Origin of the sequence: Streptomyces sp. NBC_00876 (assembly GCF_045207435.1) — a bacterium.
Lineage (GTDB): Bacteria > Actinomycetota > Actinomycetes > Streptomycetales > Streptomycetaceae > Streptomyces.
In genome coordinates this window covers 1-57,507 of the sequence record NZ_CP108801.1, presented here as the reverse complement: position 1 = coordinate 57,507, position 57,507 = coordinate 1, and the positions used below count along the sequence as shown (strand labels likewise).

Here is a 57,507-nt window from a genome sequence, read left to right as displayed (position 1 = left end):
TGGTCGTGAGATCCGACCAGGGCGCGCGTGGCGGCCACGTCGAGCAGGTAGACACTCAGAGAGGAACTCATGGGACCGAATCTAAGGGAAGCCTCTGACACCGCTGCGCGCGGTCGCTACTGGGTTCGAAGGGGTAACGGCATGGGCTGACCTCAGGGTTGGGAGCATTCTCCCGATTCCAACCTGGGGCAGCGCTGCCGACGAGCTCATGCCGCCTACTTGGCTCGACGCTCTCCCGTGAGGCACATGCCCGGCTTGGCGTAGACAGTCACTTGTGCGCCCCGTACTTGCTCTCGCGAGCATTCTGTGAAATTCGTACGCAGAACCTGACGTTTCATAACCTCCTTCGTGAAAGGGTCCTCGGGTTGGCCTGGCGGATCGCTGAGAACCACGATTCGTTCGGCCGAGACCATCCTGGACCGGATCCGGGATGCGGAGATTTCGACACCTTCGAGGGTTCCGGACGTCGCAGGATCTTGCGCCAGCGCCAGGTCCTTCAGGCCGTCGAACCGGTTCGGGTAGGAAAGTTTCCACTCTCGGCGACGTGATGGTGCGAAGATTACGGAATCCCCTCGCCGGGAGACCTTCTGGACGGTCTCGGCAATTGCGGTGACGTCATCCTTCCGGCTCGATGGAGTGCGCAGTTCAAGAGTTACGGGGATCAGGGCCGCGACGACAGCCAGTGATGCAGTGGTGATGCCGGCCGCGTAAATTCTGCGACGGCTCTCCTGGTGGAGTGACCTTGCGTGCTTGAATCCGCGGTCGAGTGCCATCCCGATCAGGAGAGATGCACCGATCGTGGAGTACAGCACATACCTTTCCACGTACATCTTCTGGATAAGTGAGCCCACCAGCAGACATGCGGTAGGCGCGATGGCCAAGGGGATTGCCAACTGATTCAGTACGCGATGCCCCCATGCCTGGGGCCGGAACCTGAAACACAGGTACGCCAGGACGGCGAGCCCGGAGATCTGCAGCCAGTCCAGGATCTTCGGGTTGCCGATCCAGGACACCTGGCCTGACTGGCCCGCGCTGAAGAGAGCGAGCGGCAGCAGGCAGAGCAGGGTGAATCCCACGGACATCCACCAGTATTTACGTACACCAGAATTGCGTGGCAGGGTAATCACGGTGATGCCGTGTGCCACGAGGGCGAGAGCGGCAAATTCGTGAAGCCAGGTCGCGGCCAGCGCGGACAGCGTGTACGCCGCCCAGAGCATCTTCGATGAATTGTCGATCAGGCGTACAAGGAGGTACGTGGCCAGCGCCACCAGGGCGCACACCATCGCGTAGGAGCGCCCTTCCTGTGCGTACATCTGGACCGCCGGGCTGATGGCGAATGCCAGTCCCGAGAGAAGTCCGACGCGCGTTCCTGCGATTCGGTATCCGATGAGACCGATCAGGCCGGCCGATAGGGAGATGGCCCATACGGAGGGGAGCCGTAAAGCGAAGAGTCCGCCGTCCCAGAACTTGAACAGCTCATGCATGAAGGCGTAGTACACGCCGTGAACCGCATCGGCGTGATTCGTGAGGTCATAGATTTCCGAAAGGCTGCGATGTGACACCTGGTATGTGGCGGATTCGTCCCGCCACATGGAGTTGTTTCGGTCCAGCCCCCACAGTCCCAGGCCCAGGGAAAGTGCTGCGGGGGTCAGTGTTGCGAGGAGTTTTCCCAGCCCGGTCGATGGTGTGAACAATGCGGCCGGTGCCGACGCTGCTCCCTGATGAATGTCCAGCGGGGGGTTCCCGTGTGCACCCGTAAGGGATTTCTCTTGAAGTTCGACGTTGACCTCCGAGGGGAAGCGGTGAACGCGGTGGGAGGTGTCGAGCAATGCGCAGGCATTACGCCCCTCGTGGAATGTTGACTCACCATACTGGACGGGCAGTTGGAATTGGCTGACATCTGGATCTGCACTGACGATCCCGACTGTGGCTCTGTTGAAGGAGTTCAGCGTTGTCCCCCGCACAGAGGGCGTAGGGGCCTTGAGCTCTGATGCCGAATACGCGGGCCTGACCGTCCGTCGGGGCCGGGCCGGGCCGGACGGGGACCTATCATCGGCGGCACCTCGTCGACCACTGGAGTACGCCGCCATGTCATTGCCCCGCATCGGAGTCGTCATCGTGACGATGGGCACGCGCCCGCGCGAGCTGGAGGCCCTGCTCGCCTCGGTGGAGAAGCAGGATGTGCCCGCGGCGAGAGTGATGCTGGTCGGCAACGCGACGCCCCTCACCGACGTGGACGTCGCGGGCAACGTGACCAAGGTCCCGCTTCAGGAGAACCTCGGCTGTCCGGGAGGCCGCAATGTCGGCCTGGGCAGGCTGCTTGAGTCCGGCGAGGCCGACGTCGTCATCGAGCTCGATGACGACGGTCTGCTCATCGACGCGGATGTGTTCCGCACCGTCCAGCAGCTGTTCGCCACGGACCCTGAGCTGGGTATCGTCGGGTTCCGGGTCGCCGATGAGCAGGGACGCACGGAGCGGCGTTGGGTGCCCCGGCTGCGGGCCGGCGATCCGATGCGTGGTGGCCCGGTGACGGCGTTCCTCGGCGGCGGGCACGCCTTCTCGATGCCCATGCTCGGCGAGATCGGCCTGTGGCCCGCGGAGTTCTTCTTCGGGCACGAGGAATCCGACCTGGCCTGGCGGGCGCTCGATGCGGGGTGGAAGATCCTTTACGAACCCGGACTCGTCCTCCAGCACCCCAGGACGTCCCCGGCCCGGCATGCGGGCCACTACCGGTTCACGGCCCGCAACCGGGTGTGGCTCGCGCGCCGTCGGCTCCCGGTGCCCCTGATCCCGCTCTATCTCGGCGTGTGGATCGTCCTCACGATGGCCCGCATCCGGTCCCTGGCCGGCGTCAAGGCGTGGTGGGGCGGCTTCGCCGAGGGCGTGCGGAAGCCGTGCGGGCCGCGCCGGCCGATGAAGTGGCGCACGGTGTGGCGCATGACCCGCCTCGGCCGCCCGCCGCTTCTGTGAACGGCCGCCCTACTCACTGATGCGAGGCCGACGCCGCCACGGACGCCGGCACGGACGCCGCAACGGACGCCGGCACTGGCAACGCCACCGACAGCGGCCCCGCCACCCCGCGCACCGCGGGAAACGCCTCCCGCAGCGCCTCGCGCCAGTCCCGGATCGCCCCGACACCCGTCGCGTTCCACCGGTCGTGGCCCAGGACGCTGTACGGCGGCCGCCGCGCGGGCGTGGCGAAGAACGCGCCGGGCACCGGGCGGATGCGGGCCGGGTCCGCGCCCAGCAGCCGGAACACCTCGCGGGCCAGCTCCACCCGGGTGCACCCACCGCCGCTCGTCGCGTGGTAGATGCCCGGATCCGCCGTGCCGTGCAGGGCGGCCCGGCCGAGCGCCACGATCTGGCCCGCGGCGTCCGCGCTCCAGGTGGGCTGTCCGCACTGGCCGTCCGCGACGTCGACGTACTCCCGCTCGCGCTCCAGCCGGATCAGCGTGCCGACGAAGCCGTTGCCGCCGCTGCCGTACAGCCAGGCCGTGCGCACCACGTACCCCGTCCACGGCAGCAGCTGGAGCACCGCGCGCTCGCCCTCCAGCTTCGTACGGCCGTACGTGCTCAGCGGCTCGGGGCGGGCGTCCTCGGGGTAGGGCGTGCGGGCCTCGCCCGGGAACACGTAGTCCGTGGACACCTGCACCAGCAGCGACCCGAAGTCGCCGCAGGCACCGGCCAGCCGGCGCGGCCCGTCACCGTTGACGCGCAGCGCCCGTGCCGGTTCGGACTCCGCGCCGTCGACATCGGTGTACGCGGCCGCGTTGACCACGACGCCGGGCCGGTGGGCGGTCATCGCCGCGCGCACGGCGCGGGGGTCCGCCACGTCCAGTTCCTCGTGGCCGAGCGCGACGTACGGCTGCCCCGCCCGTTCGAGGGCGGGCAGCAGCTCCCGGCCGAGCAGACCGCGCGCTCCCGTGATCAGCCAACGGGTCACAGGGCCGCCTTCTGCTTCAGCGGCTCCCACCAGTCGCGGTTGTCCCGGTACCAGGCGAACGTCTCGCGCAGTCCCTGGGTGAAGTCCTTGCGCGGCCGGTAGCCCAGTTCGGACGAGATCTTGCCGCAGTCCACCGAGTAGCGCAGATCGTGCCCGAGCCGGTCGGCCACGTGCTCGACGCTCTCCCAGGTCGAGCCGGCGAGCTCCAGCAGCAGCTCGGTCAGCTCCTTGTTGCTGAGTTCGGTGCCACCGCCGATGTTGTAGACCTCGCCGGGACGGCCGCCGGTACGCACCAGCTCCAGGCCCTGCACATGGTCGTCGATGTGCAGCCAGTCCCGGACGTTGAGGCCCTGCCCGTACAGCGGCACCCGGTGGCCGTCGAGGAGGTTGGTGAAGAACAGCGGGATGACCTTCTCGGGGAAGTGGTGGTGGCCGTAGTTGTTCGAGCAGCGGGTGACCCGCACGTCCAGGCCGAAGGTCCGGTGGTAGGACAGGGCCACCAGGTCGGAGGAGGCCTTCGACGCGGCGTAGGGGGAGTTGGGGCGCAGCGGGTCGGTCTCCGGCCAGGAACCCTCGTCGATCGACCCGTAGACCTCGTCGGTCGACACGTGCAGGAACCGGGCCGGTCCGCCCGGCCGGTGCAGCGCCGCGTGGAGGAGCGTCTGGGTGCCCAGGACGTTGGTGGTGACGAACTCCGCCGCGCCCTGGATGGAGCGGTCCACGTGGGACTCGGCGGCGAAGTGCACGATCTGGTCGTGCGAGGCCACCAGCTCGGCGACGAGCCGGGTGTCGCAGATGTCGCCTTGTACGAAGGAGAACCGGCTGCTGGTGCGGACCGGGTCGAGGTTGGCGGGGTTGCCCGCGTACGTGAGCTTGTCGAGCACGGTGATGTGTACGTCGTCGGGGCCGCCGGGCCCCAGGAGCGTACGGACGTAGTGCGATCCGATGAATCCGGCGCCGCCGGTGACGAGGATGCGTGTGTCGGTCATGAGGAGATCTGCACCTTGCTGTGGTCGCCGAGAACGAAACGGTGGGCGGCGGGCATCCGCGGGGCGGGAGTCACCTCGACGCTGCGCCCGATGATCGACGCCTCCACCCGGCGGACCCCGCGCAGCGAGGAGTCGTCCAGGACGATGGAGAACTCGATCTCGCTGTCACTGATGGTGCAGTTGCGCGAGACGGACGTGAACGGGCCGACGTAGGAGGAGGTGATCACGGTGCCGGCGCCGATCACCGCGGGACCCACGATGCGGGAGCCGGTGACCGTGGCGCCCGCCTCGATCTGCACCCGCCCGATGATCTCGCTGTCCGCGTCGACGTCACCCTCGATGCGCTGCTCGGAGGTCTCCAGGACGGACCGGTTGACCTCCAGCATGTCGGTGACGTTGCCGGTGTCCTTCCAGTAGCCGGAGATCGTCGTGGACCGTACGTCGCGGCCGTTGTCGATCAGCCACTGGAGGGCGTGGGTGATCTCCAGCTCCCCGCGCCAGGACGGTTCGATGGAACGTACGGCTTCGTGGACGGCGGGGGTGAACAGGTAGACGCCGACCAGGGCGAGGTCGCTCTTGGGCACCTTCGGCTTCTCCTCGAGGCCGGTGACCCGTCCGTCGGGGCCGAGCTCGGCCACGCCGAACGCCTTGGGGTCGGAGACCCGGGTGAGCAGGATCTGCGCGTCCGGACGCTCGCTGCGGAAGCCGTCGACGAGGTCGGTGATGCCGCCCACGATGAAGTTGTCACCGAGGTACATCACGAAGTCGTCGTCGCCGAGGAAGTCCTGGGCGATCAGTACGGCGTGGGCGAGGCCCAGGGGCGCGTCCTGCGGGATGTAGGTCACCTCGAGGCCGAACTCGGAGCCGTCGCCGACGGCTTCCCTGATCTCGTCGGCCGTGCTCCCGACGATGATGCCGACCTGCTTGATGCCGGCGTCCGCGATCGCCTCCAGGCCGTAGAAGAGCACCGGCTTGTTGGCCACGGGCACCAACTGCTTGGCGGATGTGTGGGTGAGGGGGCGCAGGCGGGTTCCGGCCCCGCCGGAGAGTACGAGAGCCTTCATGCCACCCGAGGCTAGAAGCGGACACTTGAGCGCAGGTGGGGGATCGGCCGCGCCACAGGATGCCTCCAGGGCCGCTCGACCACTGGTGCAGATCCTCGGAGGGTTCCCTGAGGCGAGCATGAGGAAGGCACCCCATGGCAGACGACCACCGCGCACTCATCCAGTCCTTCGTCGACATGATCAACAGTCATGACATCAGCGCGATGAGCGAGCACACCGCGCCCGCGCACATCGACCACAACCCGGTGGTCGACGACGGCATCGAGGCCAACACCGAGTTCTGGAAGCAGATCTTCGCGGCGTTCCCCGACATCAGCATCGTCGTCCACGACCTGATCTCGGACGGCGACCGGATCTCCGGACGCTTCGAGTACACGGGCACCCACCAGGGCACCTTCTTCGGTGTGGAGGCCACCGGGCGCACGCTGACGTTCCAGTCGATCGACATATGGCGCGTCGAGAACGGGCTGCTGGCCGAGCACTGGGACCAGCTGGACATGAGCGGCATGTTCCACCAGCTGGGTGTCGACTTCTACGCGATGCAGGGGGCCTGACACACCCACCGCACAACGGGCCGGCCCGGCGGGCACGACGGTCATCCGTCGTGCCCGCCGGGCCGTCGTGCGTCAGGCGCCGGCCCGCTCCACATCGTCCACCAGCCGGGCGTGCGCGAGGATCGCATCGGCGTGCGGGGTGAAGTCCTGCGACTCCAGGACCGCGCGGGCGAAGACCCCGGCCGTGTTGGTGAAGTGACGGTCAGGGGCGAGCGCGATCTCCTCGAGCCTGCCGTCGCGCTCGACCTTGAGCACGGGCGTGTACTCGTCGGGTGTGCTGAACGCGCGCTCCAGCCGCAGCCGCCCGCGGCTGCCCCACAGCTCGTACCCGCTGCGGTAGGAGTGCTCGACACCGTACGAGAGCTGGGCCGCCACTCCGTCGGGCGAGCGGAGCAGCGCACTGCCCGCGGGCTGCGGCCCGTGCGCGCTCGGCGGCCGCACATGGGCGCCGGCCACGCGCAATCCGGGACCTAGGAACAGCTGCGCCGCGCGCAGCGGATAGGCGGCGACCTCCGGCAGTGTGCTGGCCCGCCGGAGCGTGCCGGAGCCGTCCTGGTCCGGCTGGAGCGGGATGCCGAACTCGGAGGAGAACTGCTGTACGTCGCCGATCAGCCCGTCCGCCACCAGTTCCCGCACCCGTGCGTGCTGGGAGTGGTGGAGGAACATGAAGTTCTCCATCAGCAGCAGCCCGCGTTCACGGGCGAGGGCCACCGCCTTCTCGGCGTCCGCGAGGCCGGTGGCGAACGGCTTCTCGCACCACACGTGCTTGCCGGCCTCCAGCGCCCGCAGGGTCCATTCCGCGTGCAGCTCGGGGGGCAGGGGTACGTAGACGGCGTCGACGTCGTCCCGTCGCAGCAGCTGCTCGTAGTCCTGCACGGCCGCGCCGCCGAACTGCGCGGTGAACTCCCGGGCGCGCTCGATCCTGCGGCTGGCCACCGCCGTGACCCGCATCAGAGGCTGGTGCGCGAGCGAGGGCAGCGTGCGGCGCCGGGCGATGTCCGCGCAGCCGAGGACCCCGATCCGCAGGGCCCGTGTGTCCGTCCCGCTCACCGTGCGTACACCCCGCCCAGTGACCAGGCCGCGCGCAGACCCGTCAGCAGGGTCCTGGCCTCGACGTTCAGGTAGTTGCTGTGCCGCATCAGATCGGACAGCTGGCCCGCCGTCACCCAGGTGAAGTCGTCGGGTACGTCCACCGGGAAGTCGTCGCCGACCTCCATGAGGACATAGCGGTTGCCGGCGTGGTGGAACCGCCCGCCCTCCTCGGACTGCACGGTGTCGTACAGCAGGCTGCCGGGATCCGCCGCCAGGACGACGTCCAGGTAGCGCGGCTGCTGGTGGCGCGGCAGGGAGAGGGCGCGGCCCGGCTGGCACTGGACGGTGGGGCCGAGCTCGGCCACGTCGAGCACGCCCGCCTCGGACCTCGCGTGTGTCAGCAGATGCGGCACCCCGCCGATGCGGCGGATCAGGAACGCGGCGAGGCCCTGTTCGGCGGGGGCGAGCAGGGGCTGGGTCCAGCTCTTCACCTCGCGGTTGGCGGCCGCCACCGACGCGGCGATGACCGTGAAGTGGTGAGCCGTCTCGTGGACGATCTCGGTGTCGGTGCGGTGCCAGCGCTCGACGCGCGACAGGGGCACCGTGCGCTGCACCAGCTGCCGCTGGGCCTTGATCTCGGTGAGCCGGCTGAGCACGTGCTCGGTGGAGTGCAGCGGGGGCCCGCCACCGGTGAGCAGGGGGATCAGCGAGAGCACGGTCCGCGCGTCCATGTTGATGACGTTCGACTCGTACAGCAGCTGGTTGATCTGGCCGAGCGTCAGCCAGACGAAGTCCTCGTGCGGCGGTACGTCGCCGATGGCCTCGACCACCATGTTGCGGTTGCGCTTGCGCAGGAACCAGGAGCCCTGTTCCGACTGGAGCGAGTCGTACATCACCCGGGAGCAGGCGCGCGGCGGGGCGAAGTAGTCGATGTAGCGCACGGCGGCGCCCTTGTGCACGCCGGTGAAGTTGCTGCGCGTCGCCTGCACGGTCGGGGACAGCTGGACCGTGTCGACGTTGCCGGGTTCCATCTTGGCCTGCATCAGGCAGTGCAGAACGCCGTCGAACTCCTTGACGACGATGCCCAGGATGCCGATCTCCGGCTGGTTGATGATCGGCTGCGACCAGGCATGGTCGTGGCCCTCCCACTCCGTGCGCAGGGAGATGCCCTCCACGGAGAAGAACTGGCCGCTGTCGTGCACCAGGTTTCCGGTGGAGTCCTCGAAGTGCCAGCCGACGAGGTCGGCGAACGGGATCTGCCGCACGTCGTAGCGGTTGGTGCGGCGCTGCGCGGCGAACCATTCGCGGAACACCGGGTTGGGTGTCACCGCGCTGTCGAGAGCCTGGGCGGACAGCGTGAACCGTCCCGCCGGACTCGTGGCGACGCCCGGGGGCGCTGCCTGGGTGATGGTCATCAGGGAACTCCTTCGGCTTTTCCCGCGAGCCCAGGGCAGGCGGCCGCAGCACGACGATGGGCCAGCGCGATGGGCTGTCACTGGAGAGTGCCTGGACAGCTCCCACAGGATCGCTGGAGTCCGGATGCGGACCGAGGCCCTTTCATGCAAGGGAAGTTATCACTGACAAATTTCCTAGCGTCACTAGACAGGGAGGGTCGGGATCCTTACGCTGGGGCGTCATGAGAATCCTCTTTGCCGGCGCCGGAAACTTCGGCCACGTCTATCCCCTCATCCCCTTGGCGACGGCCGCCCGGGCGGCGGGCCACGAGGTCTCCTTCGCCACGGGTGAGCAGCTGCATCCCGCCCTGGTGCGGGCCGGCCTCGATCCGGTCAAGGCCGGACGGTCCGTCCCCGAGGCGTTCATGGAAGCCGTACGTGCCCAGGGGCACGAAGGCGGCGACCTCGGCGCGCAGGACGTACCGCCGGAGGTCCTGGCGGCCCTGCACATCGAGGTGTTCGGCTCGGTGCTGCCCCGCTGGGTCGCCGCCGACCTGGCACCCCAGCTGGAGCGGCTGCGCCCCGACCTGGTGATCTACGAGGCGCTGAACCCGGGCGCCTCCTTCGCCGCGCGGCTCGCGGGCGTGCCCGCCATTGCGCACGGCGTCGGCCTGATGGCCCAGGGCCCCGAGGACCTGGCCATCCAGGAGAAGCTGCTCGCCACCGCCGCCGACCTGGGCGTCGACGTGCCCTTCGGCCAGCTGCTGGCCCTGGCCCGTACGTACATCGACATCTGCCCCCCGTCCATCCAGGACCCGCACTTCCTGGCCGCCCCGCTGCCGCGCATCGAGCAGCGCTCCGTCGCCTACGCCGAGGCGGGCGAACTGCCCGAGCGCTTCCGGGACAGCTCCGAGCCGTTCGTGTACGTCACCCTGGGCACCGCACTCGGCTCGGCCGAGGTGCTGCGCACGGTCGTCGAGGGCCTGTTGCCGCTGGACGTTCCGCTGCTCGTCGCGGCCGGTCCCGTGGTGCCCGTCGAGGAGCTCGGCGAGCTGCCCGACCGGGTGGTGGCCGTGCCGTGGGTGGCCCAGGCGAAGGCACTCGAGCACGCGTCGCTGGTCGTTCAGCACGGCGGCGCCGGCACCACGCTCGCCACGCTGGCGGCCGGGCTGCCGCAACTGGTGCTGCCGCAGGGCGCGGACGGTCCGGCCAACGGCCGCGCCGTGCGCGACGCGGGCGCCGGTGACGTGGTCTTCGCCCCGGACCTGTCCGCCGAGGCGATCACCGAAGCGGCCCGCGCGCTGCTGGCCTCCGACGACGCCCGCCGGGGCGCCCGCAAGGTCGCCACGGAGATCGAGTCGATGCCCCTCCCGGCCGAGACCGTGAAGCGGCTCGGGGAGTTCACCGGCTGACGCTCCCACCGCCCGGCGGCCGTCCGGCCGCCGGGCCCCATGACTCCGGTGTGCGCGCTGAATCCCCCGCCGCGCGCACCGGGCAACCCTCAGCACAGGGGAAGCGGCACCGTTCCGGCCGCTGTGAACGGGACGGTGCCGTGTGCACCGGAGTGCGGCAGCAGATCGTCGACCGGGGCCCAGGGGCGTGCGAGCACCAGGGCCCGCAGCATCTGCTGCACCTCGGCCACCAGACGTACGGCCGCGGAGCGCTCGATCACGGAAGGCGCGAAGTCGAGGCACAGCAACGGGTCCTCGCGCCAGCGCAGTACGGTCAGCGCCGCCTGCGCCGGGCCGGCTCCCAGATGGCCGTGGTGGAAGCGCACGGTCAGGGCGCCGCACCCTGCGTGCGCGGGGAGCCATTCGTCGCGGGCCGCGAACATCACCCCGGCCGGTGCGGGCGGGGCGAGGGCATGTGCGGCTCCTCGCCCCTCCGCGCCGGCGAGCGCCTCGCCGAAGGCGCAGGCCACGCCGCGCAGGAAATAGTCGGTGGTGCCCTCCAGCTCACAGCCGACCGGGACGGTCGCGGCGCACGGCGCCACGGCACGCAGCGCCGCCGCGGCCGGATGGCGGGGCAGTTCGACGTCCACCGGCACCGCATCGGCGCCGGAGTCCCGGCCCAGCGCCAGGGCCCAGGCGGCGAGCAGGACACCGCCGTGCGGTACGCCCGCCCGCCGGGCCACCCGGTCCACCGCGTCACGCAGCGCCTCGTCGAGGGCGAACCGCAGCCGCTCGGTCCGGAAGCGGGGGGTGCCGAGCCGGCCGGTCTCCGGCGACAGGTCTCCGGCCGGAGCGTGGTGCGAAGCCCCTTCCGGCAGCACGGCGTCCGGGGCGGGGGCGGCCGTGCGGTCCGGCGCGAGACCGTGCACCGCGCGGTGGTAGCCGGCCAGGAGTTCCTGCCAGACGAGGGCGGCGGACCAGCCGTCGGCCACCGCTTCGTGGTGGACGAACGACAGCAGATGCCGGCCGGTGCCCAGCCCGGCCAGGACGAACGACAGGGGCGGGCTGCCCGGTTGCCCGGCCAGCCGCCGCAGGTCCGCCGCCACCCGTGCGTGCGCCGCCGCCACCGGTTCGGGCCCGGCGCCCGGCGGCAGGTGGCGCAGGGTGACGAGCGGGGCGGGGTGCCGGTCCAGGACGCGGCGTGCCAGCCCCTGCCCGAACGGGGCGAACGCGGTGCGCAGCGCCTCGTGCCGGGCGCAGAGTGCCTCGATCGCCGCCCGCAGCGCGGGTACGTCGAGGGGCCCGGTCAGCTCGGCACTGAGCACGTGGTGCACGGCGTGGGCGCCGGAGTGCTGTTCGGCGGCGAGGGCGGTCAACTGGCCCGGCAGCAGGGGCCGCCAGGCGGGTCTGTGCGGGAGATCCGGGGAAGGGGCCGTTACCGGTACGGCCAGGTCGAGCACGTCCGCGAGCGGCGCGGGACCCATCAGCCGGTGCAGCTCCACGCCGAGCCCCAGCCCTTCGCCGGCGCGCAGCCGCAGGCGCATCGCCCGGTCGTAGGTCCCGCCCAGGGTGATGAAGGGGGAACCGGCGGCCCGGGGCGCCAGGGTGCGGGCGTCGAGGTCCATCACGTCCGCGGCCAGGTCGAGCAGCGCCTCCGAGGGAATCGGGGTCAGCATGAGGTGGCCCTTCTGTGGCGGTCTTGCCGCGATCGTGGCGACCCTGGCTCGAAGGTCGCTCGAACGCGGCTGCACAGAAGACGGCCGCACCCTACATCTTTCGGGAGCAGAAACCCTATCAGTGCTAGCTAGAGTTTCGCTGAAATGCTAGTATCGGCAGCATGACCGCTCGAGAGCGCCGCCTTCGTGAGCAGGCCAACCGCCATCAGCTGATCCTCGCCACCGCGCGCGAGATGGCCGAGGAGGAGGGCTGGGACAACGTCACCACGCGACGCCTCGCGGACCGTATCGAGTACAGCCAGCCCGTGCTCTACCAGCACTTCAAGAACAAGGACGCCATCGTGCACGCGGTGGCGACCGAGGGGTTCGGCGAGCTCACCGCGGTGTTGCGCGCGGCCTGCCCGGAGACCGGGAATCCGCGCGACGCACTGCACGCGGTCGCCCGCGCCTACGCCGGCTTCGCCGCCCGGTGGCCCGCCCTCTACCAGGCGATGCTGGTCATCGACACGGGCGAGGAGCGGAGCGACGAGCGCGAACCGCAGCCCCTGCTCGGCGTGCTGGCGCAGATCCAGCAGGTGGTGGAGCCGGTCGCCGAGGACCGCGACCCCCGGGTGCTGGCGGAAGTGGTGTGGAGCGCCTGGCACGGCCTCGTCACGCTCGCCGGCGGCGGCCGGCTCACCGTGGACGGGACCGACGAGCGCCTGCTCATGCTCACCGACGCCCTGACCGAGCCCGCGGCCCAGCCGGCCTGAGCGGCCGTTCCTGAGCGACCTCGCCTGACGAACCACCTTGACGAACCACCCCTGACCGACTGCCCCTGACCGACCGACCCCTGAGCGACCGTCCGATCGACGGCCGCTACGGGTTCGCTCGGGCATCCAGGTTTTCAGGCTGTCAGGGCTGTCAGGCGGTCAGACCGTGGTGGTCTCGGCAGGCTCGCTCGATGCGTCCGACGCCTTGACGTGCTCGTTGACCCGCTTGCCGAGCAGGATGAAGAGCAGGATGAGCCCGACGGTCAGCAGGATGTGGCCGAGCCCCGCGGTCAGCGGCACGGACACGTTGATGTTGTCCTCGTCGCGGCCGAGCACGGTCAGGATGCCGTGGACGCCCATCATCGCGGTGGAGATGACGATGCCGATGTTGTAGAACCAGAAGAAGGCCGTGAACAGTTTCGAGCCCGACAACTGGAAGACCTTGTCCAGCACGAGGACGATCAGAAAGACGATCATGCCCAGCGCCAGCAAGTGGGTGTGCATGAGAGCCAGTTGGGTCTCGCCGGTGAAGTCCTTGATCTTGGTGAACTCCCGGTAGAAGAGCCCCGAGATTACTCCCACGATCATGTAGACGTGTGCTGCGTAATACGACTTCCGCATGGCGGAGTTCGCTCCCTGGGTCGATTACCGTACGGATCACGCTCATTCAAGCATCCGCATGCCGTCCATCGGTGTACTTCACAAGTACGCCTCCAGGACCCGTCGAGCGGTACTCAAGCGTTTCTCGTACGAGCCCCGAGCGGTTCGTGCGACAGCGCGGCCCCTGTCGTACGAGACCGGCTCGGGGAACGGTCGCGGACCGCTCGAGCGCACCGGGCGTCGGCGGGCGGGCGCACTACCGTGACGCTGCCGAGCGTGAGGAGGCAGCGATGGAGGAACAGCACGCCACCCTGCGCGTTCTGCCCGGGCGGCCCGCCCTTCAGCAGATCGTCGAAGCGGACACCGCACCCGGCGCCGGGGCGCCGCGCCCGGTCCGGGTCCATGTCGTGGGCGCCGACCCGCTGGCCCGCGTCGGCCTGCGGACCCTGCTGACGGGCCACCCCGCCATCCGTATCACCGGCGAGAGCGCGCCCGGCCCCCAACTGGCCCACGCACTGCGGTCGTCACGCCCCAGGGTCCTCGTCGTGCACGGCGCCCTCCCGGCCGATGAGCGGCTGCCCCTGATGTGCGAACAGGAGGCGCCGGACGGCATCAGGATGCTCACCGTCGGCGACGTCCCCGGGGGAGCCCCCGCACACGGACACCTGCCCGGCACGGCGACCGCGGGCGAGCTCACCTCCGCGGTGGTACTGGCCGCGGCCGGCTACACCCTCGTCGGCGGGGGCGCACTGCCGCCGCCCGGACCGCGGCTGTCCAGCGTCAGCCCCGACGAACTGACCGAACGCGAGGGCCAGGTGCTCGAACTCCTCGCCCGGGGGCTGTCCAACGCCGAGATCGCCCGCTCCCTCACCCTCTCCGAACACACCGTCAAGACGCACGTGCAGAACATGCTGCACAAGCTGCGGCTGCGCAATCGCGTCCACGCGGCGATCTACGCCTTCGAGACAGGGCTGCGCACCACGAGCTGAGCTGCGCCGAGCCGTCCTCCACGGTCCCCACGGCACAGCCCCACGGCACACACCTGTCCGCGGACGCACTCAAGGGCCGAACGAGAACCGCAAGAGATCCGCACGAGATCAGGGGCACATAGGCAGGCAAAGCTTTGCCCGGCCCGTTGCCCGGGCCCTACGCTCGATCGCGTCCAGGGTGCCCGCTCGACCCGCTTGCGGCTGTTCGGCAGCGCGTCAACTCCAGGGGAATGGTCACATGCTGCAACAACCCGCGTTCGGACGCCGCCTGAAGAAACTGCGCATGGCGCAGGGCTACTCGCAGACCGCGCTCGCCGGCGAAGGCATGTCCACGGGCTACCTCTCCCGCCTGGAGTCGGGCGCCCGCCAGCCCACCGACCGGGCCGTCGGCTACCTCGCGCAGCGCCTGGGCCTCGAGCCCGCCGACTTCGAGGACCCCGCAGGCGGCTCACTCGCCCACGCCCTGACCCTGGCCGCCTCCACCGGTTCCGACGACGCGTTGCAGACGCTGCACGAAGCACTGTCGGCGGAGGGCCACGAGGTCCCGGTGCTGCGCTGGCAGGCACTGTGGCTGCTGGCCCAGCACCGCAGGGTGCAGGGCGACCACGCCGGTGAGCGCGAACACCTGGAGCGGCTGGTGCGGCTGGGCGACGACGTCGCGCTCGCGGAGCTACAGGTGCGCGGGCTCACCCGCCTCGCCCGCTGTCTGCGCTCGCTCGGCGAGATCAACGACGCCGCGGACGCCGCCGTGGAGGCGGACCGCATCGCCCGGGAGGCCGGGGTGGGCGTCGACGACCACGCGGGCGTACTGCTCGCCCTGGTGTCGGTGCGGGCGGAGGCGGGCCGCATCCCGGACGCCAGGGCGTACGCCGACGAACTCATCGCACTGGTCGAGGGCCGCAGCGACGCCCTGTGGGCGGAGGCCATGTGGACCGCGGCCGCCGTACGGATGCGCCAGGGCGACTACGAGGGGGCGCAGGAGTACCTCGGCCAGGCACTGGAGCGGTTCGCCGGCAACGACGACCTCGTCCTGTGGCTGCGACTGCGCCTCGCCGCGGGCCGGCTCCACCTGCAGAAGGTTCCGGCAGAGCCCGAGGCCGCCCAGAAGTGCGTCACGGCCGCCGAGCAGGCACTCGCCTTCGTCGGTACGCCCGGAATGCGCCAGGAGCTGGCGGCCCTCAAGGCGGACCTCGCGTTCCTGACGGGACGTTACGACGAGGCCCGCACCCTGCTGGGCGAGCTGGCGGCGGAAGAGCCGATGATGACCTACCGCGACCGCATACGCCTGGACATCCTGCGCAACCAGCTGCGGGTGCTCAACGGCGACGAGAGCGGAGTGCGGGGGCTGCGGGAGCTGGCACAGCAGGCACAGAGGGACGCCAACATCGACCTGGCGGCGGAGATCTGGCGGATCCTCGCCGACGCTCTCTCCCAGATCCAGCAGCCCTCGACGGTTTCTGGACCGGCCGGGTCCATCCTCGTGGCGACCAACACACCCACGCGGACGGGGAGCGGGACATGAAGCACACCACGACAACCGGCAGCGCGACGACCGAGCCGGCCCCGGAGGCGGCGACACCCGGCACCGACCCCGCCCTGACCCGGCCGGGATCCGGACGCGCGACCGCCATCATGGCGGCGCTGTCCGCCTGCTGACCGAGGCAGCCCGGTGTCCCGACGACGCTGCACACGCACCGGAACCGGTCGCACCGGGAGTGCGCTCGGGCGTGGCCGGACAGGTGACCCACCTCGCCGACGCCGCACCCGCCTCTGCAGTCCTGGACCAGGTCCCCACGGACATCGCACCCCACCGGATCCTGCGGTTCGCCTCACCCTGTTCTGCCGGCTGCGCCCACCACAGGGCTGACCGCCGGGCCCTGGCCGAAGGGATCGTCACCGGCCCCGCCGAGCCGGAGCCCGCAGCCGCGCCGCACTGTCATCTGCGGCACGACTGCGGGCGGTGGCAGCAGACCGGCCTCACCGGGTGCGCGCGCTGCCCGGCCCTGACGGAGAGGCCCGCGGGAGCCATGGACGCGCCGGCTCAGTTGCTGCTCGTGCGCCGGCGTCGGCGGATCACGGTGGCGCCGCCTGCGAGGGCGAGTGCCGTGCCGGAGCCGCTGGCCACGAGGAGGGCGGAGGAGGTGTCCTTCTCCGTGGGCCGGAGGCTGTAGCCGCTGGAGTAGCCCTTGGTGTCGTATTCCGAGCCGGGGAGCTTGTCGGCGTAGCGGGCCTTGACCAGCTTCTGGTAGTCGCTGAGCGATACCGAGGCCTGGCCGTCCAGTCCCAGGCGGGCCTGGTCATTGAGCGGCTCGACGGTGGAGAGCTTGAGCTGGTACCAGCCGCGGATCTGCGGCTCGGTGAAGACCAAGGTGCCCAGGGTGGCCTTGCTGGCGTACACGGCGTCGCTGTCACCGTCGCGCACGCCCGCCAGGTGCCAGCCACCGCCTTGGGTGGGGGCCAGCATGACGGTGGCCGTGCGGCCGTTGACGGTGGTGCTCAGCGAGGAGACCAGCTGTGTCAGCTTGATCGCATCGGTGGGCAGCGGCTGAGCTGTGCCCGCGGCGAACTCGGGGGTGATCTCGTTCCGCGCCACCGGGTCCTTGATCGTGAACTCCGGGAGGCCCTGGCAGGGCTCGGCCGTATCGGGGATCGTCTGCACCGGCTCACCGCCGTCGCCGGCGGGCATCGGAGTGCGCAGGAAGCGGCAGACGGTGTCGCGGACGTCGGCGGAGTGCACCGCGTCGAGGGCGGCCTGGTAGTCGGGGATGTCGGCGGGGAGGGGGTCCTTGGCCGGGGCCGCGTGTGCCGGGCCGACGACGGACAGCAGCGCGGACGCGCTTGCTGCGATGACGATGAGCAGACGGGAGGAGCGGGCCGCCCGCTTGCTGGACATGGTGCTGCCGGTGTCGCGCATGTCGCCTGCCTTAGCGAGAGATACCGATACGGGAGTGGGTCCACTTGGACGAGCTGTTGCTCACGTAGTCGTCGTAGTTCCACCACGTGTACGTGGTGGTGTCCGGCCACGGGTCGGCCACAGCGATCGTTCTGTTCGACGTGTCGAAGCCGTAGACCACGTTCATGTGGCCCCCACCGGACGTCCACCCGATACGGACAGCGAGCGGCCGGGCGGCCTTGACGTCCGTGTACACCTGGTCGAACGTGGCCGCGCTGTTCAGAGCCGAGCCGGGGTGGGTCATACCGAGGCTGCTCCAGCCCCGGGCCATGTCGTCGAGCGTGGCGGGCTGGTTGTTGCACCCGTAGTAGGGCTGAGCCCGGTCGCAGAAGTCCGTCTGCGTGGAGCCGAACCCCTGGAACTTGGCAATGGTCAGCCCGGAGGCGACCCAGCACCACTGACTCTTCTCCTGCTTCAGCATCGCGATGGTGTCCTGGCCCGCCTCCGCGTGAGCCGTGCCTCCCATGGCCGCGAGCGACCCCAGAGCGGCCAGCGCGATGGCCGACCCTGCGGTTCCGTACCTGAACCTGCCCATATTCCTGCCTTCCCTGACATGTGAAACGAGATAAACAGGGGCAATCTGCAAGGAATATGACAACGCATCATGTCTGGGGCATTTCGTGGACACGCAGGGAGTTGCCCCCGACTGATTACTTGTCGGGTAGTCGCGCAACTCGGTCATTTGCGTGCGGCCATTTCAGCGATGCGATGGCCTCGGGGTGGCTGAAGTGCGACGGCGGACGGCGGCCGGGGCCCGGTGAACCAAGTGCCTCTCCCGCTCATCGCCGGCCACCGGCCAGGGCTTGCCCTGGCTGGCTTCGGGGTCGGTCCGGGGCCACTGCTGACCTGGGTGACTGACACGGGCCCGGACTTCGGGCGGCGCAGGTCTGTGCACTGGGGCGGTTCTGGCCGTGTTCGGCAGCGAGCTGCGTGTCCTGGTCACCAGGGGCTTGCCGGGATCCAGCACGCTGCATCCCGGCAAGCCCTAACGCTGCTGTCTCCGGCCGGACTCGGACCGGCAGAGAGCCAGTTGCGAGCGGGTGCTCAGGGAGTCCGGGTGATCGGCGCCCAGGACGCGCACGCGATCGGCGAGGGTCTGCTCCAGTATCTCGGCGGCGTCGGCGTGCCCGCCCAGCCGGTGCAGGGCGTCCGCGAGATTGTTACCGCTGGTCAGGGTGTGCGGATGGTCCGGGCCGAGGACGCGGGTGCGATCTGCGAACACTGCTCGGTGCAGCTCTGCGGCTCGGGCCGGGTCGCCGAGATGGCTGACCGTGGCGGCGAGGTTGTCGCGGCCGGTGAGGGTGAGGGGGTGATCGGGTCCGAGCACGCGGGAGCATTCGGCGACGTTCTGGGTGTGGAGTGTGGCTGCTTCGGTGTGGTTACCGAACTGGTCGAACGACTTGGCGAGGTTGTCGCGGCTGGTCAGGGTCAGGAGGTGATCGGCGCCCAGGAGCCTGGTCCGGTCTGCCAGTACCTGGGCGTGCAGGGTGGCGGCTTCGGCGTACTGGCCGCGGAGTTGAAGGACGTATCCGACATTGTTGCGGCTCGTGATCGTATCGGGATGATCCGGTCCCAGTACTTGCATCCGGTCGGCCAGATTCTGCCGGTGAATCGCCTCGGACCGTTCGTACCCGCCGAGGCAGTGGAGGCTGTTCGCGAAGTGATTGCGGGCGGTGAAGGTGTCTGGGTGATGGTCGCCGAGCAATGCGACGCGGTGGTCGAGCACGGCCTGCCGCAGACTGAGCTGGAGGGCATAGCCACCCGCGTCGCCCAGCACGTCCGCCAGTGTGTTGAGGGCGGCGCAGGCGTCCTCGGACGGGACGAGATCCGGGTGGTTGAACAGAAGAGACAGATGCGGGGCGAGCAGTCGTGCGGCGGTCCAGCCCGCCGCTCCGGTTGCCCGGACAGTCGTCACCTCACCGCGCAGGGCGTCTACTGTTGCTTGCTCGTAGTCGTGGAGACGGTCCGGTTCATCGGTGGTCAGAGCCAGCACAGTGATCTCGCGGACCAGCGGGTGGAGGGTGACACTGCCTCCCGCACGGGGCCCGGTTCCGGGCACCTGCGGTGGTTCCGCCGGTACGCCGAGCAAGCCGTAGCGTTCGAGGCCGGCCAGAGCCTGGTCCAGGGCGGCTTGGCCGACGGGCCGGCCGACTGCCGTCGTCAGCAGTTCCGGTGTGATGACGCCCAGGGGCACCGGTGCCTCTGCGAACAGCGCCAGTTGGCGCAGCAGCGGACGGGCCAGTGGTATGCCTTCACGGTCGAGTTGATCGAGTGAGACCTCCCAGGTGCGCCGGACGGTGGACCGGGCCACGGTCGGATCCGCAGGACGCGGGTCGTCAGCTCCCACCAAGGCGGTCAACTCCTCTTCCAGCGCGCTTTGATACGCGGCGAAGTCACGGTGTCTGCTGGTGGATCCCGTCACATAGCGTCCGGCCGCCTGCAGGGCGAGGGGCAGCCCACCTAGCCGGGCAGCCAGAGCTTCGGCCTCGGCCGGTGTGCCGCCAGCGGGTGCACTGTCCAGCAGGACCCTTCCGCCGGCCTCCGCGCGAAGCGGCTCGAGTCGTATCAGTTCCGCGGCGGGTCCCCAGGTGGCGGATGCCGTGTCCCGGCTGGTGACCAGGAACAGGCCGCGCCCGTAGGGACGGATCCAGCTGCGGTAGTCGGCGACGCGCTCACCCTCCGGGCTGATGTGCTCGGCTTCGTCGGCGTTGTCCACGACCAGCAACCACTTCTTCGTTCCGGCGAGTTGCCGCCACACGGCATCGGGCAGGTTGTCGCTGCCGGATTGCGCGGCGCTGACCGCGCTGCGTGGCAGGCCGCATGCGACAGCTGCCTGGACGAAGTCGTCCGCGAGGGATTCCGGGCCGCGCCAGCGAATCCAGAACACCGCGTAGCCGTTTCGGCGGGCGTACTCGGCAAGTGCTGCTGCGAGCGTTGTCTTGCCCATGCCTCCCGCCGCGCACACCACAGCGAACCGGCCGTCGGGCTTTTTGAGCAGAGCCTTGAGACGGGCGAGTTCCCGGTCGCGGCCGCGCACACGGTCGAGCACGATGTGCGGCGGGTGCAGCGAACCGGGCCGGGTACCGGAAACCGGGCCGCTGCCGTCCTCGGCCGGGTCGTCCAGCCGGCGGCTCGCGGTGGCCAGACCCGCGCTCAAGACGGTGAGTACGCCGAAAACCGTCCAGACCACCCACGGCCGGTCTGCCCAGTCCGGTGCCACCTCACCCACGCGCTCGGCAACGGTCCCCAGCACCACCGCGACGAAAGCCCCCAGTCCGGCAAGGGCGGCCCCCGCTCCGGTACGTGTCCGCACCGCTTGACTGCGCCGCACGCCTGCCCCCCTGAGAGCACTGCCTGTCTGGACGCCTCAGCGCATCCGCAGAGCGAACGCTTCCACGGCTCCGCGGACCTGTCGAGGCCCTAACGAGCTGGTGGCCTCCAGGACTCGCGAAGGAGAACCAACCTCGGAACCCTGTCACGCGGGGGATCCCCCCATGCACTCCCACGCTACGACCGGGAGCGGTGCGTCAGCGTCCGGCACTCGTGCTTGCGCTGGGTGTCGGCGCACCGAGTGCTTGCAGTCGGCGCCGGACAGCATCAGGCGCGAGCGTCAGATGCTTGCCGGATGTCGGCGCTCATGAGCCTTCCGGGTGCGAAGGCCGCCGCAGCGATGCGGAGTTTGGGCGGCGGAGCCGACCACAGCTCGTCCAGCAGGGCCACGAACCCCGGCTGCCCGACTCAATCACTCACCTCGTAACCTCCGCGCATGACCGATGATCCGTTCCAGTGCCGTTGTGTCCTCTGCCATGACTACGGTGACCGAGACGAAGCGGACCGCATGGATCTCACGATCATCGACAACGTTCAGCAGCACGGATGGCACGTCGTGATGGTGCCCGAGGACGAGATCGGTCCCGGATTCGCCTACACGATCGGCCTTTCGCACACTCACGGCGCACCTGAACTGGCCATGTTCGGTCTTGATGTCCACGCCATGCACAGCATGCTCAACAGGCTCGGTGAGAAGTCCGTCGCGGGTGCTGTATTGGCTGAAGGCCAGAGGCACCCTGACGTTGCCGACAGCCACGAAGTTACGCTCAGGCAGGTCGATCTCCGCTGGTACCCGACCTTCTTCGGACGGGCCATCGGGTTCTACCGGCGACCTCCTTTTCCTGTGCTGCAAGTTGCGTGGCCCGACGCGGATGACCGTTTTCACTGGGAAGAGCAGGCCAGCGAGGGGCATCGGGAGTCACAGCCTCAGTTGTGGCTGCCACCGAATGAGCACCCTGTGGGGATCTGGACGACCGAACTCTGACCTCGAGGTCACCGACCAACGGCAGACCAATGCTGTCGCGGGGAGCCGCTGGAGCAGGATCTGGTTGAGGAGCAGGAGCCTGGAGGGGCGGTCAACCTCACGCAGCCGGAGATGGCCGCGAAGCTTGGCATCCACCCGTCGCGCGTCAGCAGGGCCATGCGCGTGCTGGTGGAACGCGGAGTCGTGATCAGGCCCAACAACGGCAAAGGTCGTAGCCACTCCCTGAACCCTGCCATCGCCGGGCCACGAGTCCGAAGTAGACGGCTTCACTCGGTTGACTGATCACCCACAAGGCGCGGAAGGGGCCGGGATTGCCCAGGGGCCTTCCGCGCTCATGCGCAGTGTCGAGTGCCTTCAGCGGGCCCGTACGAGCGCCGAGGCACCCTCTGAGTCCTGTCCTCTGGCATGCAACGAACCGCCTCCAATGTGACTGTGGGCGCACATTGGAGGCGGCCTTTTCATGCGCTCCGTTGCCAATGTGACTCTGAGCGCACGTTAGCGTCGCTAGTGTCTGCCACAGCACTCTTCGACCAGGGCCAGCAGCCTGGGCGTCAGGTCCGGGTGGTCGCCTCGGGATGCCGATTGCAGAAGGTCGGCACAGACCACCAGGAGGGCTGCGTGGCCGGTGGAGGTGTCCAGGAGGTTGCTGAATGCGTCCCGCATGTGTGCGGCGGTGCGGGGTGCGAGCTGGGAGTACGCCACGAGGAGGGCGACGTCGTAGCCGCGGGGGGCCAGGCCCCAGCCTTCCCAGTCGAGCAGTGTGCCGCCGTTGGTGAGGTTGGCGGCGTGGAAGTCTCCGTGCGCGCATTCCCAGTGCTCGATGCGGGGAGCCGGCCGGCCGGTGTACTGGGGTACGGCTCGGTCGATCCACTGCTGGCGTACGGCCGTGCGGTCGGTGGAGGCGGTCGCGATCTTGGTCAGCGTCGAGCGAATCGTGGTGAACCAGTCTGCCGTGAGTTCGAGTTCGGTGCGCAGGACGGGGTCCGGGGAGAGCACTGGCTCGTCGATGAACCGGGTCAGCTCCGCGCGGTAGGCGCGGCCCGCGGCCGTCCAGTCATGGAGCCCGTGCAGGGCGGGCATACGTACATCGGGGAACGCCTTCGCGGCGAGCTCGGTGCCGTCCCAGAGTTTCCCTCCCGCCTGCTCGGTGGGAGCGGAGAGAAGGCGGAGCCAGCACGTGCCGTGCACGGGGTGCTCGCTGCGGTGGCCGAGAGTGCGCCCGTGCCAGCCCCATAGTTGTGGGCCGTGCACGGTGACGCCCAGGGCTTCGGCCGCGTGCGCGTGGGCGGCTGTCATGCGCTGGGTGTCGATGTCATCCGCGGGTGGCGAGTACATCCAGGACCGTCCGTAACCTCTCGGGGGAAACAGCGGGCTCGCCGATCGCGGCGAGAGCATCGCTCCAGTGTGCCCCGTTGCCGGTGGCCAGGAGCACTCTAGAGACTCCCGGACAGGAGGCTGCGGCGGCCAGGCAGGCGGCCGCAGTTCCGGAGCCCTCACGTACCAGGGCGGCGACTTCTGGGGTCGCCAGTTCTGGTAGTTCTCCTCCATGCAGGGGTGCCGACGCATGGACGGACCATCCCAGGTCGCAGGCCTGGGCGATCGGGCCGCGGCCGCGAAGGGCTTCGTCGAGGTGGGTGTCCATGACCAGGCTCACGGGAAGCTGCACGACTCTGAGGTGATGGTCCGTGGTGCCTGCTGCCTCGGCGGCGCCGGCGAGGGCCTGCCGAGTCTTCGCTCACGGGTTGTGCTTCCGCCACGCCCGGATGGGCAGCTGCATCCCTGGTGCTTGCACAGGCAGAAGTACCCAACGCTCCACGGGACGCCGCCCAGCGGGCACACGATGTGCTGGACCGTGTCCCATCAGCCCGGCTCCGCTCCACCGCGCGCACTCGGCTCACCCAACTCGATGCCCTCCTGACCGGCCGGACGGGCGGAGCGGCAGGTGACCTCACGGAACGCCTCCGGACGTTGCCCGCGCCGATCGACGCCCACGGCCGCGCACTCACAAGCTGACGCCTCCGGCCCTCTGTTCCGGCCGACGTGCCCAACGGCTTGCGTCCCTGCCGACCCAGCCACTCGTTCTCGGACACGACGTGACCGCGGGCTACGGCGCTCTGGGGCAAGGTTGCAGCCGGGCTTCGGCAACCCGCTGCGTCATGCCCTCGGCCGACTGTGCAGCGGCACGACGACCTCGCGGCCGGTTGCCTTGGGGCCCGCTCTGAAGAACTTCACCTGGCCCTCGCTGTGCGTGTGCTCCAGCCATCCGTCGACTTCCAGCTCTCGGCGGGCGCGGCTGAAGTGCGGGGCGGGTACGCCCATGAGTTCGGCGAGATCGGCCGCTGTTCGCTCGACGCTGTGACCCAAGCCGCCCAGGATCGCGTACGTCATCACCATGTTCTGCTTCAGGTGCGACAGGTCGCTTATGCGCCCCTGCAGGGTCTCCAGTTCGGGGTAGGGGCCTGTAACTGGCATGGGCTACGCCTTTCGATCTGTACCGGTGCGAGGTCCCGGAAGAGTCGGCAGATGGTATGCGGCGGCCTCCTCGGACTGGTCTGCGCCGGAGAGGCTGGAAACGATGTGAGGGCTCGCCCGGTACTTGATGGTCCGGCCGGTGACCTCGGCGACGAGGAAGATCTTGTTCGCGGCAAGCGACTTGGCAATCCTCCTCGTGGCCTGCACCGTCAGCCCGAGGTGCTCCGCCGCTTCCTTTGCGGAGGCGCCACCTTGTTTGTACGTCATGATTCCGCAGTAGAAGAAGACACGTAATGCGTCGCCCGTGATCCCGGACTCGCCGGACAGCATCGCGAGCACGCGTTCGAACGAGAACTGACCGTGCCGACCGCCGAAGCTGTAGGCCCGTCGGGAGTCGACCTCGTCATCGGGCTCCTGCAGCTCGTGAACCTCGCCGGTTCCCGTGTTGACCAGCTCTCGGCTGCGCACTTGCTTTGGCACGTATGTCCCCTGCCCTGTGCTCTCCCTGACATCCAGAGATTACTGCAGGCGACATGTCGGTAGTGGTCATCGAAAGAATCTCAGGGTTCCCTCGATGACCACTACCGACATGTCGTTTGGTGTCATGTATCGGCATCCTAGGATGCCGATATAGGCATCGTAGGATGCCTATGCATTGGCCATTTATGCAGGTCAGTGGCCCGTTGGGGCTGCGCACTCTCTATTACTCAAACAGGCGGTTCAGCGACGCGCCGAACGGGTGGCCCTGCGGTCCTCGCGCAGGCGCTGCGGTCCTCGGGGGTGCTCGCTGCTCCTCGGTGGCGGTCTCCAGGCCGTCTTCGGCTCCTGTAGGAAAGGCAGCGAGGAGTGGCTGATCGGCGTGGGGGTCTATGTGACCACTGCGGCATGGCGTGTACGAACTTCTATCGCCGTGGCTGACTTTCGATGGCTGATGTCCCATCAGTGATCGTCGTTGCTGGGCCCGGTTGATCCGTCTTGAGGTAACCGGTGGCGTCCTGCTCCTGTCGGGCGCCGTTGTCAGCTATCCGAATGGCCTGTGCGGTCCCCCGTGACGCCCTTCCCGAGGCTGACGCCACGCACGGGCCCGGCCACCGGCCTCACGGCATCTCGTCGAGGTGGTCCAGGCACAACTCGTACCGGTCCTCCGAATGCGTCTCGGCCCAGCCCTGCGGCACCGTCGCGGACGCCGGCCACAGAGCGCGGCGGCCGGACCCGTCGCCGACCACGACGAAGGTGGCGAGCGCGTCGGCGAACGGGTCGCCGGGCGCGGGGCCTTCGAGGACGGTCAGGCTGCCGTCGGCGCCCATACGGGCCGCCCGCCCGGTGCGCCACATGCGGGCGGTGGCGCCGGCCGTGCTGTCGAACGGGTCGGGCAGGAAGCGTTCGCCGGTGGCGGCCGGGGCATCGGCGTAGCCGAGGGCCACGCCCGCACCGGCGACGTACAGCGCACCGACGGCGCCCGTGGAGACCGGCCGCAGCTGCGCGTCCAGGACGTAGGCGCGGTAGCCGGGGGCGGGTCTGGCGATCCCCGTGCTCCGGTGCTCGACCACCAGATGGCCCTCGGCCCAGCCGCCGCTCGTGGTCAGCGACGTCCGTTCCTCGCGGGCGAGAGCGACCAGGGCGACGAGCACCTCGTCACTGCCGCCGAGCAGGGTCAGGGCCTTGTGCTCGTGCAGCCAGCGCAGAATTTCCTGCGGCACGGCGTGCCGCAGCGAAGCGTCGGGCACATGGACCTGGACCCCGCACGCCAGGGCGCCCAGCAGGCCGATCGCTGCGTCGGCGTCCGGGTAGCCCCGTACCAGCCAGGCGGCATCCTCCGGTTCGGCGAGGGTCGCCGCGACGACGGGCCCGCTGCCGATCACCGTCGCACCGTCCTCGCCCAGCGCCCACAGCACCGGGTCGCCCGCGCTCAGCGGGCGCGTACGGTCGGTGTTCCGCAGCGGCCACCGGCCGTCCGAGGGCAGTAGATCGGCGGCCTCGTCGCGTACGAGACGGGCGGCGCCCGGCACCTGGGGCAGCAGCAGATCGGCGGTCTCGTCGAGGAGCATCGCCACCGGCCTCAGCGCACCGGGCAGCTGCTGCCCGGGATCGGCGGGTGTGCAGGCGGCGCCGGTCTTGGCGATGGCGAGCGCGGCCACCGCGAAACCGGTGGGCGAGGACAGCGCGGTCAGCACGGTGGTGCCGGGGCCCGCTCCGTGCGCCACCAGCGCGTGGGCCAGCAGGTCGGAGCGGGAGTCGAGCTCGGCGTAGTCCATGCCGGACAGCGCCGGAGCCTGTGGCGCTCGCGCCACCCGGGCCGCGAACAACTCGGCGACGGTCGTGGCCGGGAGCTCGTGGCGGCGGCCCTCCCACACCCCGCCCCGCGACTGCGGACGCTCGGCCGGTGCCAGCTCGCTCAGCACCGTCTCCGGGCTGTCGAGGGCCGCCGCGAGCAGGGCGGTCAGCTGCCCGGTCAGGGTCGCGGCGACGGTCTCGCCCACGGTCTCGTGCCGGTACGTGGTCGTCAGGACGATGCCCGCGGGCGCGCCCGCCGGGCTCTGCCGCTCCGTCAGGGTGAAGCCCACGTCGGTGGCGGGCAACGGGAGTCCGGGACGCTGCGGCTGCACGGTGACACCGCCCGCCCGGAACTGTCCGGTGGTCTCCTGCAACACGGTGAGGGCGACGCCGCCGGCGCCCGCGAGAGGGGCCTCGCTGCTCCGGTAGGCGCCCAGGTCCCGCTCCCTCGCCCGGCGCACCAGCTCACTGAACGCCGGGTCGCCCGAGGCGTCCACGGTCAGCGCGAGCACCCGTCCGTACGCGCCCACGGCGCCGCGCAGGGTGGAGTCGTCGCGGGCCGGGACGGGAGCGGCGACGGTGATCTCGCCGCCCGTGCCCAGCCGGCTCAGCACGGCGGTGAGCGCGGCGTGCACCACCATGAAGACCGTGGCGCCCTGCGCGGCCGCGAACCGGGTCAGCTGCGTGTGCAGGCCCTCGTCCAGGACGAGTTCCAGGCTGCCGGGTCCGGTGTCGAACGTCCGGGGACCGCTGCCCGGCAGCTGCGTCAACGCCGTGTCGCCGTACGGCGAGCGGGGCACGGACCGGGTGGCGGCCGGCACCCCGGCCGGGGTGGCGCCACCGGCCAGGGCCTTGTGCACCCGGGCCAGGTCGGCGGCCAGCGGCAACTGCGACCACAGGTCCACATCGGTGGCCGGCAGCGCCAGCTCCAGCAGATGGTCGTCCGCGGCCAGGGACCGCAGCCGGGTGCCCGCCGTGCCCACACGGGAGTTGCGCAGCGTCTCGTGCCGGCGGCCCAGCAGGGCGAGCGACTCGTCCAGTACCCGTACGTCCAGCGGCCCGCGCAGCCGCAGCGCCAGGACGACGCTGTCCGTGCCCGAGGTACCCGGTCCGATGGCAGCCGCGGGGGCCTCGCCCAGCAGCGCGGCCAGGGCGGCCGGGGTCGGGGCCGCGTGGAGCGCCAGCCGGCCCGGATCGGTGCCCAGGGTCTCGCGCAGCCGCGCCAGCAGCCGGACCGCGGCGAGCGACTGGCCGCCGATGCGGAAGAAGTCGCAGTCGGCGTCGACCAGCCGCCGCGGCAGCCCCAGCACCTCGGCGAACAGGTCCCGCACGATCTCCTGCACGGGCGACCCCGGCGGGGTGCCGGGCCGGTCGGCTGCCGGGCGGGGGGCGGGCAGGGCCCCGCGGTCGACCTTGCCGCCGGCGTTCAGCGGGAGCTCCTGATGGACCACCAGCGCGGACGGCACCATCTCGTCGGGCAGCCACGCGTGCAGATGCCCGCGCAGGACGACATCGAGGCCGACGCTGCGGTCGAAGGCGACCGGTGCGTTGGCGACCGACTCATTGGCAGCTGTTCCGGCCGGGCCCGGGGCGGCCGCGTACAGGCCGGTCAGCGGTCCGGCGGGCAGAGCCGCGGGGTCGGCGTACACGATGTCCAGGGCATCGGGCGAGGCGGCCGACCACGTCGGCAGGGCCCGGTAGCCCAGGCGCTCCCCGGCCGCGCACCACTCCTCGGGGTCCGCCGCGGGCCCGCCGTCGGCGAGCCAGGCCAGTGCGTGTACGACCTCGGCCCCGGGTGCGTCCAGGACGCGCATGGCCCGGTACGCGCCGTACAAGCGGCGGTTGGGCACACCGGACAGGCGCAGGACGGCGGGCCGTTCCGTGTCCAGCAGCTTCTCGACGTCCGCGGGCTCCGTCACCTCCTCACCCCACACGAGCGCGGGCGCCTGCGACAGATCGGCGGCCGGGGCGGCGGTGGACAGCACGACGTCGTAGCGGTACGTGGCCGGCTCGTTGTGGTGCAGGCCGCGCTTGGCCCGTACGTCCACGGCACGCACCGCGGGCAGTTCACGGGCGAGGGAGGCGAACAGAGCGGGGGACAGCAGCAGCTCCGTCTCCTTCGCCATACGGTCGGCGACGGCGAGACGCACGTCCTCCCGGTCCCGGTCCGCCGCGCCGCCGGCGAGTTCGGCGCCGGTCCGGTGACAGCGGGCCAGATCGAGGTTGCGCAGGTCGCCCAGGAGCAGCGAGCCGCCCGTCGCCAGCAGGGGCAGCGCCTGGTCGATCACGGTGCGCAGATGATCCAGGTCCGGGAAGTACTGGGCGACGGAGTTGACGACGACCGTGTCGAAGTAGCCCAGCGGCAGACCGCCGGTGTCGTCCGCGTCACGGCGGCTGATCCGCACCTTGCCGCGCAGAAGGGCGTCCTCCTGGACCAGGGCGCCGAGAGCGCCGACGGCCGCGGGGGAGAAGTCGGTGGCCCAGTACTCCTCGCACTCCTCGTCGCGGGCCAGCTCCGCCATCAGCAGACCGCTGCCCGCGCCGATCTCCAGGACCCGGCGCCGCCCCAGCCCCCGCACCCGCCGTACGGTGGCCTGCCGCCACTCGCTCAGCTCCTCCGCCGGAAGGTAGGCGGCGTCGTACCCGTTGCTTGGTGCGGCATTCTCGGTCCCGTCGGTCCCGTCGGTCCCGTCGGTCCCGTTGCTCGGTGCGGCATTCTCAGTCCCGTTGGTCCCGTTGGCCCCGCTGCTGGGGGCACCGGTCCCGGCCACGGTCCCGGCCACGGTCCCGGCCACGGTCCGGGCGCCGTGCAGCGCGTCGTGGATCTCCCGCCATCCGGCGATCAGCGCGCGCCCGTCAGCGGCGGGAACCGTGCGGTCGGGCACCACGTGCCCCACCAGGTGCCGCTCGCCGTCGGCGTCCGTGTGCACCGTCACCGCCGCCTCCAGGACGGCGGGATGCGCGGTGAGTACGGACTCGATCTCATGGAGCTCGGCCCGCAGGCCGTACAGGGCGACATGGCCGTCCACCCGGCCCGCGAACTCCAGCGCCCCGTCCGTGCGCAGCAGCACCTTGTCGCCGGTCCGGAACAGCCGGCCGCCGACGCCGGTGAAGCGGTCCTCGACGAAACGCCGGGCGGTCAGCTCCGGCCGGCCGAGGTAGCCGTCGGCGAGACCGGGGCCGCCGAGCAGCAGTTCGCCGACGGTGCCCGGGGCGGCCGGCATCCCGTCGGGGCCGACGACCACGGCGGCGGTGGACCCGACGGGCCGGCCGATGGGGACGGCCCGGTCCGTCTCCTCGGCCTGCGTGATCTCGTGGCAGAGGGCGAACGCGGCCGCCTCCGCCACTCCGTACACATGCAGCAACTGCCGTGGCGGCCCGGCCCGCAGGACCTGCCGCACCCGGAGCGGGTCGCAGCCCTCGCCGTCGACGAGCACCGTGTCCACGGAGGCGAACGTGCCGGGGAGGTCGCTGACGATCCGGTGGAACCGTGCGGTGGTCAGGAGGACGACCGTGACGCCGTGAACGGTGAGCGCGCGCCGCAGGCGCTCCGGCCCGGCGACGGTGTCCGGGGACAGGACGACCAGGCGGGCACCGGCGGCCAGGGCCGGCCAGGTCTCGAACGCCATCGCGGCGGACGCGGGGCTCGCGGCCTGAGCGACCACGTCGTCGGCGGACGGCCGGACCGGGGCGGCGGAACGTACGAGCTCGGCCAGCGCACGGTGCGGCACGACGACGCCCTCGGGGACATCCGAGGTGCCCGGGGCGTAGCAGACGTACGCGGTGTCGTCCTCGGAGCACTGCACATCGGGCAGTTCGCCGTCGTACCGGGCGATGTCGGGGGCGGCCGCGTCCAGGGCGAGGACGGGGGTCTCCAGGTCCGCGTACTCCGCGGCGCCGGCGGACTCGGTCAGTACCGCGCGGGCCCCGCTGTCGCGCACGATCAGCCGGCGGCGCTCCAGGGGGTCGGCCGGATCGAGCGCCACGTACGCGGCTCCGGCCCGCAGGACGGCGAGCAGCGCCGTCACGAGCAGCGGGCCGGGGCGCAGACTCGTCGCCACCCGGTCGCCGCGCCCGATGCCGCGCGCCGTGAGCAGGCGGGCCAGTCGGTTGGCCCCGCGGCTCAGCTCACGGTAGGTCAGAGCGACCTCGCCGCCCGCATGGTCGGGGTCGTGAACGGCGATCGTGCCGGGCCGTGCGACGGCCTGCTGCTCGATGAGACCGGAGATGGACATCGTGGCGAGCTCCTTCGACAGCGGCTTCCGTCTTGGCAAGACATTGCCAAGACGTTGGCAGCGGAGCCTTGAAGGTGTCTCCGGAGCGGCTGGAGTTCTGCTTTAGCCGCAGGTCGACGGGGTGTGATGGAGCTGTACGGACACCTGGGCCTTGCCAGAAATGGCAAACGGAATCGGATAAACGGGAACCCGCCCACCCGGTCCTCCACCCGGTCCTCCACCCGGTCCTCCACCCGGTGCTCTGCCCGGTCCCCCACCCGGTCCTCCACCCGGTGCCCCACCCGGTGCTCTGCCCGGTCCCCCGCCCGGTCCCCCGCCCGCCGCCCAGCCCCACTCCAGTCCGGCTCCGGCGATCCTCACGTCCACCTCTGGCATTCTCCGTAGTGCGAGACACGGTTCGAACACCGACCGGAGGTCCCCCCTCCGCAGCCCGCCCGGTCCTGCCCGGGCGGGCTGTCCGCGTCCAGGCGCGCTCAAGACGTGTGCGAGGTCACATCGCCATGCTCCAGGGCAGCCCATCGCACAACTGCGATGGGACCCCGCTGCCCTGGAGGCTGAAATGGGAATTCGCGACACGAAGAACGCCATTGACAACGCGGAGAACCCGGAGGAGCTGGCCCAGACCAACATCAGCGCCGAGGAGGAGGCGGACGTCTTCGACTCCCCGAAGACGATCATGAACCAGATCTCCAACGCCTGACCCGTCCGCCGGTTCGTGCGCCGGCCGGGACGCACCGCACACGTCCCGGCCGGCACCGGAACACAGAAGTCACCGAGCCCAGGGGGTCGGGTTGAACACGTCGCTCGTGGACACGCTGCGTGGCGAGGGAGTCTTCGCCGGCGCGTGGAACAAGGAATTCAGGATCTTCCGCGGCGCGGTGGACCCCGCCGCCTACATCTCCTCGGCCTTCATCGAGGACAAGCTGGAGACCGGCCTGCTGCGCTGGCCCTACTTCTCGGTGCTGCGCCACGGGGCCGTGCCCCCGGAGAGCGCGTACACCGAGACCCGTGACGTCATCGGCCACCGGCGGCCGGGCTTCCCCGACGTCGCCGCGATCCACCGGCTGATGTCGGCCGGCGGCACCCTCAAGCTCAACAAACTCTCCGACTGGCACCGCCCCACCCGGGACCTGGTCGAGGACCTCGAGGCACAGGCCCTCGTCGCCGTCGCCTCGTACATCTTCTGGACCCCGCCGGAGAGCCGCGGCATGCTCCCGCACCGCGACGCCGCCCACGTCGTCGCCGTGCAGCTGGAGGGGCGCAAGGAATGGCAGCTGTACGCCGACGGCGGGCAGGTGCGCAGCAGCGCGGGACTCGACGTCGACGCCGCACGGCCCAGCCACACCTTCGTCCTCGAACCCGGTGACGTGCTCTATCTGCCGCACGGCTGGCCGCACGACGCGATCGCCCGCGACGGCGACTCGCTGCACCTGACCTTCACCCTCACCGAGCCCACGCCGGACGACCTGCTGGAAGCGCTCGGACAGCACGTCCTCGACAGCGACTGGGAGCTGGCCCACCGCTTCCACACCACCACGCTCGAGGAGCGGACGGAGAACGTGCGCAGCGCACTGCTCGCGGGCGCCGGCGCCGGCGCAGGCGCACTCGACGACGACACGTGGGTGCGCGCCGCTCTGCGGCCCCTGCGGGAGGTGACCGGATGAGCATCACGCTGCAGGACCTCGTCGGTGACACCGAGGAGTTCTTCCACGACCACTGGGGCAAGCAGCCGGCCGTCTTCCGGGCCTCGGCCGACCTGACGGGGCTGATCACCGAGGAGGAGATGTGGCAGGAGGTGGACTGCGGGCTGCTGATCCGCCCGTACTTCACCTCTTTCGACGAAGGGGTGCGCTCGGCCATCTCGGAGATGACCACCTCCCGCACGATCGTCGGCCACACCGTCCCCGGGTACATCAACCCCGAACAGATCAAGGCGGACTTCGCCGCGGGCGGCACCTTCAAGTTCAGCCAGCCGGAGCACTGGCACCCGCGGCTGCGCTCCCTCGTGGCGGCGCTCGAACCGCACTTCCGGGCCGAGCTGGAGTCCTTCGTCTTCCTCAGCCCGCCCGGCAAGACCGCCATCGCGGCCCACATGGACGGCTCCCACGTACTCGTCCTCCAGGTCGCAGGCGTCAAGGACTGGGTGGTCGGCAGGCTCGACGAGTCCACCACCAGCGACTCCGACCGCTACGCCGGCGGGGTCATCCCCTACGACCGGCGCATGGAGGTCACCCTGCGCCCCGGTGACGTCCTCTACATGCCGCACGGCACCCCGCACTCCGCCACCGCCCGCATCGGCAACTCCATCCACATCGCGGTCACCATCGAGGAACCGACCACGCGGGAGCTGGCCAACGTCTTCCTCGCCGAACTCCTCGACCGGCCCGAGTACCGCGAACTCACCGAGAACCACCACCAGCTGACCCCGGCCGACCGGATCGCCCGGCTCCGCGCCCTGGTGGCGCAGACTCTGCGCGCCGCCGACGCGGACCAGGTCCTCAAGCAGGCGGTGCGCATCAAGGCCGAGCACCGCGGATGAACGTGACGCTGCGCCCGGTGACGGCCGGGGACCTCGAAGGGTTCGACACCGGCTTCGCCGGACCCGGGGGACCCGGCCCCTACCAGTGGTTCGGACACACACCCACCCAGCGGCTGCACCGGCTGCACCAGGAGCGAGGCCTGCTCGGCGGCGACGAGAACATGATGTCCGTCATCGCCGACGACACCCTCGCCGGGCGCGTCGAGTGGTTCCGCAGGGCGTGGGGCCGAGTGGAGACCTCCGCGTGCTGGGAGATCGCCATCGGTCTGTTCGCGGCCCACCGCGGACAGGGCATCGGCACCGAGGCGCAGCGTCAGCTCGTGGACTACCTGTTCACCCACACACGCGCCGAGCGCATCCAGGTGTGCACCGACGCGGACAACATCGCCGAACAACGGGCCGTGCAGAAGGCCGGGTTCGAGCTCGAGGGCCGCATCCGCCGGGCGCAGTGGCGCGGCGGCGCCTGGCACGACCAGCTCCTGTACTCGACGGTGCGAACGCCCTGACGCCGACCGCCAAACCCCGTCCGAGCGGAGAGTGCGCATGCGATCCCCCCTGCACCAGCTGAGCGGCCCGGCCCGAGCCCTCGCCGTCCTGCACGGCATCGACGGCATCGGTGTGGGCCTGTACGTGGCCGGGTCCGCCGTCTACCTCACCCAGGTCACCGGCCTGACCGCGGCCCAGATCGGCATGGCGCTGTCGGCCGCCGGAGTCACCGGTCTGCTGGCCTCCGTACTCTTCGGCGCCCTCGCCGACCGGGTCGGCGCGCGGCCACTGCTGACCTGGCTGCTCATCCTGCTCGGCGCCGGCTACTTCACCCTGCCCGCGGTGCATGCGGCCTGGCAGTTCGTCGCACTGTCGGTCGCCATCGGTGCGCTGCAGTTCGGTACGGGACCGTCCTTCACGTCCCTGATCGCCGAACTGATCCCGGACGGGGACCGGGTGACGGCACGCGCCGCGATCCGCTCGGTCGGCAACGCCAGCATGGGCCTGGGCACGCTCGGGGCAGCGGCGATCATCGCCGTCGGCTCGCACGACGCGCTCCAGCTGTTCCCGCTGATCAACGGGGTCACCTTCGTTGCCGCAGGACTTCTGGTACGCCGTCTGCCGGAGGTCTCCGCACGGCCCGCGCCGCCTGCCGAGGGCCGCTTCACAGCCCTGCGCGACCTGCCCTTCCTGCGGGTCGTCGGGGTCAACGCGGCGCTGTCCATGCACGACTCGGTACTGGCGGTGGCGATCCCGCTGTGGATCGTCGTGGGCACCGGCCTGCCCATCGTACTGACGCCGGTGCTCATCGGCGTCAACACCCTGTTGTGTGTACTGCTCCAGGTACGGGCGGCCAAGGGCACCGACGACGTGTCCGGCGCGGCCCGCGTCGCCCGCCGGTCCGGGGCCGCCGGAGCGGTGGCCTGTCTGCTGCTCGTGCCCAGCGGCGGCGACGTCCCGCTCTGGGCGGCGGGCGTCCTGGTGTGCGGGGCGTTCCTGGTGATGACGGCCGCGGAGCTCTGGCACGCCGGCGCGTCGTTCGGGCTCGCCATCGCACTGTCGCCCGAGGACCGGCGCGGCGAGTACCTGGGCGCCTTCCAGCTCCACCACGGCATGCAGTCGATCATCGGCCCCGCGGTCCTCACCTCGTTCATCGGCGGCGGCTCGGGCATCGGATGGGCGGCGGCCGCGGCCCTGTTCGCGGTAGCGGCGGTCCTGGTCGGCCCGGCGGTCCGCGCGGCGACCCGGCCACTCAAGACCGCCCCCGCAGCCACCCCCGCCCCCGACCCGCAGCCCGCACCCGGTCCGCAGCCGGCACCGGCCGTCGACTAGGACCTGATCCGCGAGTCCCACCGAGCCGCTTCCCCCTTCTCCGGAGAGCCGATGCTGCACCCCGCCGCAGGTCCCGAAACCCCCGGCCCCTACAGCCGCGGCGACCTCGTCAACGGCCTGCGCGACAGCGGCGTGGCGGAGGGCGACGTCGTCATGGTGCATGCCGCGATCAGCTCCCTGGGCTGGACGGCGGGCGGGGGAGTGGCGCTCGTACAGGCGCTGCGCGAGGTCGTCGGCCGGAGCGGCACCCTGGTGGTCGCCGCCTTCACCACGTACCTCACCGACCCGATGACGTGGGTCGAGCGGCCCGTACCGCCTTCCTGGTGGCCCAGGGTGCGGCAGTCGATGGTCCCGTTCGACCCGGCCCTGCACCCGGCCCAGCCGAAGCTCGGCCGGCTGCCCGAAGTCGTACGGTCCCTGCCGGGCGCGCGGCGTTCGCCCCACCCGCTCTACTCCTTCGTCGCGTCCGGTCCCGCCGCACGCTCGGTTCTCACCAGCCACCCGATGGGTTACGGCCTGGGCGCGCGCAGCCCGCTGGCCGCCCTGTGCCGGGCGTCCGCCAAGGTGCTGATGATCGGTGTGGGCTGGGACAAGTGCACCGTGCTGCACCTTGCCGAGCACCTGACCCCGTACCCGGGGCGGCGCAGCCACCGCATGGACGTGCCGCGCCCGGCGCCGGGCGGCGCCACGCAGTGGGAGCCGAGCGTCCAACTGGTCATGTACGAGGGTGACTACGCGGACATCGGGGCGGAGGCGACGCGCGCCGGACTGGTCCGCAGCGGGCGGGTCGGCGCCGCGCCGGTCCTGCTCGTACCGGCAGCCGAACTCGTGGACCTCGGCTCCGCCTGGCTGGCCCGGCACCGTGATCTGAGCGGATGGCTGGTGGCCCCGAACATGACCGGAGTGACCGAAGCCCCCGCAACGGCTCTGTGAGCGGCGGGGGCTTCTCGGGTTCTGCGACGGTCTCTGCGACGGCTGTCAGGCCACGGCCCACGGGGTCCGGCCACGTGTGCCCCCACCCGACGACGACTGCCGGCCGGCGTCCCAGGAGGGCTGGAGTGCGGCGGAGACGATGCCCCACAGGTGCCCTGCCGTGAGGGTGCGTACAGGAACGACGACCTGACCGGCGAGGCTGACGCAGTACGCGGACTCCAGCGCGCTGACGATGCCGATGAGGGCCATGGAGTCGAGCCCGTACTCCTCCATCGGGACATCGGCGTCGGGCGCCTTGCCCTTGCCCAGGCCGGGAAGGCCCTGCCGGAGAATGGTCTCGAACCTCGCGTTCCACGGTGACTGTGCCATGGGGCGGACTTCCTTCCGGCTGCCGGGACGGTACTGGTGGTGCGCGTGCCTGCCTGCGTGCGCGCGTGCATCACGTTGCCGTGTCCCGCTCGAGCCGCCTTGGACGGGCGCTCGGGCCGGTGTGGAGCGGTGAGTCGTGCTCAGGCGGTGGGCGCGACCGGCCAGCCGATGTCACCCTGCGGGGCGACGGGCCAGCCGATGGTCGGGTCCGCGGTGTCCGTCGTGCCCTGCGGGGCGACGGGCCAGCCGATGTCACCCTGCGGCGCCACGGGCCAGCCGATGCCGTCGGCGGAGAGCTGCGTCGTGCCGGCGGTCCGGGGCCAGCCGATGCCGTCGTCCGCGGCGCTGATTCCGGCGGTGGTGAGAACGGCGGCGACGGCGGCGGTGGCGGTGACGATGATGTTGGCGATGTTCTTCATGGCCGGACTCCTCTGTGACAAGTCGTGTGTTCCGTGTTGGCAACTTCTTGCCTAGAAGATTGGCAACACCGCCTAGGGATTCACTCGGAATTCGCTCGGAAACGAGTAGAGAATCACGGGGGTCTTCCGCACAAGGCATGCCGGGCTCGCAGAACTGACACTTCACCAAGCCTCTGACCAGCGCAGGTGTCACGCCCGGCGAAGATTTGCCAGATATGGCAATGCTTGGCAAATCCTGGAGATCCGAGCCAGAAGGACTGGATATCGAACCCATAGGGATAACCGCGGCGTTGCCGCGACTTGAGTAACGCTGGAGTGGGCGTTGCCAAATCCTCACGACGGCAGGCAACATATTGCCAAGAGGTCAGGCAATTACTTGGCATAGTTCCCCGTCTACGGGGGGAGGCCCGGAAGTGAACGTGCAGACGCCCCACAGCGAACGAAGGGTCCATCTCGACGCGGCCACAGCAGGTCACACACCTGCCGCGGTGCGCGCCGTCGTCACGGAGTCCCTGCACAGGGAGGACGAGTACGGGACGCACGAGCTCGAGGAGTACCTCGAGGACGTCGTGCACACCGAGGTCCACGAACGCCTCGGCGCCCTGCTCTCCGTACCGGCATCCGACACGGCAACGGTCACCGGCGCCGCCGACGCCTTCCGGGACCTGCTCGGCCGGCTGCCCCTCGGCCCCGGCGACCGGATCTGGACGACGCCGTACGAGGACGTCGCCCGCCTCACCGCCCTGTTCGCGCTGCGCGACCGGACCCGCTGCCGCCTCGACGTCGTACCGCTGGACGCGGACGGCGACCTGGACCTGGAGTGGATGTCCGCACACATCGACGACGACGTGGCCCTGGTCAGCGTGCCCCTCGTCCCGGCCGCCTGCGGCATCGTCCACCCGGTCGAGGAGATCGGACGCATCCTCGCCCCCCACCGCTGCCTCTACGCCGTCGACGCCTCGTACGCCATCGGGCAACTGCCCGTGGACGCCGCACGCATCGGCTGCGACCAGCTCACCGCGGACGGCTGGCGCTTCCTGGGCGGACCGCCGTCCGCCGGCTTCACCCACACGACCCCCAGGCTGCGGTCCACGCTCGCCCAAGGTGCCCCCGCCCTTGAGCAGGCACCGCACAGCGCGGCCGTCGCAGGCCTGAACACCGCCCTGATCCTGCACGAGAAGGAGACGGCCGCACCGCGCGAGAACCTCTACCCCTACCTACGCGAGACCGTCGAACGGACACCCGGCACCGCACTCATCGCACCCGGACGCACCCAGTCGGGCATCCTCGCCTTCCACCACACCGAACGGCCCGCCGCACAGCTGCGCCGGGAACTCGCGGCGCGCGGAATCCTCCTGCGCAAGACGGTCGCCCAGGAGATGCCGCTGTACCTGCCCGAACGAGGCATCACCACAGCCCTGCACGCGTCCCTGCACCAGGACAGCACGCCCCAGGACATCACCCGCCTCGGACAGGCCCTGACCGAAATCGCGAACGCCCACCGCTCCACCACAACCCCTCTGCCACGCGCCGTCGGCGACCCGCCCGCCGCCCGCCCCCGCCCGCAACGCGGCACCCGAGGTCACCTGACGCTGCTGTAGGCGCCGGCAGCGCCGGTCGTACGGACGCGGGCTCACCGACCGTCACGGCGTGCCGGAAACAGGCTGGAGAACGCCGCCCGGTTCTGGCAACGTCAGGTCGATGACCTGTGTGTTCTGTAGCTTGATCAGCGAAAACTCGGCTCGGTGAAGGCTGAAGGCGTGAACATTCTCAGTGCGAGCGGCCCCGGTTCAGAGCAGTCGGTGCCCCACCTGCACTTCCATGTGGTTCCCCGATGGACCGATGACGGGTTCTCAACCTGGCCGACGGCGCAGTCCCGACACAAATTTGCCGGCGACCCCGTCGTCCAGCTCGCCAACGCCATGGCAGCCGATCACGCAGCCTGACGGTTCCGCAGAAGTTGTGCGGGTCACCGAGTTTCGCCGGAGCCCTCGGCCACCGCCCCGGCCCAGTCCTCCGAATGCTGATCGATCCGGGCTCAGAAACAACTGCGCACGCACTTGCCGTTGCTTCCCTGGGACAGCCCTTACTTGACCACGGCCACTATCACTGCGATCAACGCGCTGAGAACGGTCAGGGACGTGGCGAACGCCTTGCCGGACCGAGCGAGGGACTCGGGTGCCGGGGCGCCTCCCCAGCGAGCGACGCCGAACGCGATTCCGGCGACAAGGCACGAGAAGATCACGGCCAAGCCGATCACCAAGAGCAGTACCGCCGTGTGGGTGACGCTCACAACAACTCCTTCTTCGAGACCGACTGCTTCGTGCGGTGCGTGTTGCACACGAGCACGAAACGACGATCCACCCCCATGAGGCCTCGCCGAACAGGTTGGATGTTGTCCACGCGACAACGCGGGGTTGTCCGGGGAACAAATTGGCCTGAGAGAGGGTGACGTGGGGACTTTGAAACGGCCCGGCCGGCCGTGGGCGCCCGCACGTGGGTCCTGCAACGAGATCAACGAACTCGTTCACATCCTGCGGGCCTGGCTCGACGCCACCGGCGTGTCCGTGGTTCAGCTGCACACACAACTGGCTTCCGAGCACTTCAGCACCGGTGTGGTTCCGGATCTCCGCAAGCTGCGGGAGCAATTGTCCGGAGTGGCCCTGACATGGGACCTCGTCGAGGCCGTCGCTGATATCTGCTTCCCGGACGAAACGGGGCCACGAGCTGCCGAGCGGCTCAAGCAGCTGCAGCCTCTGTGGAGTGCCGCTCACACCACTCCCACGCCCGTCACCATCAGCGTGAAGCCGGCCGTCTCGGCTCACGAGCTCGTCCAGGCGCAGCAACGCACGATTGCCGCGCTGGAGGATCTCAATCGCGTACGGCAGGCCTTTGAGGTCAGCGAACAGGCCAGACAGCAGGCCCTCCAGGTGGCCACGGTGCTCTTCGCGCTGCTCGGCCAGACCCAGGCCCAAGTCGCGGAACTCACGAGGCGGCTGGATGCGTTGCGCAGCGCGGATGATCCGTTCCTCTCCGATGTGGAGAGGGCAGAACACCGCCTTGAGCGTGCGCTGCGGCAGTCGGACGACCTTCGCTCGCAGCTCGGCCGAGCCGAGGCCGAACGGGACACGGCGCAGCGTGTGGTCGATCACGCTGCCCGTCAGATCAAGGCTCTGGAAGATGAGCTGCGCGATCTGAGGGCTGGCTCAGTGACCGGCGGGCAGCCCCAGGCGGGGACTGCCCTGAGCATTCCGGGCCCGCTGAGCAGCACTGTCGACGACGCCGCGCTTGACCAGGTCGATGCCGCGTTGCAGAAGGCCCGGGACGTCCTCGACCGAGAGCACGAGGCGGTGCAGGACGCTGTCGAGGAGATGGGCTGGGCGGCGTCGCAGAACGAACACGGTGACCGAGTCATTCCCGGGCAGGCTGTGCGACGCGACCCCAGCCACAGCCCGGAGTCCAGGTCGCGCGATGACGAGTTATTCCACACAACCCCGAACAACCCTGTCACCAGCACGGATGGGCCGGGCAGTGAGCTCATGCTGCGACGGGCCGACGACTCGATGCGCTTCGTGGGGGCCGCGACCCGGCGGATCGCCCGCGGGATAGACCTGGACGAGATCGTGCTGGGCCTGTGCCGGGCAAGCGTGCCGACGTTCTCCGACGAGATCCTCGTCTACCTCCGCGACCCGCTGCCGGTCGGCGACGAGCGGCCCGTCAACCCGTTCGTGCTGCGGCTGCGCCGCTCCGACCGGCTGCGGCTGGCCGACGAGGAGACCGAGTGGCTGCGACTGCCCGCGATCGACCCGCAGGCCGATCTGACGCCTGCCGCCGAGCTGTGCGAGGTCCGGGCCGGTGGTGCGCTGGCCGAGGTGCTGCGCGGTGTACGGCCGGTCTTCGGCGACTCCGGAGCAGGCCGGACAGCGCTGCCCGCGCTGCTTGGGGCCGACTACCCTGTGCCCGCCGGGCGCCGGGCGATCCTGGCCCCGCTGCGCGGCCGGCGCCGGGTGATCGGCGCCGCGGTCTTCCTGCGCGGCAGTGAGCGGCCGGGTTTCGATCCGAACGCTCTGCTGGTCACGGCCCAGCTCGTCACGCACACGGCGATCTCACTGGACAAGGCGGTGCTGTACGGGCGCGAGGCCTACATCGCGGGTGAGCTGCAGCGCACCATGCTGCCCGACTCGCTTCCGCAGCCCACCGGGGTCCGGCTCGCCTCCCGCTACCTCCCGGCCGCGGAGACCGCCCGGGTCGGTGGTGACTGGTACGACGCGATCCCGCTGCCCGGCAGCCGGGTCGCCCTGGTCGTGGGTGACGTCATGGGCCACTCCATGACGTCCGCCGCGATCATGGGCCAGCTGCGCACCACCGCGCAGACCCTGGCCGGGCTCGACCTGCCGCCGCAGGAGGTGCTGCGGCGGCTCGACGAGCAGGCGCAGCGGCTCGGCAGCGACCGCATGGCGACCTGCCTCTGCGCGGTGTACGACCCCGTCGCGCACCGCATCACGATCGCCAACGCCGGCCACCCGCCGCCCGTCCTGCTCCACCTCGGCGGCCGCGCTGAGGTGCTGCGGGTGCCGCCCGGCGCCCCGATCGGCGTCGGCGGGGTGGACTTCGAGGCCGTCGAGCTGGACGCACCCGCGGGCGCCACGCTGCTGCTGTACACCGACGGCCTGGTCGAGTCCCGGCTGCGGGACGTCTGGACCGGCATCGAGCAGCTGTGCGAGCGCCTTGCCGCGACCGCCCGGCTGACCGGCCCGGACCACTCGCCGCCGCTGGAGGCCCTCTGCGACGACGTGCTGGACATGCTCGGTCCGGGCGACCGGGACGACGACATCGCCCTGCTCGCCGCCCGGTTCGACGGGATCGCGCCGAGCGACGTCGCGTACTGGTTCCTGGAACCGGAGGACTCCGCCCCGGGCCGCGCCCGCAGGCTCGCCCGCCGGAAGCTGGCCGGCTGGGATCTGGAGCATCTGACGGATTCGGTCGAACTCCTCGTGAGTGAGATCGTGACCAATGCCGTGCGGTATGCGGAGCGGCCGGTGACCCTGCGGCTGCTGCGGACCGACATCCTGCGCTGCGAGGTCGGCGACGACGCCCCGCAACTGCCCTCACGCCGCTGGGCGAGGCAGATGGATGAAGCGGGCCGCGGGCTGTCCGTTGTCGATGCGCTGGCGGTGCGGTGGGACGTAACCAATGTGAACGGTGGAAAGGTGGTGTGGTTCGAGCTGGCCTTTCGGTGACGACCGCGTTCGGCCACAGCGTCGCCGACCTCGCAGGACAACGCGCGGGCATCACCGACTCCGGTCGCCGAGCGGCCCCAGCCAGGAATGCGTTCCGCAGCCTCCCGCGTCACCTCCCCGACCCCTCCGCATAAGGTGTCGCTGATCAGCTCTCCGGCGGTGTGCCGGGACCTGACGGTCGAACACTTGGGGAGGGCGGACTGATGTCCGGGACCAGGAAGCGGAACGCGCGAAGATCCGCCGCAGCGGGCGTGTGCACGGCAGTGGTGGCGGGAATCCTGCTGGCGCCGGGGGCCACCGCCGCGGATAAGGAACCGTCGCCGGTGGGCCGGCTCGCGCAGGCGCAGGGTACGGCAGCCGGCGCGCCCCGGAGCTCCGCTCTCGGCGACGGCGAGCGTGTCACGGTCGTCGACGGCGACGTGCGCATCACCGACAGCGGCGGGCGCGGCGGCAAGAGGTACGCCTTCGGCTCGGCCAACGGCGCGCTCGACGTACAGCCGACGGCACTGCCGAAGCCGGTGAAGCCCACCAGGGTCTCGGTGCCCACGATCAAGGCGGCCGAAGCCGCGGCAGCGGCGGCAGCGGCTTCGTACTCCGTGAAGTTGAACATCACCAACGCCGACGTCGCGTTCAAGCTCTTCTACGTCTGGAACCGTAAGACCTGGACGTCGTACGCCGTCAACAGCGACAGCTTCGGCCCGTCCGCGACCGTCAAGCTGCCCCCCGGCGACTACTTCTCCGTGGCGCTGCACAGTGACTGGCAGCGCCCGTCCTACCTCCTCACCCGCACCTTCAAGGTCGGCACGGCCGCCACCACCGTCTCCTTCGACGAGCGGGCCGCCAAGGAGACCGGGATCCGCGTCGACGACACGACGGCCACCCGTGAGTCCTCCGCCGTATGGATCTCGGTACCCGGGAACCACATCGCCGGCTTCGCGGGGTCGGGTGCGGACAAGGTGTACGTCACTCCGTTCTCACAGCCGGGCGCGGCGCTGAGGATCCACGACGTTCTCAGCCGGAAGGGCACCACGGCGAGCACGCCGAGCCCCATCCGGTACGACCTCGCCCATACGTTCCAGGACACCGTGCCCGCCTCCCCGCTCGCCTCGGTGAAGCGGGCCGCGCTCGCGAAGACGGTCACCCACGTGAACGCTCCGGGCACGCGGACCACCGCGCAGTTGCAGACGGCCCCGAGCTACGAGTTCGAAAGCGGCGTCTATCTCGGCTCGGCCGTGCCGGTGGCCGGTGCGGTCACCGAGTACGTGACGCCCGGCATCTCATTCAGCCGTTCCCTCACCTACGGAACCGGTGACTACAGCCTGCAGCTTCCCGCCCGTTCCCTGCCCGCCGGCTCCGCGCCCGCCGAGACACTCGGTGAGGCGCCGCTGCAGCCGATGCGGCGCGAGGGAGGCGGCTCCCAGCGGCGGGGCGGCACCATCACCCTGTACGAACCGGCCGTCTTCGCCGACGCCGCCGGGCACGCGGGATCGGACCGCCGGGCGGCGAACTCCTACCGCCTGACACGCGACGGCGTGACCTACGCCGAGGCCACCGGCGTGTCGGTCCACAAGCAGCTGTCGGTCAAGGTGCCGGACAGCTCCGGGACGTACACCCTGGACCAGACGGTCACCCACCGCGTGCCCGACCGGCGGCTGTCCACGAAGGTGCGCAACGAATGGACCTTCACTTCCGGCTACGTGCCGTTGACGACCGAACTGCCGCTGGTCGACACCCAGGTGAAGCTCACCGGCATCAACGCCTCGAACCGTGCCACCGCCACCACCCCGGTCACCGTGACCGCCACGGCCTCCGGCCGCGGCTCCTCCGTCGCGGCGAACGTCACCGGCATCGAGTACTCCGTCAACGACGGCTCCACATGGACCGCCCTGCCGCTCACCGGCAACACGGCCTCCCTGACGGTCCCGGCCGGCGCGGCCTACGTCTCGCTGCGCGTGAGCGCCACCGACGACCAGGGCGGCACCCTGCGCCGCACCGTCCAGCGCGCCTTCGCAGGACCGGGCACACAGGGCGACGAGACGACCGGCACCACCCGGATCTCCCACGTCGTCGTCAACGGCGGCAAGGCGGTCGAACTGTCCGACCAGCCGCAGCAGGACTTCAAGGCGACGTTCACCGCCACGGACCCGGCAGGCATCGCGGGCGGTGACATGTACCTCTACCACGGCTCGTACGACGCCCCGGACGGCGTCCTCTACGGCTCCTGGCCCGCGACCTGCACGAAGGTCAACGCGACCACCGCCACGTGCGAGGCCCAGTTCGCGTACATCTCACCGCGCTGGACCCTCGGCCTCAACACACTGGCGGGCACCTGGAAACTCGCCGCATGGGCGGAGTCGGCGAACGGCACGGGCCTCAGCGATCTGCACGCCGCCGCGACGGTACGCATCCAGCGCGACGCGAACCAGACGGTCAACGCCTCACCCGAACCCGTGGCCAAGGGCAAGACGATCACCGTCACGGGCAAGCTCGCTCGGGCCAACTGGGAGACCGGCGGCTACCACGGGTACACCGCCCAGCCGGTGAGGCTCCAGTTCCGCAAGAGCGGGACGACGACGTACACCACGGTGAAGACGGTGAAGACGGACAGCACCGGCAACCTCAAGACCACGGTGAAGGCCTCGGTCGACGGGTACTGGCGCTACTCCTTCGCGGGCACCGCGACGACCCCGCCGGCCACGGCGACGGGCGACTACGTGGACGTCCGCTGACCGAAGCACGACAGACGAATGACCGAAGCACCACAGGCGAAGTGAAGGCCCTGACCACCGGTCGGGGCCTTCCGCACAGGCGCCGCCTACGACCCAATTCAAGTCAAGAACCTGGCCGCCGACTGGTGCCGCCGGGGCGCGACGGTGAGGTTCGCGTCGGCAACCACATCCCCGGCCACATCGCCGCATCCGAGGGCACCAGCGCCGAGGGCCTCCCCTGGCTCGCGGACCGCTTCGCGGGCAGGACCGCACCGAGCACCTGCTGACCTCGCTGATCCTCTGATGCAGCCGCGCGCTACTCCGGTGTCCCAGGACTGTCGGCGTGGGCACGGGAAACAGCCGCTTCCTCGTCCGCGTCCGCTCGGGCGTACGCGGAGGCCGACTGCTCCCACGCCTCACGTACCTGGGACAGATCGGCGCCCGCGGCCCTCAGGGTCGTGGCCAGCTCGCCCCATGCCTCACCGGTACGGAACCAGTCCTCTGTCGCGGCCATGAGCTCAACGGCCCGCCGGCCCGCTGGGATGGCCCTGTCGAAGTCGTTCAGGCCGCGATAAGCCGTACCGAGATTGTTCAGGGAAATGGCTTCGCCACGAGTGTCGCCGGTCTGCCGGCAATGCTCGAGATCCGCCTGGTGGGCGTGGAGGGCTTCGTCGAAGCGCTCCAGTGCCTGGAGTGCGATGCCGAGGTTGTTCCAGGCGGAGGCTTCGCCGTGGGTGTCGCCGCTCTGGTGGTGCAGGATGCGGGCGGTCTCGTGGGCCTGAAGCGCTTCGTCGAAGCGCCGCAGGTTCTTGAGAGCGATGCCGAGGTTGTTCCAGGCGGAGGCTTCGCCGTGGGTGTTGCCGGTCTGGTGGTGCAGGGTGCGGGCGGTCTCGTGGGCCTGGAGTGCTTCGTCGAAGCGCCGCAGTTCCTGGAGCGAGACGCCGAGGTTGTTCCAGGCGGAGGCTTCGCCGTCGGTGTTGCCGGTCTGGTGGTGCAGGGTGCGGGCGGTCTCGTGGGCTTCGCGGGCTTCGTCGAAACGGCGCAGGTTCTTGAGCGCGATGCCGAGGTTGTTCCAGGCGGAAGGTGTGTTGTCGCTGTCTTCCAGCGCTTCGCAGGCGTCGAGGGTGAGCGAGGAAGCCATCAGGAGGTCCTGATGGCGTCGCCGCCACCCCAGGTAGCGGACGACCGCGAACCCCAGGTCGATGCTCGCCTGGGTCGCGGCGTTGGCGTGGGCGGCGGCGAGGAGATTCTCGCGTTCGGCGTCGAACCAGGACAACGCCTGGTTCCGATCAGCGAACTGAGGAGCCCGGGCCCGGCCCGGGAGCTGGAAAAGGGTGTCAGCGGCCTCGGCCTGGCGAACGTAGTGATCGATGAGCCGGTCACGCGCCTGGTCGTATCGCCGCCGGGGCACGCGACCGCGGGCCATGACGGTCTGCGCCTGTTCCTGGGCGTACGCGCGCAGCAGGTCGTGCATCTGCCAGCGGCCGCGGATGGCGGGGTTGCGCTCGATGAGGTGGCTGGCCGCGAGGCGCCCCAGGAGACGTTCGGTGGCCGGCTGCGGCTGGTCGGCGAGGACGCCGGCGGCGGAGGTGGAGATGTCGGGCCCCGGGTTGAGGGACAGGAGACGGAACAGGTCCTGCTCCTGCGGGGCGAGGCGGTTGAGGGACTGGTCGAACGTGGTCCGCAGACTGCGTTCCCCATCGTTCAGCCCGTCCAGTACGTCTCCGACCTGGCTGAGGGCTTCGGCGCGCTCGGAGAGCGGCTGGCCGGGATCCTGGGCCAGGAGTGCCGCGGTGATCTGCAGGGCCAGGGGCAGATACCCGCACGCCAGCACCACCCGCTCGGCTGCCTCCTGCTCCTCCTCGACCCGCACGTCGTCGGGGTCGTTGCTCTTCAGTGACGCCTTCAGCAACGCGACGGCGTCCTCGGGCTGGAGACGGTTGACGGTCCGCATCCTGCCGACCCCGGAAAGGCTGTGCCGGGAGGTGACGATCATCCCGTGATGCCCGGGCGGCAACAACGGCTGGACCTGACCGACCGAGGACGCGTTGTCGGCGACCACGAGCAACCGTTCGCCTGCCGTCTGGCGTGCGTTGAGCTGGGAGCGGTACAACGCCTCCCGGCCCGCTCCCGGCGGCGGAAGATGCTCCGGCCGCACACCGAGGGAGCGCAGCAACGCCTCCAGGGCGTCCTCGGCCTGCGCCGGGTGAGGGTCGTAACCGCGCAGGTCGACGAGGAGGACGCCGGTGTACCAGCCCTGCTTCTGCGCGACATGGCCGGCAGCGTAGGCGAGGGTGGTCTTCCCGACCCCGCCCCAGCCCGACAGGACGGCGACCGCGCGCCCGCTGCCGTGATGACCGGGGTCCAGCACGCCCAGGATGAACGCGATGTCGTCCTCACGCCCGACGAAACCTGCGGGCGGCTGCGGCAACGCGTCCAAAGCGGTGGGGACGGGCGCGTACTGCTGCACGTACGTCTTCACGGCCATGGTGCCGTGCCCCAGCACCTGGCTGTCCGTGAACTCGGCACCACGGAAGTCGTTCCCCGCCGAGTGACCGGCCGCGATACCGGCCGAGTGACCGGCCGCGATACCGGCCCGCGCGTGGCCGCCCTTCTGGGTCTTCCCGCCCTTTCTGCCGTTGCCCTTGCCCTTGGTGCTGCGCTTGGCGCTGCTCTTGCCCCCCACGACGCCGTCCTACTTGTCGTAGTTGTTCGTCACCGTCATGTTCCCGCTGCCGAGTACCTGACTGTTGGTGAACGTGGCACTGCTGAAGTCGTTGTGCACGGTCTGTGCCGGCCCGGCGGCATCAGCCTGCGCGACCAAGGCCTGCAACTCGGCCACCACCAGCTGCCGTTCGGCCTCCGGTAGTTCCTCCAGCAGCGTCTCGAGGCGGGTCTGCCACCGGGAGACCTGCGCGATCTGCACCCGCTGCGCCTCCTCACCGTCCCCCGCGGCCTCCAGCACCGCCAGGGTCTGGTCCAGACGCTCCAGCTCCACCTGCTCGCGCCCGGCCTCCCCGCGGCCGAAGAGCCGGGCGACCGCGCCACGGACCCCGTTCCACGCGTCCGTCCCCGCAGCCTGCACGATTGCTCCGCCTCCGGCAGCAGCTGCGGCGACGAGCCCCTCGACCAACATGGCATTCCCCCAGATCCGCCGGACAAAGACCATCAGCCTAGTTCGACCGCACCGCCGCCAAGTGCCGATTCACGACAACGATGCCCGCGCTCCGCCCACTTCACATCTGCCACCGAGCCGGCGGTCCGGTGAAAGGGACTGGCGTGCGGGGTACGTGTCAGGCCGGTGGCAGGTACCGCTGCCGGCCGTTCCGGTCGGTCACCGCTCTGAACCCGGCGGCCGTCAGCCGGGCGGCGAGCTTGGCTGAGGTCGATCGTGATACGGGTCTTGAGCAGCTGGAACGCCTTGGGCACGAAGGGCGGCAGAGCACCCCCGCCGGCGGCGTCGGGGTACTGCGCCCAGTTCTGCGCGGCCCGTGCGCGGGCCTGCGGACGAGTGTCGATCACGAGCGACATGACGTACCCGTCGCCCCGTCGTACGTTCGCGTACTGGTACCCGAACTGTTCGGCGACGGCCGCGAGTCCGGCGATCCTGTCTATGGACGACATACCGCTGCTGACCTGCACGGGCTCGCCGGTCTGCATGTCCCGCAGCATCGTGCGTACATCCCGTTTACTCACAGGCCCCCCTGTCACTGACAACGTTGGCAGCCTTCCACGCCGGCAGGTCCGGACGGAATACGGACCGCAATGGCTTGACTCGGTCTTGACAGTCGCAACCCGAGGCCACACCACGGTGTCCACGCTCGCCCTGCTCGCCCTGCTCGCCCTCGGCCGTTGAGGTGCCGCAGCCCACCCCTCCGGAAGACGCGCTACAACCCTGGACCCTGGCCGTCATGCCGGCGTTGACCGTGGCGTGGGGAGTGCGTCGGTGCCGCGTCTCGCGAAGGTGCGCCGTTGATCTGCCGCCGCAGCCCGCCCGGTACGGACGTCGGTGCCCGCGTCGGCGTACCTTCCGCAGACACTTCCCCGACCTGGCCAAGGAAGTCTCCGCCGCCCGCGGCAGGCAGTCACCCCACCCCGCGGCCGAGATGCGGCCCAGCCCCTACGAGGTCCTCGCCGCCCGAAACGCCAAACTCCGCCGCTCCAACAGGTCGTTGACCGAGAACCTCCAGTTCGCAGCCGCCCAGATCCAGCGCCTGGCAGTCGACAACGCCTGCCTGCGCGAGGCGCTGGAAGCCAGCAGCAATGTCACTCACATCGACCAACCCAGCAGGGGACGCAGGTCTTGATCCTCCCGGCACCACCATGGTCACCGTCTGTCGGCGGACACGGTGAAAGTGCCCAGCTGAGTACGTATGAACGTGCTCGGGACCAGGCGACTCAACGGAAGGCGGCGGCATTCTCCGAAACCCACTGGTGGAATGGCCTGGCCGGGGAACCGGTGACCTGCGAAACCGTGTCGCGCACCTTCAGCAGCTCGTCGTTGACGTCCCCGCCCGTCACGTCGAGCACCGCATCCGCGGCCTCGTCCCCCAAGAACGCAGCCATCTGACGGTGGGCCTCCTCCCGGCTGATCTCGGCGAAAGGCACCTCCCGCTCCAGTGCTACCGCGATGGCCTCCACCTGCTGCCGGGCCGTCACCCGCTCCGGACCGGTCAGGGCATACGTCCGGCCTTGGTGACCGGACTCGGTAAACGCCACCCGCGCCACCGACGCAATGTCCGCGGGGTGGATCGTGGGGAGCCCGATGCCCGCATACGGCACCCGGACCGTTTGGTGCCCGCGGATTGACGCCGCCCACCACAGGGCGTTCGAGGCGAACTGCGTCGGCCGCAGAATCGTCCAGGCCATGCCGCTGCCCTTGAGTAGCCGCTCGACAGCCAGGTTCTCGCCGGCGGGGCCGAGATGCGGATGGGTCTGGACAGTAATGGACGACACAAGCACCACGTGCTCCACACCTGCCTGCCGGGCGGCGTCGAGGATGTCAGCATCTGAGCCAATACGCGACACGAGAAACAGCGAGCGCACCCCCTCCAGCGCAGGCTTCAGCGAAGCCGCTTCGGCGAAGTCACCCTCAACGGCCGCGACCCCCTCGGGGAATGAGGCCCGTGCAGCGTCACGAGTGAGACCCCGCAGTGGCCCGGCACCGCACTCGTGCAGCTCCTTCAGCAGAGCACTTCCTATGTTCCCGGTGGCTCCCGTCACGAGAATCATCAGCGTCTTCTCCCGTCGTCAGGTGATCAACTGGAGGACACGCTAGAAGCTCAATCGCACTTCAGGTCAAGGGGACCCCTGACAGGTTCCTGCTGCTGAGCACTTCACCGAGTACGCCGACACCTCCAGCCTCGGAGTGGTCAATGGTCAGTCCAGAACTACCGCCACAACCTCGCGCTGGATGTGTTCACCCACTCGCTCTGCGCTTTCCTGCTCACGCTGGTGTCGGACACCGCGGTGGACGCGGCGATGCTGCTGCGGGACGTGATGCTGCCGCTGCCGATGCGTCCGGAGTGGGGGCCGGAGATGGAGTGGCCTTACCCGGGCTGCCGTCCGCGCTGGTGGCCGAGTTCGCCGGCTATCCGGTGGCCGGGCTGCCGTTCTTCAGCCCGGAGACAGTCACCACCGACCACGGGTCGGTCTACCGCAATCACCACCTGGTTGAGGTCGAGCGGAAGCTGGGCTGCAACGTCCATCCGGCTCGGGCCCTGCGGCCTCCGGACAAGCATGCCGTCGAGCGGGCCTTCGGCGCGATCAGGACGCTGCTGTTCGAGCACCTGCCCGGCTGCACCGGCGTCGACGCCGCCGACCGCGGGGCCGCCCCCGAGGGCGAGGAGGTGCTGACGCCGGAGGAGATGGAACACCTCGTCGCCACCTGGATCGTGGGCATCTGGCAGCGGAGGCACCTGGGCGAGTACGCCTCGGCCTGGGACGTCGGCGGCAGCCACAGCCCCAACACCTTGTTCGCGGCCTCCTTCGAGCAGACCGGCCTGGGGCTGAGGCTGCCGCAGCCGGACCTTTACTACGAGCTGCTGCCGTCCCATCCCATCTCCGTGCTGCGGGAGCGCGGAGTGAAGATCAGGGGCCTTTGGTATTACGGCGACGCGCTTGAGCCCTACCTGAACGAGCGCTCGGCCCGGGGCGGGAAGTTCAAGGGCCGCTGGTGCGTCCACCGCGAACCGCGCGACCGCCGCACCGTGTTCTTCCAGGACCCCCTCACCCACGACTGGCACGAACTGCGCTGGACCGGACTGCCCCGGTCGGCACGGTTCCCGCGTTCGGCGACCGGCGGGTCTCGGAACTGCTGGCCGCGGCACGCGAGGCAGACCTGCGGCCCCGCACGGATGCCGAACTGCTGCCCCTGCTGCTGGAGATCCTCTCCGCCCGGGTCCCGGTCAGCAGCTGGAAGACGGCCACCACCCGCGCCGAGCGCATCAACCACGCCCGGGACGAGACCCAGGCCCGGGCCGCAGCCGAGGACCGTGCAGTTGCCCCGGCCTCTGTCTCGCCGGTGACCCCCATGCCGCAGCGCGTCGAGCAAGCCGCCTCCGGCCACCGCGAAGAGCTCTGCCCGTGGCGCAGCTCTTGCCGGTGTGGGGCAGCGATTGGGTCAGCGCGTGGTTCTGGACCCGGATCCGGTCGGCGGTGTGGACGAGGGCGAGGTCGGCCTGGTGATCGGTGTCGCGCCGGCCGACGACGGGGTCATGCGGGGCGGGAGTCCGCTGTCGGGCAGGCAGATCGGGCACGGCTCGACGTCCCGCTCGTCCAGGGCGATGACCGCGTCCTCGCGGCTGATGCGGAGCGGACGGCTACGGCGTCGATGCTCATCGTGTCCATCAGGTCACCCCGGTCTCTGGATCATCATGTCCGGTTCTGTCCGTCCGGGGCTTGCGCCCGGCCTGCGGCTTGATAACCCGGCTCGCTCCTGCCTTCCACCTCCGTTCGAGGTTGATTACCTCACTGCCGAGCCCGCCAAAATCTGTGGTGGCTGGAGTAGACATTGGGTGGTGGTGTGGTTATGGTTTCTCTCGTAGCCGAGATCAGCAGGGCCCGGCAGGAACGAACTGCCAGGCAGTAGTACCCGTAGTTGTAGTTCGCAGTGCGGTGCGGTGGTGGAGTTCCGGAGCCAGGGTTGTTGCGGGAAGGCGACGGGACTGACGACCGGACCGGGTGGCCCGCAGCTGTCAGGGGCCGCCGTGAGCAGTACCGCAGTATCCGCAAGTAGCAGTACCCGTAAGTGCAGTTCGCAGTACCCCAGCAGTGAAGTAAACGAGCAGTTCCTCGGTGAAGGCGTCGGCTGCGGGCGCGCGTGCCGGGAAGTTCGGCAGTGGGGTTCCAAGCCAGAGAAGACGCAGGACGGGCGACGGGGCTGGCTGCCGAAGAGTGGCGCTTTCGCAGGCCACTGAGCAGTACGCATCACCAGCAGTACGCAACAGAGCAGTACCAGCAGTACGTAAGTGAGTGATCCCAGAGGGAAGAACGGAGGAGTTGACCGCCATCAGGATCGCCCGGGCGGAATCACTGGGCCCGGGTACCGCAGGACATCGTGAGTGAGGTGGTCTCCGGTCAAGCAACCGCGATCCCCGCAACCCCAGGACCTCTTCCTGGTGGCCATGCGGAAACACAGAGCCGGCGTAGCCGATCAAGGCCGGCTGATGGTGTAGCAGTTCCTTCGGGGCTCGGGTGCCACATGGCACCCGAGCCCCTCCAACGCGTTCCATGAGAGGTGCAAGTGACAGCAGACGACTCGTTCGGCCGTCTCGACGACGACGACTACCCCGCCTACACCATGGGCCGGGCCGCCGAGATGCTCGGCACCACCCAGGGCTTCCTCCGCGCCATCGGCGAGGCCCGCCTGATCACCCCGCTGCGCTCCGCGGGCGGCCACCGCCGCTACTCCCGCTACCAGCTGCGCATCGCCGCGCGCGCCCGGGAGCTCGTCGACCAGGGCACGGCCATCGAATCCGCCTGCCGCATCGTCATCCTCGAAGACCAGCTTGAGGAAGCCCAGCGGATCAACGCCGAATACCGCCGCGGTACCTCGAAGCCGTAGGCGCCGGCAGTGGCCTGAGAACCGTGGCCCCCGGCCCCCGTCGGCGGGACCGGCTGTGCGGCGACCACCCGCAGCCTTGTGGCCGCCAGCCTCCAGCCCGCCTGACCCACGCACAGACAGTGCGCCGACAGCAGGAGACCCCGGGTGACAGCGCCCGGGGTCTCTCTGCGACATGACGTGACGTCTGTCCTGCCGGTTCAACGACCGGCCGCGGCTGGTGTCACGTCCACTTCACCCCGAGCTCCGCGAGGGCGTGGTGTTGTTCGGGGGGTGAGGCGGTCGCGGCGGCTCTTGGTGTTGCTGAGGAACACTCCGAGTTTCACGAGGTGTTCCTGGCCGTCGATGTCGATTGGTTCTTCGTGTTTCTGGGGACCGGTCGGTCGCCCTCCCGTTCCACCCACTGCGCGAGCGCGGTGACTCCCCGCCGGAACGGTGCCGGCAGTCCGCCTGCCGCTGCACCCTTGGCCGCGCGCGCCGCCGGCACGGCGGCGATCTCGTCGGGTGTCACACCGAGCCCGCTGAGCCGTTCCTGCTGCTCATCGCTGAGCTGCGCCCAGGTGTGTGCCCGTCGTTGCTGTGCGAGCCATTTGCCGAGGTCGTCTCCGTTGAAGAGGATGCCGGGTTGGATGTCGGGGAGGGTTTTGCCGGTCTCGGTGTCGGTGAGGTCGGCGAGGATCCGGTAGTGGCGTTGCCAGTCGAGCGGCCACACGCAGTTCCAGTCCTCATCGATGGCGGTCAGCTGCTCGGCCCGTTCCCCGGCACGCTTCTGGTCTTTGCCGAGGCCGTCCGTCCGCCGCAGGTTCGCCATGAGCTGCCCGATCGCCACCAGGCCCTCGGCCTCGCTCTCACCCCACACGGCGTCCTGCCGGGGCGCCAGATGCCCCTGGCGGCGGCGGAAGGACAGCAGTGCGGCGAACTTCGTCTCCCACGCCTCGTCTCCCGGCTCCCACACCATCCCCTCCCGGTCGAGGAGGGTTTTGCGATGGGAGTCGAGCTCACCGGCCCGCTGGACCCGCCGTTGCTGGTGCACCCACTGGCCGAGGGGAAACCGCACCACGCCGACGTCGGTTTCGGTGTCGTACGGCACCGCGAACAGTCCCGTGACCTCGTGGTGCTCGCGCCAGCGTCGTAGTGCTTGGTAGCCGTCGAGCCAGACCAGCGACTCGGGCCGGTAGACCCGGGTCCGCAGGAACGCCGCGATGGTCGCGGGATCACGCGGTGTCGAGAAGTGCAGCAACGCCGACTCCACCACCGCCTTCGTACCGCCCTCCTCGCCCTCACCCTCACCCTCACCCTCACCCTCACCCCCGCCCTCGCCGTCGGGACCGGCGTGGATGATCCGCCCGTCCTCATCCCGCTCCACGTGCACCGCCCGCTCCCTGCTGCTCCGTGACAGGGCGCGGGAGGCGAGCTGCTCGACCAGGCGCTCATCATGAGACCGAAGGCCCTGGAGCAGAGCGACCAGGGGCGCGTACGACGCTGAGGCGATCATGTCCGCTTTTAGGTCGAGTGACCTATAGTCGTATTCATGAACATTGATCAGCTGGTGCACGACCCCGAGGGCCCGGTTCTGCTCGTCGGTGGATACGGGACGGTGGGCGCGGAACTGGCGAGGGCGGCGCGGGGGCGGTGGCCGCTGCTGTTCGCGGGGCGATCGCCCGGGAAAGCGGCGGAGCTGTGCCGCGAGGTCTCCGCCGAGGCCCTCCGGTGGGACCTGTCCGCCCCCGAGCCGTTCCACGCCTCCGTTCGAGCCGTGGTGAGCCTGGTGAACGATCCGGACGACCGGGTGCTGCGGGCGGCCCTGGGCGGCGGAATCCCGTATGTGGACGTGACGCGCTGGACGGCCAGGATGCAGCGCGCGGTAGCCCTGGTGTCGCTGGGCTCGCCCACGGCGCCGACGCTGCTCTCCTCCGGGTGGATGGGCGGGGTGGTTCCGCTGGTGGCCGCCGCCCTCGCGGAGCGGCTGGGCGGCGTGGAGAGCGTCGACACCGCGATCCGCTACGACCTCGCCGACCGGGCGGGGGTGGACTCGGTGGAGTTCATGGACCGGCTCGGGGTCGACTTCGAGGTGCTCGAAGAGGGCCGGGGCAAGGTGGTGAGCCCGCTCACCAGCGCCCGTACGCTCGCCATCGGCCAGGACCGCACCAGGGTCGCCAGGATCGACACCCCCGAGCAGTTCACCCTGCCCCTGACCCTGGGAGCCCGTACCGTCACCACTCGTATCGGCTTCAGCAGCAACTCCTCCACGTCCACCCTGATTGCCCTCGGCAGGACCGGATTCTTCCGGCACGCCCGGGGCGACTGCTGGCGGCCCGTGCGCCGCCGCCTCCTCTACTCGCCCGGCGAGGGCGGCACGGCGGCCGTCCGTATCGAGGTGCGCGGGCCGGGGGGCTCCCTGACCGCCACCGTGACCGACCCGCGCGGCCAGGCGCACATGACCGCCGCCGGCGGGCTCCTCGGCCTGCGACGCGTACTCGGTGACGACGGCGCACCGGCGGCGCGGGCCGGGCTCGCCTTCCCCGAGTCGCATCCGCTGCCGACCACGGTTCTGCCGGCCCTGGAAGCGGCGGGCGTCCTGATCGACGTCGTGCCGTCTTCTTCTGCGTCTTCCGCGCCTTCTTCCGTGGCGGCCGCGTGACCACCGCCAAAGGCGCCGCGCGCCGGGCCGCCCTCCTCGACGCCGCAGAGGCCACCCTCGTCGACGGCGGGTACACGGCCCTCTCTCTCCGCGCCGTCGCGGACACAGCGGGCATCCGACTCGGCCACCTCCAGCACTACTTCCCCTCCCGGGACAGCCTGGTCGCCGAACTCCTCGCCCGCATCCTCCAACGCTCCCTCGACCGGGTCACCGAGGTGGTCCCGGACGGCAGGCCGGACGAAGTGATCGGCCTGCTGCTCGCTCAGCAGTCCGACACCCAGCTGGTCCGCGTCTTCGTTGAACTGTGGGCCCTCGCGGCGCGTGACGAGGCCGTCGCCGTCGCGGTCCGCGCCTTCTACCGCCAGTACGCGGATCTGCTCGCCGACCGCATCCGCACCCACGCACCCGGCGTACCACAGGAGGAACACCGCGCCCGCGCCGAGGTGTTCATCGCCCTGCTCGAGGGCAGCACTCTGATGCGCTCCGGAGTGGCGGGCACGCCGTCCACCGCCACGGACGCACTGATCTCCCGTACCGCCCTCGGGATTCTCACCGGGGGTGGGTCCGCCTCCGAACTCTCCGGCCCGGCGAGGCCCGCGGCCGACCCCGAAGTACGCGCCTGAACGTCGACCAGGCCCTGGTCATCGTGCTGTCCGGCCATGCCGAGGGCGATGTGGTCCGGTACTCGGAGGTCTTCCCCGGCGCTGCGCTCACACGGTCTGAGCACCGAAGCGCACCGAGCGGACCGTCGGCAGAGCCGGTACGAGCACGCGTGGGAGATCCGCGACGCCTACGGGTACCGGAGTTCCCTGCGACCGAGGACGAGGTACGGGCGTTCGTGGCGCCGCAGGTGTTTGGGGAGCTGGGCCAGGGCGAGCCCCGTGGTGGTGATGTGATCGCTCGCGGTGTTGGAGCCCGCGTTGCCGGGCCGCAGCAGCGCGGCCACCGGCTCTCCGGACCCGACCTGGCCGTGGTCGACGAACGCGACGAGCGGATGATGGCCGAAGGTCTTCATTCAGGTCGCGGTGGCGTCCTGCTTCTCGGAGTGCGCAAGGACGAGCACGCCGTCGATGCCCACGGTCAACGAGCCGTCGGCGGCAGGACCGTTCGTGATGATCTGCGGGTTTTTGTTGGTGGTGGTTCGGGATGGTGGTGTCAGTGTGGTAGCTGCAGGTTTCTGTTGTTCAGGCTGTTGTGGTCGGGGTTTTGAGTGGTGACATGGATGCTGATGTGGTGCTGGTGTTTTTGGTGATGTTGCTGGTCAGTTGGTTGCTCGTTGGTAGAACGTGGTGGTGTCGTCGCTGTTCAGGGTTGTGGTGGGGGATGGGCGTAATTGGTCTTGCTTCTACGGTGCGGGTTTCAGGTGGTAGTGGATTCCTGTTGCGGTGCGGGTGAGTTGTTCGCCGTTCTGTGCGGTGATGAGGGGGGAGAGTGGGCTGTCTGGGGCGCGGTCCTTGAGTTGTCCGTGGACGCTGGCTGAGTGGATGGCCTCCTGGTATCCGGCTGATGGATATCGGCATACAGAGATGACAGGGGACATCGTCATCAGCTACACGGGATCCTGCCCCCACTGATATCGCTGCCGGCGCCGTTTGTGCCCGCCCAGCAGAGTGGCGACAGCGGTGTGGAGGGGATGAGCGCGCCCAGGGCGTTCGCGAACGTGGAGCATGCGCGGGTGGCGGGCGAAGAACTGGGCGAGGGCGATGGCCTTGGGATAGGTGATCGCTTCTCGGGCGAGGGCGTGGAGCCGACTGCGCAGATTGATTGAGCGTTACGCAGTTTCACTGGTCCACGACACCAGCGATGCGGGGCCACCCCGGGGCACACCCCACAACTGCCATCACTACATGCTGCATCAAAATGATGTAGCAACTGAACCAACCACACCACCCTCCCCGTAGCCAGCCAACCCGCGAAGCGGGTTTTTGGTCCCTGCAGGCGAAGCCGGAAGGGGCCCTGGGGATGGAGCGAAGCGGAATCCCCTTCTGGTGCCCCGCCAAAGGCGGGGCACCAGAACCCCCCTGACACAGCAACACCAAGGTCCCCGCGAAGCGGGGACCCATCCACCGGCGCCTGAAGCGAAGCGGAAGGCGCCAGCCCGTGCGAAGCACGGGCACGGAGAGCGAAGCGAACCGCACCAGCCCC

At 70.2% G+C, this 57,507-nt stretch carries 49 protein-coding genes and 2 pseudogenes (1 of these 51 only partly in view); 25 read left to right on the top strand and 26 right to left on the bottom strand.

The genetic code is table 11. The features are described from left to right. Positions 1-71 carry the 5' portion of a hypothetical protein gene (locus tag OG782_RS37355; RefSeq protein ID WP_331742229.1) on the bottom strand. It extends 550 nt beyond the left edge of the window, so 71 of the gene's 621 nt are visible here — the first part of the coding sequence; the start codon lies at positions 69-71; its stop codon lies off the left edge, out of view. A 144-nt stretch (positions 72-215) separates the two neighbouring features. Then, positions 216-1,829 carry a hypothetical protein gene (locus OG782_RS37350; protein ID WP_406459550.1) on the bottom strand — a complete coding sequence of 538 codons (1,614 nt, stop codon included), beginning with the start codon at positions 1,827-1,829 and terminating at the stop codon, positions 216-218. Positions 1,830-2,088: 259 nt separating this feature from the next. Between OG782_RS37350 and OG782_RS37345 the strand changes: the two genes are divergently transcribed. Then, positions 2,089-2,970 (top strand): glycosyltransferase, encoded by an 882-nt coding sequence (locus tag OG782_RS37345; protein ID WP_331742223.1) that lies wholly within the window; start codon positions 2,089-2,091, stop codon positions 2,968-2,970. Between the two features lie 13 nt (positions 2,971-2,983). Here the strand turns inward: OG782_RS37345 and rfbD are convergent, their stop codons facing one another. The 3 genes from rfbD to OG782_RS37330 are packed head-to-tail and all read right to left on the bottom strand — an operon-like array spanning position 2,984 to position 5,996. Continuing rightward, positions 2,984-3,943, bottom strand: coding sequence for a dTDP-4-dehydrorhamnose reductase (gene rfbD, locus OG782_RS37340; protein WP_331742220.1), 960 nt, complete (start codon positions 3,941-3,943; stop codon positions 2,984-2,986). Next, positions 3,940-4,932 (bottom strand): dTDP-glucose 4,6-dehydratase, encoded by a 993-nt coding sequence (gene rfbB, locus OG782_RS37335; RefSeq protein ID WP_331742217.1) that lies wholly within the window; start codon positions 4,930-4,932, stop codon positions 3,940-3,942. The genes rfbD and rfbB overlap by 4 nt, the downstream gene beginning before the upstream one ends. Beyond that, on the bottom strand, positions 4,929-5,996 hold the full coding sequence (locus tag OG782_RS37330; protein WP_331742214.1) for a glucose-1-phosphate thymidylyltransferase: 1,068 nt from the start codon (positions 5,994-5,996) through the stop codon (positions 4,929-4,931). The genes rfbB and OG782_RS37330 overlap by 4 nt, the downstream gene beginning before the upstream one ends. A gap of 134 nt (positions 5,997-6,130) precedes the next feature. Here OG782_RS37330 and OG782_RS37325 point away from each other — a divergent pair, with 134 nt between their 5' ends. After that, on the top strand, positions 6,131-6,550 hold the full coding sequence (locus OG782_RS37325; protein WP_331742211.1) for an ester cyclase: 420 nt from the start codon (positions 6,131-6,133) through the stop codon (positions 6,548-6,550). Between the two features lie 72 nt (positions 6,551-6,622). Here the strand turns inward: OG782_RS37325 and OG782_RS37320 are convergent, their stop codons facing one another. Both OG782_RS37320 and OG782_RS37315 read right to left on the bottom strand, forming a co-directional pair. Next, positions 6,623-7,600: a Gfo/Idh/MocA family oxidoreductase gene (locus tag OG782_RS37320; RefSeq protein ID WP_331742208.1), complete on the bottom strand. Its 978-nt coding sequence runs from the start codon at positions 7,598-7,600 to the stop codon at positions 6,623-6,625. Further along, a complete protein-coding gene (locus tag OG782_RS37315) occupies positions 7,597-8,997 on the bottom strand; it encodes an NDP-hexose 2,3-dehydratase family protein (RefSeq protein WP_331742205.1) in 1,401 nt (466 codons plus the stop codon). Before OG782_RS37315 ends, OG782_RS37320 begins: the two co-directional genes overlap by 4 nt. Before the next feature lie 221 nt (positions 8,998-9,218). Here OG782_RS37315 and OG782_RS37310 point away from each other — a divergent pair, with 221 nt between their 5' ends. Then, positions 9,219-10,388, top strand: coding sequence for a glycosyltransferase (locus OG782_RS37310; protein WP_331742203.1), 1,170 nt, complete (start codon positions 9,219-9,221; stop codon positions 10,386-10,388). A gap of 89 nt (positions 10,389-10,477) precedes the next feature. On the opposite strand, the gene OG782_RS37305 is transcribed toward OG782_RS37310, so the two are convergent. Next, positions 10,478-12,043: a condensation domain-containing protein gene (locus tag OG782_RS37305; protein WP_331742200.1), complete on the bottom strand. Its 1,566-nt coding sequence runs from the start codon at positions 12,041-12,043 to the stop codon at positions 10,478-10,480. 161 nt (positions 12,044-12,204) lie between these two features. On the opposite strand from OG782_RS37305, the gene OG782_RS37300 reads away from it, so the two are divergent. After that, positions 12,205-12,795, top strand: a complete 591-nt coding sequence (locus tag OG782_RS37300) for a TetR/AcrR family transcriptional regulator (RefSeq protein WP_331742197.1) — start codon at positions 12,205-12,207, stop codon at positions 12,793-12,795. A gap of 159 nt (positions 12,796-12,954) precedes the next feature. On the opposite strand, the gene OG782_RS37295 is transcribed toward OG782_RS37300, so the two are convergent. Beyond that, positions 12,955-13,416: a DUF2871 domain-containing protein gene (locus OG782_RS37295; protein WP_331742194.1), complete on the bottom strand. Its 462-nt coding sequence runs from the start codon at positions 13,414-13,416 to the stop codon at positions 12,955-12,957. Between the two features lie 269 nt (positions 13,417-13,685). Here OG782_RS37295 and OG782_RS37290 point away from each other — a divergent pair, with 269 nt between their 5' ends. The 3 genes from OG782_RS37290 to OG782_RS37280 all read left to right on the top strand — a co-directional run bounded on the left by OG782_RS37290 (position 13,686) and on the right by OG782_RS37280 (position 16,040). Beyond that, positions 13,686-14,384, top strand: a complete 699-nt coding sequence (locus OG782_RS37290; RefSeq protein ID WP_331742191.1) for a response regulator transcription factor — start codon at positions 13,686-13,688, stop codon at positions 14,382-14,384. A gap of 238 nt (positions 14,385-14,622) precedes the next feature. Further along, complete coding sequence (locus OG782_RS37285; protein WP_331742188.1) at positions 14,623-15,906, top strand: helix-turn-helix domain-containing protein; 1,284 nt, start codon at positions 14,623-14,625, stop codon at positions 15,904-15,906. Further along, the gene (locus OG782_RS37280) at positions 15,903-16,040 is read left to right on the top strand and encodes a hypothetical protein (protein ID WP_331742185.1); all 138 of its coding nucleotides are present in this window, start codon (positions 15,903-15,905) and stop codon (positions 16,038-16,040) included. Before OG782_RS37285 ends, OG782_RS37280 begins: the two co-directional genes overlap by 4 nt. 385 nt (positions 16,041-16,425) lie before the next feature. Here OG782_RS37280 and OG782_RS37275 read toward each other — a convergent pair whose 3' ends face one another. The 3 genes from OG782_RS37275 to OG782_RS37265 form a co-directional block, all read right to left on the bottom strand. Further along, positions 16,426-17,298, bottom strand: coding sequence for a hypothetical protein (locus OG782_RS37275; protein ID WP_331742182.1), 873 nt, complete (start codon positions 17,296-17,298; stop codon positions 16,426-16,428). A gap of 10 nt (positions 17,299-17,308) precedes the next feature. After that, positions 17,309-17,872, bottom strand: coding sequence for a papain-like cysteine protease family protein (locus tag OG782_RS37270; RefSeq protein WP_331742180.1), 564 nt, complete (start codon positions 17,870-17,872; stop codon positions 17,309-17,311). A gap of 450 nt (positions 17,873-18,322) precedes the next feature. Further along, entirely contained in the window at positions 18,323-20,650 is a 2,328-nt protein-coding gene (locus tag OG782_RS37265; protein ID WP_406459543.1) for a tetratricopeptide repeat protein, read from the bottom strand. Positions 20,651-21,103: 453 nt separating this feature from the next. Between OG782_RS37265 and OG782_RS37260 the strand changes: the two genes are divergently transcribed. Continuing rightward, positions 21,104-21,652: a DUF4262 domain-containing protein gene (locus OG782_RS37260; protein WP_331742174.1), complete on the top strand. Its 549-nt coding sequence runs from the start codon at positions 21,104-21,106 to the stop codon at positions 21,650-21,652. Between the two features lie 48 nt (positions 21,653-21,700). Beyond that, complete coding sequence (locus OG782_RS37255) at positions 21,701-21,934, top strand: MarR family transcriptional regulator (protein WP_406459591.1); 234 nt, start codon at positions 21,701-21,703, stop codon at positions 21,932-21,934. 222 nt (positions 21,935-22,156) lie between these two features. Here the strand turns inward: OG782_RS37255 and OG782_RS37250 are convergent, their stop codons facing one another. From OG782_RS37250 to OG782_RS37235, 4 genes are all read right to left on the bottom strand, one after another. Further along, positions 22,157-22,948: a phosphotransferase gene (locus OG782_RS37250; RefSeq protein WP_406459541.1), complete on the bottom strand. Its 792-nt coding sequence runs from the start codon at positions 22,946-22,948 to the stop codon at positions 22,157-22,159. Between the two features lie 858 nt (positions 22,949-23,806). After that, positions 23,807-24,124, bottom strand: coding sequence for a helix-turn-helix domain-containing protein (locus OG782_RS37245; protein WP_331742168.1), 318 nt, complete (start codon positions 24,122-24,124; stop codon positions 23,807-23,809). 3 nt (positions 24,125-24,127) lie between these two features. After that, positions 24,128-24,604 carry a MarR family transcriptional regulator gene (locus OG782_RS37240; RefSeq protein ID WP_406459539.1) on the bottom strand — a complete coding sequence of 159 codons (477 nt, stop codon included), beginning with the start codon at positions 24,602-24,604 and terminating at the stop codon, positions 24,128-24,130. Between the two features lie 617 nt (positions 24,605-25,221). Then, complete coding sequence (locus tag OG782_RS37235; RefSeq protein ID WP_331742161.1) at positions 25,222-30,633, bottom strand: amino acid adenylation domain-containing protein; 5,412 nt, start codon at positions 30,631-30,633, stop codon at positions 25,222-25,224. 559 nt (positions 30,634-31,192) lie between these two features. Here OG782_RS37235 and OG782_RS37230 point away from each other — a divergent pair. The 6 genes from OG782_RS37230 to OG782_RS37205 all read left to right on the top strand — a co-directional run bounded on the left by OG782_RS37230 (position 31,193) and on the right by OG782_RS37205 (position 35,923). After that, the gene (locus tag OG782_RS37230; RefSeq protein WP_331742158.1) at positions 31,193-31,333 is read left to right on the top strand and encodes a hypothetical protein; all 141 of its coding nucleotides are present in this window, start codon (positions 31,193-31,195) and stop codon (positions 31,331-31,333) included. Positions 31,334-31,424: 91 nt separating this feature from the next. Further along, entirely contained in the window at positions 31,425-32,297 is an 873-nt protein-coding gene (locus OG782_RS37225) for a JmjC domain-containing protein (protein ID WP_331742155.1), read from the top strand. Next, on the top strand, positions 32,294-33,172 hold the full coding sequence (locus tag OG782_RS37220; protein WP_331742152.1) for a JmjC domain-containing protein: 879 nt from the start codon (positions 32,294-32,296) through the stop codon (positions 33,170-33,172). The genes OG782_RS37225 and OG782_RS37220 overlap by 4 nt, the downstream gene beginning before the upstream one ends. Further along, complete coding sequence (locus OG782_RS37215) at positions 33,169-33,678, top strand: GNAT family N-acetyltransferase (RefSeq protein ID WP_331742149.1); 510 nt, start codon at positions 33,169-33,171, stop codon at positions 33,676-33,678. Before OG782_RS37220 ends, OG782_RS37215 begins: the two co-directional genes overlap by 4 nt. A 37-nt stretch (positions 33,679-33,715) precedes the next feature. After that, a complete protein-coding gene (locus OG782_RS37210; protein ID WP_331742146.1) occupies positions 33,716-34,990 on the top strand; it encodes an MFS transporter in 1,275 nt (424 codons plus the stop codon). 51 nt (positions 34,991-35,041) lie between these two features. Continuing rightward, a complete protein-coding gene (locus OG782_RS37205) occupies positions 35,042-35,923 on the top strand; it encodes an AAC(3) family N-acetyltransferase (protein ID WP_331742143.1) in 882 nt (293 codons plus the stop codon). Positions 35,924-35,968: 45 nt separating this feature from the next. Here the strand turns inward: OG782_RS37205 and OG782_RS37200 are convergent, their stop codons facing one another. After that, positions 35,969-36,292: an acyl carrier protein gene (locus tag OG782_RS37200; RefSeq protein WP_331742140.1), complete on the bottom strand. Its 324-nt coding sequence runs from the start codon at positions 36,290-36,292 to the stop codon at positions 35,969-35,971. A gap of 140 nt (positions 36,293-36,432) precedes the next feature. Then, the gene (locus tag OG782_RS37195) at positions 36,433-36,711 is read right to left on the bottom strand and encodes a hypothetical protein (protein ID WP_331742138.1); all 279 of its coding nucleotides are present in this window, start codon (positions 36,709-36,711) and stop codon (positions 36,433-36,435) included. Positions 36,712-37,124: 413 nt separating this feature from the next. Between OG782_RS37195 and OG782_RS37190 the strand changes: the two genes are divergently transcribed. Both OG782_RS37190 and OG782_RS37185 read left to right on the top strand, forming a co-directional pair. Further along, on the top strand, positions 37,125-38,312 hold the full coding sequence (locus OG782_RS37190; RefSeq protein ID WP_331742135.1) for an aminotransferase class V-fold PLP-dependent enzyme: 1,188 nt from the start codon (positions 37,125-37,127) through the stop codon (positions 38,310-38,312). A 144-nt stretch (positions 38,313-38,456) separates the two neighbouring features. Next, a complete protein-coding gene (locus OG782_RS37185; RefSeq protein WP_331742132.1) occupies positions 38,457-38,657 on the top strand; it encodes an HIT domain-containing protein in 201 nt (66 codons plus the stop codon). Positions 38,658-38,797: 140 nt separating this feature from the next. Here OG782_RS37185 and OG782_RS37180 read toward each other — a convergent pair whose 3' ends face one another. Then, positions 38,798-39,004 (bottom strand): hypothetical protein, encoded by a 207-nt coding sequence (locus tag OG782_RS37180; RefSeq protein ID WP_406459533.1) that lies wholly within the window; start codon positions 39,002-39,004, stop codon positions 38,798-38,800. 160 nt (positions 39,005-39,164) lie between these two features. Here OG782_RS37180 and OG782_RS37175 point away from each other — a divergent pair, with 160 nt between their 5' ends. The 3 genes from OG782_RS37175 to OG782_RS37165 all read left to right on the top strand — a co-directional run bounded on the left by OG782_RS37175 (position 39,165) and on the right by OG782_RS37165 (position 44,946). Further along, positions 39,165-41,951: a SpoIIE family protein phosphatase gene (locus OG782_RS37175; RefSeq protein WP_406459531.1), complete on the top strand. Its 2,787-nt coding sequence runs from the start codon at positions 39,165-39,167 to the stop codon at positions 41,949-41,951. Positions 41,952-42,154: 203 nt separating this feature from the next. Beyond that, a complete protein-coding gene (locus OG782_RS37170; protein ID WP_406459529.1) occupies positions 42,155-44,680 on the top strand; it encodes a hypothetical protein in 2,526 nt (841 codons plus the stop codon). A 125-nt stretch (positions 44,681-44,805) separates the two neighbouring features. Next, positions 44,806-44,946, top strand: coding sequence for a hypothetical protein (locus OG782_RS37165; protein WP_406459527.1), 141 nt, complete (start codon positions 44,806-44,808; stop codon positions 44,944-44,946). Between the two features lie 29 nt (positions 44,947-44,975). Here the strand turns inward: OG782_RS37165 and OG782_RS37160 are convergent, their stop codons facing one another. Genes OG782_RS37160 through OG782_RS37150 form a run of 3 tightly spaced genes read right to left on the bottom strand, consistent with a single transcriptional unit; the run spans position 44,976 to position 48,355 of the window. Beyond that, positions 44,976-47,345, bottom strand: coding sequence for a tetratricopeptide repeat protein (locus tag OG782_RS37160; protein WP_331742123.1), 2,370 nt, complete (start codon positions 47,343-47,345; stop codon positions 44,976-44,978). Positions 47,346-47,354: 9 nt separating this feature from the next. Beyond that, positions 47,355-47,795, bottom strand: coding sequence for a hypothetical protein (locus OG782_RS37155; RefSeq protein ID WP_406459525.1), 441 nt, complete (start codon positions 47,793-47,795; stop codon positions 47,355-47,357). Between the two features lie 32 nt (positions 47,796-47,827). Continuing rightward, positions 47,828-48,355 carry a hypothetical protein gene (locus OG782_RS37150; RefSeq protein ID WP_406459523.1) on the bottom strand — a complete coding sequence of 176 codons (528 nt, stop codon included), beginning with the start codon at positions 48,353-48,355 and terminating at the stop codon, positions 47,828-47,830. 215 nt (positions 48,356-48,570) lie between these two features. On the opposite strand from OG782_RS37150, the gene OG782_RS37145 reads away from it, so the two are divergent. Beyond that, on the top strand, positions 48,571-48,966 hold the full coding sequence (locus OG782_RS37145; protein WP_406459521.1) for a hypothetical protein: 396 nt from the start codon (positions 48,571-48,573) through the stop codon (positions 48,964-48,966). 91 nt (positions 48,967-49,057) lie between these two features. On the opposite strand, the gene OG782_RS37140 is transcribed toward OG782_RS37145, so the two are convergent. After that, complete coding sequence (locus OG782_RS37140; RefSeq protein WP_331742112.1) at positions 49,058-49,891, bottom strand: NAD(P)H-binding protein; 834 nt, start codon at positions 49,889-49,891, stop codon at positions 49,058-49,060. Between the two features lie 311 nt (positions 49,892-50,202). Between OG782_RS37140 and OG782_RS37135 the strand changes: the two genes are divergently transcribed. Beyond that, a complete protein-coding gene (locus OG782_RS37135; RefSeq protein ID WP_331742109.1) occupies positions 50,203-51,186 on the top strand; it encodes a hypothetical protein in 984 nt (327 codons plus the stop codon). A gap of 95 nt (positions 51,187-51,281) precedes the next feature. On the opposite strand, the gene OG782_RS37130 is transcribed toward OG782_RS37135, so the two are convergent. Continuing rightward, entirely contained in the window at positions 51,282-51,467 is a 186-nt protein-coding gene (locus tag OG782_RS37130) for a hypothetical protein (RefSeq protein ID WP_331742439.1), read from the bottom strand. A gap of 936 nt (positions 51,468-52,403) precedes the next feature. Between OG782_RS37130 and OG782_RS37125 the strand changes: the two genes are divergently transcribed. Continuing rightward, positions 52,404-52,724 carry a MerR family transcriptional regulator gene (locus tag OG782_RS37125; RefSeq protein ID WP_331742106.1) on the top strand — a complete coding sequence of 107 codons (321 nt, stop codon included), beginning with the start codon at positions 52,404-52,406 and terminating at the stop codon, positions 52,722-52,724. Positions 52,725-52,944: 220 nt separating this feature from the next. Here the strand turns inward: OG782_RS37125 and OG782_RS37120 are convergent. Beyond that, positions 52,945-54,219 (bottom strand): annotated as a pseudogene (locus OG782_RS37120) (helicase associated domain-containing protein); the annotation flags it as partial. A gap of 33 nt (positions 54,220-54,252) precedes the next feature. Here OG782_RS37120 and OG782_RS37115 point away from each other — a divergent pair. After that, positions 54,253-55,362, top strand: a complete 1,110-nt coding sequence (locus tag OG782_RS37115; RefSeq protein ID WP_331742103.1) for a saccharopine dehydrogenase — start codon at positions 54,253-54,255, stop codon at positions 55,360-55,362. Next, positions 55,359-55,985, top strand: a complete 627-nt coding sequence (locus OG782_RS37110) for a TetR/AcrR family transcriptional regulator (protein ID WP_331742099.1) — start codon at positions 55,359-55,361, stop codon at positions 55,983-55,985. Before OG782_RS37115 ends, OG782_RS37110 begins: the two co-directional genes overlap by 4 nt. Positions 55,986-56,203: 218 nt before the next feature. Here OG782_RS37110 and OG782_RS37105 read toward each other — a convergent pair. Further along, a pseudogene (locus tag OG782_RS37105) lies at positions 56,204-56,446 on the bottom strand (transposase); the annotation flags it as partial. Between the last annotated feature and the right edge of the window lie 1,061 nt (positions 56,447-57,507).

What these genes read in the sequence shown, in the direction of transcription:
- OG782_RS37280 (WP_331742185.1), top strand. Translation starts at nt 15,903, where the DNA reads ATGAAGCACACCACGACAACCGGCAGCGCGACGACCGAGCCGGCCCCG.
- OG782_RS37245 (WP_331742168.1), bottom strand. Translation starts at nt 24,124, where the DNA reads ATGCCAGTTACAGGCCCCTACCCCGAACTGGAGACCCTGCAGGGGCGC.
- OG782_RS37215 (WP_331742149.1), top strand. Translation starts at nt 33,169, where the DNA reads ATGAACGTGACGCTGCGCCCGGTGACGGCCGGGGACCTCGAAGGGTTC.
- OG782_RS37200 (WP_331742140.1), bottom strand. Translation starts at nt 36,292, where the DNA reads ATGGCACAGTCACCGTGGAACGCGAGGTTCGAGACCATTCTCCGGCAG.
- OG782_RS37140 (WP_331742112.1), bottom strand. Translation starts at nt 49,891, where the DNA reads ATGATTCTCGTGACGGGAGCCACCGGGAACATAGGAAGTGCTCTGCTG.
- OG782_RS37115 (WP_331742103.1), top strand. Translation starts at nt 54,253, where the DNA reads ATGAACATTGATCAGCTGGTGCACGACCCCGAGGGCCCGGTTCTGCTC.
- rfbB (WP_331742217.1), bottom strand. Translation starts at nt 4,932, where the DNA reads ATGACCGACACACGCATCCTCGTCACCGGCGGCGCCGGATTCATCGGA.
- OG782_RS37305 (WP_331742200.1), bottom strand. Translation starts at nt 12,043, where the DNA reads ATGCTGACCCCGATTCCCTCGGAGGCGCTGCTCGACCTGGCCGCGGAC.
- OG782_RS37235 (WP_331742161.1), bottom strand. Translation starts at nt 30,633, where the DNA reads ATGTCCATCTCCGGTCTCATCGAGCAGCAGGCCGTCGCACGGCCCGGC.
- OG782_RS37220 (WP_331742152.1), top strand. Translation starts at nt 32,294, where the DNA reads ATGAGCATCACGCTGCAGGACCTCGTCGGTGACACCGAGGAGTTCTTC.
- OG782_RS37310 (WP_331742203.1), top strand. Translation starts at nt 9,219, where the DNA reads ATGAGAATCCTCTTTGCCGGCGCCGGAAACTTCGGCCACGTCTATCCC.
- OG782_RS37205 (WP_331742143.1), top strand. Translation starts at nt 35,042, where the DNA reads ATGCTGCACCCCGCCGCAGGTCCCGAAACCCCCGGCCCCTACAGCCGC.
- OG782_RS37250 (WP_406459541.1), bottom strand. Translation starts at nt 22,948, where the DNA reads ATGACAGCCGCCCACGCGCACGCGGCCGAAGCCCTGGGCGTCACCGTG.
- OG782_RS37195 (WP_331742138.1), bottom strand. Translation starts at nt 36,711, where the DNA reads ATGAAGAACATCGCCAACATCATCGTCACCGCCACCGCCGCCGTCGCC.
- OG782_RS37170 (WP_406459529.1), top strand. Translation starts at nt 42,155, where the DNA reads ATGTCCGGGACCAGGAAGCGGAACGCGCGAAGATCCGCCGCAGCGGGC.
- OG782_RS37345 (WP_331742223.1), top strand. Translation starts at nt 2,089, where the DNA reads ATGTCATTGCCCCGCATCGGAGTCGTCATCGTGACGATGGGCACGCGC.
- OG782_RS37300 (WP_331742197.1), top strand. Translation starts at nt 12,205, where the DNA reads ATGACCGCTCGAGAGCGCCGCCTTCGTGAGCAGGCCAACCGCCATCAG.
- OG782_RS37325 (WP_331742211.1), top strand. Translation starts at nt 6,131, where the DNA reads ATGGCAGACGACCACCGCGCACTCATCCAGTCCTTCGTCGACATGATC.
- OG782_RS37290 (WP_331742191.1), top strand. Translation starts at nt 13,686, where the DNA reads ATGGAGGAACAGCACGCCACCCTGCGCGTTCTGCCCGGGCGGCCCGCC.
- OG782_RS37145 (WP_406459521.1), top strand. Translation starts at nt 48,571, where the DNA reads ATGCCGGCGTTGACCGTGGCGTGGGGAGTGCGTCGGTGCCGCGTCTCG.
- OG782_RS37275 (WP_331742182.1), bottom strand. Translation starts at nt 17,298, where the DNA reads ATGCGCGACACCGGCAGCACCATGTCCAGCAAGCGGGCGGCCCGCTCC.
- OG782_RS37315 (WP_331742205.1), bottom strand. Translation starts at nt 8,997, where the DNA reads ATGACCATCACCCAGGCAGCGCCCCCGGGCGTCGCCACGAGTCCGGCG.
- OG782_RS37295 (WP_331742194.1), bottom strand. Translation starts at nt 13,416, where the DNA reads ATGCGGAAGTCGTATTACGCAGCACACGTCTACATGATCGTGGGAGTA.
- OG782_RS37285 (WP_331742188.1), top strand. Translation starts at nt 14,623, where the DNA reads ATGCTGCAACAACCCGCGTTCGGACGCCGCCTGAAGAAACTGCGCATG.
- OG782_RS37155 (WP_406459525.1), bottom strand. Translation starts at nt 47,795, where the DNA reads ATGTTGGTCGAGGGGCTCGTCGCCGCAGCTGCTGCCGGAGGCGGAGCA.
- OG782_RS37210 (WP_331742146.1), top strand. Translation starts at nt 33,716, where the DNA reads ATGCGATCCCCCCTGCACCAGCTGAGCGGCCCGGCCCGAGCCCTCGCC.
- OG782_RS37270 (WP_331742180.1), bottom strand. Translation starts at nt 17,872, where the DNA reads ATGGGCAGGTTCAGGTACGGAACCGCAGGGTCGGCCATCGCGCTGGCC.
- OG782_RS37230 (WP_331742158.1), top strand. Translation starts at nt 31,193, where the DNA reads ATGGGAATTCGCGACACGAAGAACGCCATTGACAACGCGGAGAACCCG.
- OG782_RS37260 (WP_331742174.1), top strand. Translation starts at nt 21,104, where the DNA reads ATGACCGATGATCCGTTCCAGTGCCGTTGTGTCCTCTGCCATGACTAC.
- OG782_RS37330 (WP_331742214.1), bottom strand. Translation starts at nt 5,996, where the DNA reads ATGAAGGCTCTCGTACTCTCCGGCGGGGCCGGAACCCGCCTGCGCCCC.